Here is a 57,084-nt window from a genome sequence, read left to right as displayed (position 1 = left end):
ACGTGTCGACTTTGTCGAAGGTGCGGCGGCGCACCGGCGGGTGTTCGGTGGCGGCAGCGGGCAGATGATTGCCAAGGCCGTGGGCATTGCCCAGGGCGTGCGCCCGCAGGTGCTCGATGCCACGGCGGGGCTGGGTAAGGATGCCTTCGTACTGGCCAGCCTGGGTTGCCAGATGACCCTGATCGAGCGCCAGCCGCTGGTTGCCGCGCTGCTGGAGGATGGTCTGGCACGGGCTGCGACTGACGCCGAGGTCGGCCCGATCGTCGCGCGCATGCAACTGCTCACCGGTAACGCCATCGAGCGCATGCGCAACTGGCAGGGCGAGCCACCACAGGTGATCTACCTGGACCCGATGTTCCCGCACCGGGACAAGAGCGCCCTGGTGAAAAAGGAAATGCGCGTATTCCGCCCCTTGGTCGGCGATGACCTGGATGCACCAGCGCTGCTCGAAGCAGCCCTGGCGCTGGCCAGCCACCGGGTGGTGGTCAAGCGCCCGCGCAAGGCACCGATCATCGACGGGCCCAAGCCCAGCCACAGCCTGGAGGGCAAGTCGAGCCGCTACGACATCTACCCGAAGAAGGCCCTCAAGGCCTGATCAGGGCCGATAGGCGCGCATGAACATCGTCACCACTTCTTCGACATGGGCCTGGGCGGCTTCGGCGTCCAGGGCCGGTGAGTAGCCGAGCAGCAGGCGATAGTTCGGCGCGCCCTTGAGCAGGCAGAAGAAGTGTTCCGCTGCCTTGTCGGGATGCTCGATACGCAACAGACCGCGCTGGTCGACGCGCTGCAGCAACACCTCCATTTCGCGCAGCACCCGCAACGGGCCGGCTTCGAAGAAGATCTGGCTGAGCTTGGGGTCCTGGGTGCCGAGCGTCATGATCAGCCGGGTCAGTTGTATTGACTGGTCGCTGCTGATCAACGCCTGAAAACCACAACCGATATTGAGCAGCACCTGCTCCAGCGGCACGCCGTCGGGGAGCTCGAAGATCAGCTCCGGCAACTGCGCCGTACAGGTGGCCGAGATCGCCGCGGTGAACAGCGTCTCCTTGTCAGTGAAGTGGCTGTAGACCGTCAATTTTGAAACACCTGCCGCTGTCGCGACCGCATCCATGCTGGTGCTGGCATAGCCAAGGGTAAGAAACAGCTGCTTGGCCGCCTCGAGAATGGCCTGGCGCTTTGCCAGGTCCTTGGGCCGGCCGGGGCCGACGGGAGCGGTGAGATCGTTGGGCATGGGTAACTTGTACAGATTCCGGTAAGTGGACATGGTACATCGCCGACCCTTCCCGGGCTGGCAGATATCGTCATAACGAAAGCCTGTTAATGCGTTTTTTCTCTTGGCCTGACGCTTCCCCGGGGGAGTACGCTGATTTAATATACTCGCCAGTATAAATATTCAAAGCGTCACTCGCGAAAGGTCATTCATCATGTTGCGCCATGCCTTGCCCCTCGCTCTGCCTGTCGGCCTCGCCTTGCTGCTCACTGCTTGCGGGCAGGAGAGCGCGCCACAGACTTCCCTGCGCCCCGCCATGGTGGTGCAGCCGCAACCGGCCAGCGCCGCTGCCGACAGCTATCCGGGCGAGGTGCGTGCGCGCTTCGAGCCGGAGTTGGCATTCCGGATCGGTGGCAAGGTCAGCAAGCGTCTGGTGGAGGAGGGGCAGCGGGTCAAGGCCGAGCAACCGTTGGCCCAACTCGACCCGCAGGATGTGCGGCTGCAACTGGAGGCCAGCCGTGCGCAACTGGCCGCCGCCGAAGCCAACCTGAACCTGGTCAAGGCCGAGCGTGACCGCTACAAGACCCTGCTCGACCGGCAGATGGTCAGCCGTTCCCAGTACGACAATAGCGAAAACCTCTACCGTGCCGGTCTTGCCCGCCTCAAACAGGTGCGGGCCGAATTCGACGTGGCCGGCAACCAGGCGGAATACGCCGTGCTGCGCGCCTCGCAGGACGGGGTGATCGCCAAGCGTCAGGTCGAAGTGGGCCAGGTGGTTGCCGCCGGTCAGACCGTGTTCACCCTGGCTGCCGATGGCGAGCGTGATGTGTTGATCGGCCTGCCGGAGCAGCAGTTCGGGCGCTTCAAGGTCGGCCAGCCAGTGGCGGTCGAGCTGTGGTCGCAACCGGATCAACGCTTCAACGGGCGCATTCGCGAACTGTCACCCTCGGCCGATCCACGTTCACGGACTTACGCTGCGCGAATCGCCTTCAGCGCTGGCAAGGTACCGGCGGAGCTTGGCCAGAGCGCCCGGGTGTTCATCGAGCATGCCGAACAGGTGCCGCTGGCGGTGCCGCTGTCGGCGCTCACCGCAGAGAACGGCCAGACCTACGTCTGGCGTGTGGATGCCAACAACACCCTCAAGCGTATTCCGGTGCGCGTGGGGGCTTATGGCGAAAACAGTGTTCCAGTGCTCGAAGGCCTCAATGCTTCGGACTGGATAGTGGCGGCCGGCGTACATGTGCTCCAGGAGGGGCAACAGGTGCGTCCGGTGGATCGTTCCAATCGTGTGGTGAATCTGGCGGCCAAGGAGTAAGTCCCGATGGGTTTCAACCTTTCCGCCTGGGCCCTGCGCAATCGGCAGATTGTGCTGTTCCTGATGATTCTGCTGGCTGTGGTCGGCGCCTTGTCCTACACCAAGCTGGGGCAGAGCGAAGACCCGCCCTTCACCTTCAAGGCCATGGTGATCCGCACCATCTGGCCGGGGGCCAGCGCCGAGGAGGTCTCGCGCCAGGTCACTGAACGCATCGAAAAGAAGCTGATGGAGACCGGTGAGTACGAGAGGATCGTTTCGTTCTCCCGCCCCGGCGAGTCGCAGGTCACCTTCATGGCCCGCGATTCGATGCACTCGGCCGATATCCCCGAATTGTGGTACCAGATCCGCAAGAAAGTCGCGGATATCCGGCATACCTTGCCGCCTGGCATCCAGGGTCCGTTTTTCAATGATGAATTCGGCACCACCTTCGGCAACATCTATGCGCTGACCGGCGAAGGGTTCGACTATGCCGTGCTCAAGGACTACGCCGACCGCGTGCAGATCCAGCTGCAACGGGTCAAGGACGTGGGCAAGGTCGAGCTGCTCGGGCTACAGGACGAGAAGATCTGGATCGAGCTGTCCAACCTCAAGCTGGCGACTCTGGGGTTGCCCCTGGCGGCCGTGCAGCAGGCGTTGGAAGAACAGAACGCTGTCAGCACCGCCGGTTTCTTTGAGACCCCCAGCGAGCGTTTGCAGCTACGGGTGAGCGGACGCTTCGACACGGTCGAGCAGATCGAGCAGTTCCCGATCCGGGTGGGTGACCGCACCTTCCGTATCGGAGATGTGGCTCAGGTGCGTCGCGGTTTCAATGATCCACCCGCACCGCGTATGCGTTTCATGGGCCAGGATGCGCTTGGCCTTGCGGTGTCGATGAAGCCCGGTGGCGATATTCTGGTGCTGGGCAAGGCGCTGGAAGCCGAGTTCGCCCGTATTGCCCAAAATCTCCCGGCCGGTATGGAGCTGCGCAAGGTCTCGGATCAGCCCGCCGCGGTAAAGACCGGGGTCGGCGAGTTCGTCCAGGTACTGGTCGAGGCCTTGGCGATTGTATTGCTGGTGAGCTTCTTCTCCCTCGGCATGCGTACCGGCCTGGTGGTGGCCCTGGCCATTCCACTGGTGCTGGCGATGACCTTCGCCACCATGTATTACCTGGGGATCGGTCTGCACAAGATTTCCCTCGGGGCGCTGGTACTGGCCCTGGGGCTGCTGGTGGACGATGCGATCATCGCCGTCGAGATGATGGCGATCAAGATGGAGCAGGGTTTCGACCGCATCAAGGCGGCGAGTTACGCCTGGACCAGCACGGCATTCCCGATGCTCACCGGCACCCTGATCACCGCCGCAGGCTTCCTGCCGATCGCCACGGCGCAGTCCAGTACGGGTGAATACACCCGTTCGATCTTCCAGGTGGTGACCATCGCCCTGATTGCCTCGTGGATTGCTGCGGTGGTGTTTGTGCCGTATCTGGGCCAGCGCCTGCTGCCGGATCTGGCCAAGCTGCATGCGGCCAAGGACGGCACTGCCGAGGGCGGCCCTGACCCCTACGGCACGCCGTTCTACCAGCGTGTACGGCGCCTGGTGGGCTGGTGTGTGGAACGGCGCAAGACGGTGATCGTGGCGACCATCGCGCTGTTCATCGGCAGCATCCTGTTGTTCCGTTTCGTGCCCCAGCAGTTCTTCCCGGCGTCCGGACGTCTGGAGCTGATGGTTGACCTGAAACTGGCCGAAGGTGCGTCGCTGAGCAACACCGCCGAGCAGGTCAAACGCCTGGAAGCGATGCTCAAAGAACGTGCGGGTATCGATAACTACGTGGCCTATGTCGGTACCGGTTCGCCACGCTTCTATCTGCCGCTGGATCAGCAATTGCCGGCGGCCAGCTTTGCCCAGTTCGTGATGCTGGCCAAGACCATTGAAGAGCGTGAAGCCCTGCGCAGCTGGCTGATCGCCACCCTCGATGAGCAGTTCCCTGACCTGCGCTCGCGGGTTACCCGTCTGGAGAACGGCCCGCCCGTGGGCTATCCGGTGCAGTTCCGGGTCACCGGTGAGCACATCGAACAGGTGCGTGCGCTGGCGCGCAAGGTGGCGGCCAAGGTTCGCGAGAACCCGCATGTGGTCAACGTGCACCTGGACTGGGAAGAGCCGAGCAAGGTGGTCTACCTCAACATCGACCAGGACCGCGCCCGCGCCCTTGGGGTGAGCACGGCCAACCTGGCGAAGTTTCTGCAAAGCTCGCTGACCGGCTCCTCGGTCAGCCAGTTCCGCGAAGACAACGAACTGATCGAGATCCTCCTGCGCGGCACCCGCCAGGAGCGTACCGAACTTGCCAACCTGCCAAGCCTGGCGGTGCCGACCGACAACGGCCAAAGCGTGGCGCTGTCGCAGGTGGCAACGCTTGAGTACGGATTCGAGGAGGGCATCATCTGGCACCGCAACCGCCTGCCTAACGTTACCGTCCGCGCTGATATCTACGGTAAGGAACAGCCGGTGACGCTGGTCAAGCAGATCCTGCCAACCCTGGATCCGGTACGTGCCGAACTGCCGGATGGTTACCTGCTGGAAGTCGGTGGCACGGTGGAAGACTCCACGCGCGGACAGAAGTCGGTGAACGCCGGCGTACCGCTGTTCATTGTGGTGGTGCTGACCTTGCTGATGCTGCAGCTGCGCAGCTTCTCGCGCACGGTGATGGTGTTCCTCACCGCGCCCCTGGGGTTGATCGGGGTGACTCTGTTCCTGCTGGTGTTCCGTCAGCCATTCGGTTTTGTGGCGATGCTCGGGACGATCGCGCTGTCGGGGATGATCATGCGTAACTCGGTGATCCTGGTAGACCAGATCGAGCAGGATATTGCTGCCGGACTGGACCGCTGGCAGGCGATTATCGAGGCGACGGTGCGGCGTTTCCGACCGATCGTGCTGACCGCGCTGGCGGCGGTACTGGCGATGATCCCGCTGTCGCGCAGCGTGTTCTTCGGGCCGATGGCGGTGGCGATCATGGGCGGGCTGATTGTGGCGACGGCGCTGACGCTGTTGTTCCTGCCGGCGCTGTATGCCGCCTGGTTCAGGGTGAAGAAGGAGTGAATCGCGGGGCAAGCCCGCTCCCACCGAGGGTGTGATATCCCTGTGGGAGCGGGCTTGCCCCGCGATAGCTTACAGCGCGCCAAACACCTTCTTGGCCAACCCGGTCGCCGCTGCAGCCGGATTCTGGCGAATGCCTTCTTCCTGCTTGGCGATCATTTCGAACAAACCGTTGAGCGCCTGCTCGGTCACGTAGCCTTCGACATTGGCGTTCTTGGCATCCAGCACGCCCAAGGTCGCCGCTTGTCCGGCGAAACTGTTGTATTGCTGGGCCAGACCGACCTGGTCGGTGGCCTTCTTGACGATCGGCAGGAACTTGGCGCGTATCTGCTCGCGGCTGGTCTTGCTCAGGTACTGGGTGGCCGAATCGTTGCCACCGGCGAGAATGCCCTTGGCATCGTCGACGGTCATTTTCTTCACGGCATCGACCAGCAGCGCCTGAGCCTGCGGCACGGCAGCCTCGGCGGCCTGGTTCATGCTGGCCTCCAGCTGATCGACCTGGGCACCCATGCCGAACTGCTTCATTTTCTTCGCTACTTTGCCGAGGTTACCCGGCAGTTCGATGCGCACATCCGGGTTACTGCTGAAGCCGCCGGGCGTACCCAGTTGCTTCACGGCAACCTGGGCACCTTGGGTCAGGGCGTCTTTCAGCCCGCCAGAGGCGTCTTTCTGCGACAGGTCGCTGAGCGACAGCGCCAGTGCGCTGGCCGACAGCAGCAGGCCGGCGCACAGGCCGGTGAAGGTGAGAGCAGGGCGGAACATGGCAGCATCCTTATCAGTTGTCAGAGCGGGCTATCAGCGAACAGCATCGACCTTGATGCGCAACGACTTCTGGTCGTTGCCATCAAGTGTGACGCCATGGTGTTCGGTGTTGATGAACAGCAGCTTGCCGTCCAGCTCGATGCGCGCGCTGATTGCATAACGGTGGCCAGGCTTGACCTGGGCCGGGTCGTAGGTCAGATGGAAGGGCAGCGGGACGTTGCCCTTGACCGGACCGTTCTGGCTGGCCAGGGTCACTGCCGGGGCATCCATGAGCGAAACGTCCTGCAGGCTGACGCTCAGGGTGGCGGCAGGTGGCAGGGCGATACGCTGCAGGTAGAAGACTTCGCCATCGAGGCTGGCCTTGGGTGCTGGCGGGTTGCTGCTGCAGGCGGCGAGCAGGCTGCCAAGCAGGATCAGGGACAGTTTTTTCATCAGTAACTCCTTTAAACCGGGGATTCGGTGGTGTCTTCACTGCGGTGCAAGGCCACCTGGCGGATCGACAAACGTACCTCCGCCGACAGCACTCGCTTGGCCGCCCCTTCGGCCAGTTCGCTGAGTTTTTCATGGTAACCGAGCTTGCCATTGGCATCCGGGCGCAGTACGCCTTGCTCGATCTGGGTCTGGATAAAGTGGCGGAACAGGGTTTTGTCGAAGAATTCCGGGGCGTTGAGGCCATGCAGGATCGACAGGCGCTGGGCCATGATCACGCACAGGTCTTCCAGTTCTTCGGCGCTTAGCGTGTGCTGGCCGCTGTTGAGCAGCAACGCCGTGGCCATGTAGAAACGCTGCAGGGTCTGGGTGATGGCGCGGGCCAGCAGGGTCAGCAGCACGAACTGGCGCGAGCTCGGGGCCGGGCGCAGGTACACGCCATTCTCGTAGCGCAGCAGGCCCTGCTCGACAAAGGCCTCCAGCCACTGGTCGATGACCGCGTCCAGCTCGTCCAGCTCCCAGCGGATGAACAGCTCCGACTGCAGGTACGGGTACAGCGCCCGGGTGTACTGCAGGATCAAATCGCGGCTCATGCGCGAGCTGCTCTGGAAGAAGCTTGCCAGCAGCGCCGGCAGGGCGAAGATGTGCAGGACGTTGTTGCGGTAGTAGGTCATCAGCACCGCATTCTGTTCGTCCAGGTACAGAATCCGACCCAGCGCATCACTCTGCTCGGCCAGCAGGCCCATGCCTTTGACGTGGCTGATCAGCGCCAGGCCGTCACCTTCCGGCAAGGTGGTGTGCGGCGAGTAGGGCACCGTGCGCAGCAATGCCAGGTACAGGTCCAGGACCCGCGCCAGGGCACGTTCGTCCAGGGCCAGGCGGCTGGTCGAGAGCAAGGCCAGGGCTACCAGGTTGACCGGGTTGATCGCCGCCGCTTCGTTGAGATGGCGCGCGACCTTTTCACCCAGGCGCGAGGTGGTTTCGTTGAGCCAGGCCGGACGGAACTGCGGGGCGTGAGTCTGTTCGCGCCAGCCGGGCTGCTGCTGGTCGAGGAAGGCGCCGAGGCGGATCGGTTCGCCGAAGTTCACCGCCACCTGGCCGAAGCGCTGTTTGAGCGCGCCAATGACTTTGAAGATGTCGAAGATCGACTCTTTCTTCTTGCTCGCGCCACGCAGCTCACCCAGGTAGGTGCGGCCTTCGAGCACACGTTCGTAGCCGATGTATACCGGTACGAAGACGATCGGTGTACGCGATGAGCGCAAGTAGCTGCGCAGGGTGATGGCCAGCATGCCGGTTTTCGGTTGCAGCATGCGCCCGGTGCGCGAGCGGCCGCCCTCGACGAAGTACTCGACCGGGAAACCCTTGGTGAACAGGGTGTGCAGGTATTCATTGAACACCGCGGTGTACAGCGGGTTGCCCTTGAAGGTGCGGCGCATGAAAAATGCACCGCCGCGGCGCAACAGGCTGCCGATCACCGGCATGTTGAGGTTGATCCCGGCGGCGATGTGCGGCGGGGTCAGGCCGTTGCGAAACAGCAGGTAGGAAAGCAACAGGTAGTCGATATGGCTGCGGTGGCAGGGCACGTAGATGACTTCGTGACCGGGGGCGATGCCCTGCACCTGCTCGATATGGTTGACCTTGATGCCGTCGTAGATCTTGTTCCAGAACCAGCTGAGCACCACTTCGAGGAAGCGGATGGCGGTATAGGTGTAGTCCGAGGCAATCTCGTTGCCATAGCGCAGGGCCTGGGCTTCAGCCTTGGCCAGGGGGATGTTCTCGCGCTCGGCCTCGTCGGCGATGGCCTGGCGCACCAGCGGGTCGTGGACCAGGCCTTTGACCAGGTTGCGCCGGTGCGAGATGTCCGGTCCGATGACCGCGGTCTTGAGGTTGCGAAAGTGCACGCGCAGCATGCGCTGGGCCATGCGTACGGTACGTTCGTGGCCTTTGTTGTGCAGGGCCAGCTCACGCAGGTGAATCGGCGCAGAGAACTGCACACGGGTCTTGCGTCCCAGGATCAGCACGGTCAGCAGCCGGCGCAAACGTCCGGTCACCGCCCAGCTGTCGGCAAACAGCAGTTTCCACGGGCTGGACTCACTGGCCGGCGACTGGCCCCAGAACACGCTGACCGGAATGATCTGAGCGTCTTCCTCGGCATGCTGGCTGATTGCATTGACCAGCCGCGACAGGGTCGGCGGGGCACCGCGCTTGTCCTGGCGGCCAAGCCAGTCCGGCTCGGGGGTCAGGTAGAAGAACGCAGCTGGCTCTTGCAGGGTGCCCACCGCCACCGGTAGCACCGGACGTGGAAGCCCGGCTTTGCTGCATTCACGGTCGAGTACCGCCAGATCGGTCAACGATGGCGACTGCAGGGCATAGAACACCGGTCGGCTGCGATCCAGGTTCAGGGTAAAGGACGACTGGTTGATGGTCTCGGAGCGAACCCACAGGTACAACAGGCGACGCAGGGCGCCAAAGATCAGGCGGCGCAGGGGGGGACGGGTCATACAGTGTGTGCTCTGGGTGATTTTTTCGAGTAATTGCTCAGCCGGTTAGTGTGACGTATCTGCGCATGTTCAGCAAAATCTCGGGCAGTCATAAAAAATATTTCAAGCCTGACATATACTCGGTCCGCAGCTTGCAGGAGTAATCCTCAAGCTGCGTCGGCGGGGGAAGGTGATCCTCCGCTTGCAAGGCGATTCCAAAATAAAAACCCGGAGTAGTTCAGATGTCGTCTCGTGAGACTGGAAGTGTAAAGTGGTTCAATGACGCCAAAGGTTATGGCTTCATCCAGCGTGAAGGGGGGGCCGATGTGTTCGTTCACTACCGCGCCATTCGCGGTGAGGGGCATCGCACCCTGATCGAGGGGCAGCAGGTCGAATACAGTCTGACGCAAGGCCAGAAAGGCCTCCAGGCAGAAGACGTAATCGGCCTGTAAGCGCCGGGCCACGGGCCTTGAGCCTGGGCCCAAAAGCGAAAAGGCCCGTCGCCGGACGACCGGGACGGGCCTTTTCGTAGAGCCGGCTTCAGCTGGTACGCCAGGTGATTTCCTCTTCACCGTCGGCGCTGATGCGGATCCAGCGATCGGCATCTTCTTCACCTTCTTCCTCGACCCAGCTGCCCGGTGCACAACGCACTTCGACGTTCAGTGCAGCGAAGGCGGCGCGCGCGCAGGCGATGTCGTCTGCCCACGGCGTCTGGTCGCTTTCCAGGTAGAGACTGTTCCATTTGCCTACAGCCTTCGGTAACCAGGTAACCGGAATGTTACCGGCCTTGCACTTGTAGGTCTGACCTTTCTGCTGCCAGTCGCTGCAAGGGCCGAGAGCCTCGCTGAGCCAGGCAGCGATCTGTTTGTGGTCGACGTCGGCGTCTTTGAGGTAAATCTCGATATCGGGTTGGCGCATGGGGGGGGGGGGGCTCCGGGTGTGCTCAGTCTTGGCGCACAAAGTAATCGTAACGCATCGATACCGTGACCTCGAAAGGCTCGGCCTGCTCGATGACGCGGGCTCGTTTTTCCGCGCTGGCGCGCCAGCCATGAGGGGTCATGGCCAGCAGGTCGGCGCGGGACTTGCCATCGACAAGGCTCAGGCGGAATTTCAGGGTTTCGCTATGGGCGTGCTGCATGCCGGGCGGGACCAGCGCCAGGTGCTTGTCGTCGGCGTAGTCGCGCACTTCATCATAGAGCTTGTGACGCAGCTCGATCAGGTGCTCGTTGGTCGGGCCGACGCGCATCAGGCCGCCACCCGGGGCGAGCAGGCGCAGGGCTTCCTGCCAGTCGAGGGGGCTGAACACGCTGGCCAGGAACTGACAGCTGGCATCGGCCAGCGGCACGCGCGCCATGCTCGCCACCAGCCAGGTCAGTGCCGGGTTGCGTTTGCAGGCGCGCTTGACCGCTTCGCGGGAGATGTCCAGGGCATAACCATCGGCCTCGGGCAGTGTCTCGGCGATCTGCGCGGTGTAGTAACCCTCACCGCAACCGATATCCAGCCAGCGCGCCGGGGCACGCTCGGCGGCCAGTTCAGCCAGGCGACGGGCCACCGGGGCATAGTGCCCGGCATTGAGAAAGTCGCGGCGGGCTTCGACCATGGCCTGGTTATCGCCCGGGTCGCGGCTGTTCTTGTGCTGCACCGGCAACAGGTTCAGGTAACCCTGGCGGGCCCGGTCGAAACGGTGCCCGGCCGGGCAGGCCACACCGTTGTCGAGGGTACTCAGTGCTGCGCTGCAGATAGGGCAGATGAGCATCAGGCGAGCAACCGGGTCAGGGTCTGGTAGTAGATCTCGGTCAGCACGTCGAGGTCACTGGCGAGGATCCGCTCGTTGACCTGGTGAATGGTGGCGTTGACCGGACCCAGTTCGACCACCTGGGTGCCGAGGGTGGCAATGAAGCGTCCATCGGAGGTGCCGCCGCTGGTCGAGGCCTTGGTTTCGCGACCGGTGACCGCCTTGATGCTGGCCGACACCGCGTCGAGCAGGTCACCCGGCTCGGTCAGGAACGGCAGGCCGGACAGTGCCCAGTCGACGTGCCAGTCCAGCTGGTGCTTGTCGAGGATCGCCGCGACGCGGGCTTGCAGGCCTTCGACCGTCGACTCGGTGGAGAAGCGGAAGTTGAACAGCGCCGTCAGTTCACCCGGCACCACGTTGGTAGCGCCAGTGCCGGAGTTGAGGTTGGAAATCTGGAAGCTGGTCGGTGGGAAAAAGGCATTGCCTTCGTCCCAGTGCTCGGCGGCCAGTTCCGCCAGCGCCGGGGCGGCCAGGTGGATCGGGTTCTTGGCCAGGTGCGGGTAGGCCACATGGCCCTGCACGCCGCGCACTGTCAGCTTGGCGCCGAGCGAACCGCGACGGCCGTTCTTGACCACGTCGCCAACCAGGCTGGTGCTCGACGGTTCGCCGACGATGCACCAGTCCAGGCGCTCTTTGCGCGCGGCCAGGCGTTCGATGACCGCCTTGGTGCCGTGGTGGGCCGGGCCTTCTTCGTCACTGGTGATCAGGAAGGCGACCTTGCCGCGATGGTTCGGGTAATCGGCGACGAAGCGCTCGGTGGCAACAACCATGGCCGCCAGGCTGCCTTTCATGTCGGCGGCGCCACGGCCACAGAGCATGCCGTCGGCATCGATCAGGGCATCGAACGGATCGTTCTGCCAGGCCTGCACGGGGCCGGTAGGCACTACGTCGGTGTGACCGGCAAAGCACAGCACCGGACCGTCCTGGGTGCCATGGGTGGCCCAGAAGTTGTCGACGTCTTCGATACGCATCGGCTCCAGCATGAAACCGGCATCGCCCAGGCGTTGCATCATCTGTTTCTGGCAGTCGGCATCGACCGGGGTTACCGAGGGGCGACGGATCAGGTCGCAGGCCAGTTCTAGGGTAGGCGAAAGGTCGGCTGGGGCCGTCATTGAAGGAACTCCGGGGGCAAGGCAGGGCACGAATTCGAGGGGCGTTATCTTATAGCAAATCGATCAGGGGAGGGTGGCCGGTAGGAGCGCCACCCGGTGGGAGCGGGCTTGCCCCGCGATGCGATGTGTCTGGCAGATCGCATCGCGGGGCAAGCCCGCTCCCACCGGGGGGTAGGTCAGGACGCCTGCGCCGGCTGGGCAGCATCCACAGGCTTGGGCAGCGACGACAGCATCGCCATGATCAGCGCCGCCAGGTACGGCAGCGACTGCACCAGCAGCATGGTTACCCAGAAGCGCATGTCATTGCTCGGCAGACCCTGGACCAGGTAAATCCCGGCCGCAGCCCCCCACAGCAGCAACATGATGAACAGCTCTTCCCGGGCTTCGGAAAGCGCCACCAGCAAACCATGGCTGTCGGCGTTCTTCGGCGTGCGGAAGAACGGAATGCTGCTGGTGAAGAATCCGTACAGCACCGCTTTGGCGATGGTGTGCGACAGGGCAAGACCGGCCAGGGCGGCGGCGAAGGCGTCCTTCATGTTGACCCCGACCGCGCGGCGGTAGAGGAAGACAATCTTGCCAACCTTGAACACGAACAGCGCCAATGGCGGAATGGCGAAGATCAGCAGCGGCGGATCGACCCGTTGCGGCACGATGATCATCGCCGCCGACCACAGCAAGGCGCCAACGGTGAAGAAAATGTTCATGCCATCGGCAATCCACGGCAGCCAGCCCGCCAGGAAGTGATAACGCTGGCCGCGGGTGAGCTCCGAGTCTTTGCCACGCAACAGGCTGGCGGCATGGCGCTTGATGATCTGGATGGCGCCATAGGCCCAGCGGAAGCGCTGCTTCTTGAAGTCGATGAAGGTATCGGGCATCAGACCCTTACCGTAGCTCTCGTGGGAGTACGCCGCCGAGTAGCCTTTCTCGAATACCCGCAGGCCGAGTTCGGCGTCTTCGCAGATACACCAGTCAGCCCAACCCAGCTCTTCGAGCACCGAACGCCGGGTCATGGTCATGGTGCCGTGCTGGATGATCGCGTCACGGTCGTTGCGGGTGACCATGCCGATATGGAAAAAGCCCTTGTACTCGCTGTAGCACAGCTTCTTGAAGGTGCTTTCGTTCTGGTCGCGATAGTCCTGCGGCGATTGCACCACGGCGATCTTCGGGTCGCTGAAGTGCGGGACCATGTGCTTGAGCCAGTTGCGGTCCACGCAGTAGTCCGAGTCGATCACCGCGATCACTTCGGCATCCTTGGCGGTGTGCGGGATCAAGTAGTTCAGCGCGCCACCCTTGAAACCGGCCAGCGGGGAGACGTGGAAGAACTTGAAGCGTTCGCCGAGCATCTCGCAATGCGCCTTGATCGGCTCCCAGACCGCCGGATCCTTGGTGTTGTTGTCGATGATCAACACTTCGTAGTCCGGATAATCCAGCGCAGCCAGGGCGTTGAGGGTCTGTTTGACCATCTCCGGTGGCTCGTTGTAGCACGGCACATGCACCGAGACTTTCGGTCGGTAGGCGCTGTCGGCCTGCACCGGCAGGAACTCGCGGCGGCGTTTGTGAATCCACACCGCCTCGGCCAGTTCATGGGCTTCGGTCAGCAGCACGATAAACACCCCGAGCGCACCGAGGGCGAGCAAAAAGCCCACCGTCAGGCTGAACCAGGTGCTGTACTGCTGGCTGTAGTCGTAGCCGATCCACACCAGCACCGAACCGCAGAGGAAGGCGATAAAGGTCAGGAAGGTGCGGCCGCGCTGGCGCAGGGCCGAGCCATCGATCAGCAGCAAGGTCAGCGAGAGCATCGCCAGGACCACCGAACCCACCGCCAGCACGCGCCACTGCGGAATGGCCACTACCGGCCCTTCGAAGTTGAACTTTTGCTGGCGGGCGGCGTTGAACACGCCCCAGTACGCGCCGACCGAGCCTTCGTCGCTGGCTTTCCACGGCTGGTCATAGGCTTCGATGACGAAGTAGTTGTAGCCCTGGCGGTTGAGCTTGTTGACCAGGGTGCGCAGGTAAATGGCCTGGTCGGCCGGGGTGGCGTCAGCACCGCCGCGCATGCGCCCGTTGCTTGGCCAGCCGACTTCGGAGAGCAGCAGCGGCTTGCGCGGGAACAGCTGTTTCAGGTCGCGGGCACGGTCGAGTACGAACTGGCCGGCATCCTTCATCGGGATGAATTCCCAGTACGGCAGGATATGCGCCGCTACCAGGTCGACGTGTTTGGCCAGCTCCGGGTGTTCTTTCCAGATGTGCCACTGTTCACTGGTGGTCACCGGTACTTTCACTGCGGCGCGCACCCGGTCCAGGTACTGGATCAGTGCTTCGGGAGTGATTTCTTTACGGAACAGCGCTTCGTTGCCGACCATGACCCGCACGACACTGCGCGAGCTGTTGGCCAGTTCGATGGCTTTCTGGATTTCCCGCTCGTTACGCTCAAGGTCCGGACTGATCCACACCCCGAGGGTCACCCGCAGGCCGAACTCTTCGGCCAGGCGCGGAATATCCGCCTGGGTGCCTTCGACGGTATAGATACGAATACTGTCGGTCAGCTTGCTCAGTTGCTCGAGGTCCTGGCGCAGTTCGTCCTCAGTCGGGTACTGGCCCTTTTGCGGGCTTTCTCCGAGGCGGAACGGCGAGTAGGAGAAGCCGGAAATCTGCTCCGGCCAGTCAGGGGCGGAAACCGGGCGGTTGATCAGCGCCCAGAACCCGGTGAATAGCGCGGCGATGGCCATGACTATCACCAGGTTGATACCAAATTTACGCGATGACATAGATAGTTCGGGTTCCGAAGGGTGGAACGGGCGAGCGCCACAGGGCGCGGATCCTGCTCTTTGTCCGCCTATGCTGTGTAGGAACAGGTTGGCGGCAAGGGTTAGATTGTCTTCTGGTGTCGAAGTTCTGAGGCCCGTGCTGTTGTCGTCCAGGACTAGGTATTGCCTGGCACATTAAAGCAGGATTACAACCGACTTTACTAATTCGTACAGGGTGACTGGTCCGAAGCAGGATGGCAGCGGGCCTCAACAGGCCTATAATGCGCGCCGGTTTTTTCGGGGTATGGCCATGAGTACAGATGATCCACGCTTTGCCGGTGTTGCCCGGTTATACGGTGACAGCGGCCTGCAACGCCTGCGCGAGGCCCATGTGGCGATCGTCGGCATTGGTGGTGTTGGCACGTGGGCGGCTGAAGCCATGGCGCGCAGTGGTGTCGGCGAAATTTCGCTGTTCGACCTCGATGACGTCTGCGTCAGCAACACCAACCGCCAGTTGCATGCCATGGAAGGGAATATCGGGCGTGCCAAGGCTGAGGTCATGGCCGAGCGCCTGCGCGCGATCAACCCGGCGTGCAAGGTGCATGCGGTGGTGGATTTTGTCACCAAGGAAACCCTGCCCGAATACATCGGCGAGCACATTGACTGTGTGATCGACTGTATCGACAGCGTCATGGCCAAGGCCGCGCTGATCGGCTGGTGCAAGCGGCACAAGGTCACCATCATCAGCACCGGGGGGGCCGGCGGACAGATCGACCCGACGCAGATCCGTGTGGCCGACCTGAACAAAACCTTCAACGACCCCCTGGCTTCGCGGGTGCGTTCGACCTTGCGCCGTGATTACGGCTTTTCCCGCACGGTCACCCGTAACTACAGCGTGCCTTGCGTGTTCTCTACCGAACAGTTGCGCTATCCCAAAGGCGACGGCAGCGTCTGCCTGCAGAAAAGCTTTGTCGGTGAGGGCGTCAAGCTCGACTGCTCGGGTGGCTTTGGCGCGGTGATGATGGTGACGGCGACCTTCGGCATGGTCGCCGCCAGCAAGGCGGTGGAAAAGCTGGTGGCTGGCGCTCGTCGGCCATCCGAGCGCAAAGCTCAGGTGCCAGCGGCCAGCTGAGCCATGCGCTGCAGCACGGCGTTCAAGCCGTTGCTGCGTGAGGGCGAGAGCTGGCGGCCGAGGCCCAGCTGGTTGAACCAGCCGGGCAGATCAAGCTGCTGGAGCTCGCTGCTGGACAAGCCCTCGACCCGAATCAGCAGCAGCGCCAGCAAGCCGCGAATGATCCGCGCATCGCTGGCGCCTTTGAAACGCCACTGACCGTCCTGCTGTTCGGCCACCAGCCAGACCTGGCTTTCACAGCCATGCACGCGGTTGGCTTCGGATTTTTCTGCCTCGCTCAGGGGCGCCAGGCGCTCACCCCATTGCATCAACAAGCGTGCCCGTTGCTCCCAGCCTGCGGCCTGTTCGAAGCTGCTGAGCGCCTCCTGGGCGTTAACCGGCAGGCTCATCGCAGCAGCTCCAGGGCTTGATCCAGCGCCTCGAAGAAGCGTTGCAGGTCGTCGGAATCGTTGTACAGGGCCAGGGATACCCGAATCGCCCCATCCAGCCCGAAGCTTTTCAGCAGCGGCATGGCGCAGTGGTGCCCGGCACGCACGGCGATCCCCTGTTCAGTCAGCATATGGGCGAGGTCGGCATTGTGCACCCCTTCGACCACGAAACTGGCCAGGGCCAGTTGCGGCTGGCCGAGCAGGCGAATGCCTTCGCGATCATTCAGGCCGCGCAACAGGCTGCGGTGCAGGTTGGCTTCATGTTCGGCGACAGCGGTCGGATTGAGCCCTGCCAGGTAATTGAGACTGGCACCCAGGCCGATGACGCTGGCGATTGGCGGGGTGCCGGCTTCGAACCCCAATGGCGCCGGGCGGAAGCTGGCTTCGTGGTAGTCGGCCACCTGAACCATCTCGCCACCGAATTGCCAGTGGCGCAGGCGGGCCAGCGCTTCGCTGCGGCCGTAGAGCACGCCCACGCCGTCCGGACCGTACAGTTTGTGGCTGGAGAACACATAGAAGTCGCAGCCCAGTTGCTGCATGTCCTGGCGGCCATGCACTACGCCCTGGGCGCCGTCGACCACGGTCAGGGCTCCTTGGGCATTTGCATGGGCCAGCAACGGCGCCAGCGGTTGCCAGGCCCCCAGCACGTTGGACAACTGGCTGACTGCCAGCAGGCGGGTGCGTGGGCCGATCAACTGCAGGGCAATCTCAAGGTCGATCAAGCCGCGGTTGTCCAGGGGCAGAATCACCAACTTGAGCTGGCGGCGCTGGGCCAGTTGCTGCCAGGGCAGCAGGTTGGCATGGTGCTCCAGGGCGCTGATGGCGATTTCATCACCGGCTTCGAACATTCCTTCAAGGCCATAGGCCAGCAAGTTCAAGGCCGACGTCGCGCCATGGGTGAAGATGATCTGTTGGGTGTCAGTGGCATTCAACCAACTGGCGACTTTTTCCCGGCTGCGTTCGAAAGCCTGGGTGGCCAGCGCACCTGGAAGGTGTTGGGCACGGTGCACATTGGCGGCGCCGTGGCCGTAATAATGGCTCAAGGCATCGAGCAGAAGTTGCGGTTTTTGCGTGGTAGCAGCGTTGTCCAGGTAAGTCTGGTGCTGCCGTTGCAGAGCGGCGATGGCTGGAAAATCAGCGCGCCACGGGGAGGGCTGGAACATGATGATCGGACCTGAATATCGGGCCTGGCGTTAGGCCAGACCCGATGGTACCACTTAGTTGTGGGCGTGCAGCGCTTCGTTCAGCTCGATCGCCGACTTGTGGGTCTTGCATTCCACCGCGCCGTTCAGCGAGTTGCGACGGAACAGCAGATCGGTCTGACCGGCCAGGTCGCGGGCCTTGACGACCTTGACCAGCTGGTTGTTCTCGTCCAGCAGGTTCACCTTGGTGCCAGCGGTGATGTACAGGCCGGCTTCGACGGTATTGCGGTCGCCCAGCGGAATGCCGATACCGGCGTTGGCGCCGATCAGGCAGCCTTCGCCTACCTTGATGACGATGTTGCCACCACCGGACAGGGTGCCCATGGTCGAGCAACCGCCACCCAGGTCCGAGCCCTTGCCAACGAATACGCCAGCCGAGACGCGGCCTTCGATCATGCCAGGGCCTTCGGTGCCAGCGTTAAAGTTGACGAAGCCTTCGTGCATGATGGTAGTGCCTTCGCCAATGTAGGCGCCCAGGCGCACACGGGCGCTGTCGGCGATACGCACGCCGGCAGGTACGACGTAGTCGGTCATTTTCGGGAACTTGTCCACCGAGAACACTTCCAGCAGCTCGCCCTTCAGGCGTGCTTCCAGTTGTTGCTCGGCCAGTTCGGCCAGGTCGATTGCGCCCTGGCTGGTCCAGGCTACGTTTGGCAGCAGCGGGAAGATGCCGGCCAGGCTCAGGCCGTGCGGCTTGACCAGGCGATGCGAGAGCAGGTGCAGCTTCAGGTAGGCTTCCGGGGTGGAGCTCAGGGCGGCGTCTTCGGCCAGCAGGGTGGCGACCAGTGGCTTGTTGCTTTCGGCCAGGCGGGTCAGCAGGGCGGCCTGGGCGGCGTCGACACCCTTGAGGGCATCAGCCAGCTGCGCGGCTTGGGCATTGCTGAACGCGATGGCCTGGTTGCCACCTTCATAACCCAGTACCGGGGTGATTGCCGCGACCAGTTCGGCGCTCGGGTTGATCAGCGGTTGTGCGTAGAATACTTCCAGCCAGGCGCCTTGGCGGTTCTGGGTGCCGACACCGAAGGCCAGACTGAACAGGGTAGTGGACATGCAGTTACCTCTTGCGAATTTGAATGAAAGCGTGACGCCGCGTTATTGAAGGGCGGCTGCGTACAGGTCCGGCTTGAAGCCGACCAGGGTCCGCTCGCCGAGGTCGAGCACCGGGCGCTTGATCATCGACGGTTGGGCCAGCATCAGTTCGATGGCCTTGGCCTGATCGAGATCGGCCTTCTGGGCGTCTTCGAGCTTGCGGAAAGTGGTGCCGGCACGATTGAGCACTGTTTCCCAGCCGTGCTCGTTGCACCAGCGGGTCAGGCTCGCACGGTCGATGCCTTGGGTCTTGTAGTCGTGAAAGTCGTAACCCAGGCCTTTGTCTTCCAGCCAGGTACGGGCTTTCTTCATGGTGTCACAAGCCTTGATTCCATAAAGGTGCAATGGCGTGTCGCGGTTGGTCATGTCTTGCCCCTCCTGGGAAAAAATGGTGAAGGATTATGCCACGGTCAACCGGTCAGGGTTGGCCTTGGCAAGTCACTTTGTAGCATTGTGTTACAGGTTTCGGCAGCCTCTGCGACTTTTGTGCAGCGGTGCGTGAGCAGCCTGAACGGCTACTATGTCGTTTCAATGGCAATGTCCAGCATGGGCAGAAGGTGCGCCGTTGACTGTTTGAATTGATAGGAACACGCCGAATGCAATCAGCCTACACCGTTCTCATCCTGCTGATGCTGGTGAGTGTCTCCAAACTTGTCGGCCGGGTGGTCCCGTTGCCGTTGCCGCTGGTGCAGATCGCCGCCGGGGCCTTGCTGGCCTGGCCGACACTGGGTCTGCACGTGGCCCTGGACCCGGAACTGTTTCTGTTTCTGTTCCTGCCACCGCTGCTCTTTGCCGATGGCTGGCGCATGCCCAAGCGCGACCTCTGGCGCTTGCGCGGTCCGATCCTGACCCTGGCGGTGGGGCTGGTGCTGTTTACCGTGGTTGGCGCGGGTTACTTCATTCACTGGCTCTTGCCGAGCATCCCGTTACCGGTGGCGTTTGCCCTGGCCGCGGTGCTGTCGCCAACTGACGCTGTGGCGGTGTCGGCGATTACCCAGGACCGTCTGCCAACGCCTCTGATGCATATGCTTCAGGGGGAAGCGTTGATGAACGACGCCACCGGTCTTGTGACCTTCAAGTTTGCCCTGGTCGCAGCCATTACCGGTGCGTTCTCGCTGGCTGAAGCGAGTGTCACCTTCGTTCTGGTGGCGCTCGGTGGCCTGGCCATCGGTGTGGCCCTGAGCTGGCTGGTGGGGCGTCTGCGGGCGTGGATGATTGCCCGCGGCTGGGACGATCCGGCCACCCATGTGGTGTTCATGTTGCTGCTGCCATTTGCCGCCTATGTAGTGGCCGAGCGCGTGGGGGCCTCAGGGATCCTCTCGGCAGTGGCTGCGGGGATGATGCAGAGCTGGCTTGACCTGCTGCCGCGCCAGACCAGTACCCGCTTGCTCAATCGCAGTGTCTGGTCGTTGCTCGAGTTCAGCTTCAATGGCCTGATCTTCCTGCTGCTGGGCCTGCAACTGCCCGACATCATCAAGGCGGTCACCAGTCACGAAGCGTCGTTGTGGCCGACCCTGCTGTGGCGTTGCCTGGATGTAGTGGCGATTTTTGCGGTGCTGGTGATGTTGCGTTTCGTCTGGGTGCAGAGCATCTGGCGCTTGATCGGGGTGATCCGCCGCTGGCGCGGCAAGGAAGACCTGGTGCTGGTGCCCAACGCTCGTTCCTGCTGGCTGCTGACCATTGGCGGGGTGCGTGGAGCGGTGACCCTGGCCGGTGTCATGTCGGTGCCATTGTTGATCAGTGCGGGCAAGGCATTCCCTGAGCGGGACTTGCTGATCTTCATTGCTGCCGGGGTGATCCTGCTGTCATTGGTATCGGCCTGCGTTGCCTTGCCGCTGTTGTTGCGCGGGGTAACAAAAAGCCCCGACGACACCTTGCGCCAGGAGGCCAAGGAAGCCTGGCGGCGCACGGCGGAAGCGGCCATTCATGCACTGGAAGCCGAAGACCTGGCCGAGCCGGGTATGCCCCAGGATGCAGCCCAGGCGGCGTTGGCGGCGGAACTCAAGGCGCGGTTGATGGCCGAGTATCGGCATCAGCTGGACAGTTTCAACGACAGCGCGGAAGCCCAGGCCCTTGCCGAGCAGATGGACCAGCTGGAGCGGCGTTTGCGTCTACGTGCGTTACGCGCCCAGCGCCTGGAGCTGTACAAACTGCACCGTCATCATCAGGTGGGGGACGATGTGGTGCGTCAGGTGCTGGGTGAGCTGGATATGAGTGAGGCGAATCTGGGGGCTGTCAGATAACAAGTTTTCCTGGGGTCGATGGCTGGAAGCCATCGACCCTGATTGACTCAGGCTTCACTGCGGCCAGGATAAACCAAAGCCATGAACTGTTTGTCCTTTTCACTCAACGTGGTATCGGGTTCGGTCTTCCAGCCAGCGACCGTAAATTCCGTGTAGAGTGGATCGTGCATGATCGACTGTTCGTCATAACCTAGGGCTACCTGCACCTCATTGGACATTGATGTAAGTTTTATACGTATTAAATAATCAATGTCGTCGTCGGATAGTTGCAGATTTTGCTGTTCGTCTAGGTCTTCTCGGTAGTTTTTCCGTATGTAATCGAAGTTTCAAGGAATGGTAGCGTCAGGATGGAATTGGGCAATTTCCATGCCCAGAATCGAACCGGTTTGGCGAAGAATATCAGCCGCGGAGTTGGGGTCATCGGGGACCCAAGAAATGGTCATGTTTGAATCGATGTCGTTGGAATCCTCGTCATCCCAATCAGCCTCAGAATATTCATAGCCTTCTTCAAAGGCGTTGATGCGAATTTCTGCTGAAGCATCTTTGTCATCGACAAGCTCAAAGTGCAGGTAGGCGTATTTCAGCCATTCACAGGCTATGTCATAGATCGCCTTCTTCGACACATCTCCTCGTATGTTGACGAAGGAAATACGCAGTGTCTGACCTGGTGTCCATAATTTAGGCTTTGGTTGTGCCTGTTTGATTTGTGTTTCGAGCTGTTTAATGAGGTCGTCGTTCATTGTTGGCACCATTCGGTATTGGGAGGTGCCATTGTGCGAGTGAGTGCAATCTTTGGAGTGGTACATAATGCTCATGGCTTGGCGTTGGCCCATTGAGCATTTGCTGTGAACTAGCCAGGCCTTCGCCATTTGCTGGCGGCAGGCCTGGCTTGGCAAGCATCAGCGGTTCTGCAGGAACGTGCGAATCCGTTCGGCCGCCTCGATGCACTCGGCCAGCGGTGCAACCAGCGCCATGCGCACCCGGCCTGCGCCTGGGTTGACGCCATCCACTTCGCGGGACAGGTACGAGCCCGGCACTACGGTTACATGTTGGGCTTCAAACAGGCCGCGGCAGAACTCGGCGTCATCGCCGGGCACCTTGGCCCACAGGTAGAAACCGCCGTCTGGACGCTGTACATCAAGCACCGGCGCCAGAATCTCCAGCACGGCATCGAATTTCTCACGGTACAGGTCACGGTTGGCCAGCACGTGTTCTTCGTCGTTCCAGGCGGCAATGCTCGCCAGTTGGGTCTGCACCGGCATGGCGCAGCCGTGGTAGGTACGATAGAGCAGGAACGGCTTGATGATTTCAGCATCACCGGCGACGAAGCCCGAACGCAGGCCTGGCAGGTTGGAGCGTTTGGACAGGCTATGGAACACCACGCAACGCTTGAAGTCGCTGCGACCCAGCTCGACACAGGCGCTGAGCAGGCCCGGTGGCGGGCTTTGCTCGTCGAAGTAGAGTTCGCTGTAGCACTCGTCGGCTGCAATCACGAAATCGTATTGGTCAGCCAGGGCAATGAGCTTTTTCAGGGTTTCCATCGGCACCAGCGCGCCGGTGGGGTTGCCCGGGGAGCAGATGAACAGGATCTGGCAACGTTTCCAGGTCTCGGCCGAGACGGCGTCGAAGTCCGGATTGAAGCCGTTGCTGTCCAGGCACGGCAGGTAGTGCGGGGTGGCACCGGCCAGCAGGGCTGCGCCTTCATAGATCTGGTAGAACGGGTTGGGGCTGATGACCAGGCCGTCGGCGCTACGGTTGACCACGGCCTGGGTGAAGGCGAACAGTGCTTCACGGGTGCCATTGACCGGCAGTACGTGTTTGTCGGCATCCAGCCAGCCACTTGGCACGCCAAAACGACGTTCGCACCAGCGGGTGATGGCTTGACGCAGGATCGGCAGGCCAACGGTGGTCGGATACACGGCCATCTGCTGGAGGTTGTCGGCCAGGGCCTTGGCGACGAACGCCGGCGATTCATGCTTGGGCTCACCGATCGACAGGGCAATGGCGCGTTTGTCGGCGGCAGGCTGGACGCTGCCGAGCAAGGCGCGAAGTTTCTCGAACGGGTAGGGCTGAAGCTGAAGCAAATCGGTGTTCATCGGCGCTGGGTCTCGTCAAACGTTAAATGGTCAGGCGGGAAACGGTTGTCGCAGCGGCCTGGTCGACGCGCAATTGCTCGACGATGGCATCCTGCAGGCGGCTGCACAGCTGTGGGTCGGACAGCGGTTGGTTGTCGGCATCGGTGATGAAGAACACGTCTTCGACCCGCTCGCCGAGGGTGGCAATCTTGGCATTTTGCAGCGACAGGTCGAACTCCAGGAAGATCTTGCCGATCCGCGCCAGCAGGCCCGGGCGGTCGGGAGCACTGAGTTCGAGGATGGTTACCGGTCTCTGGGCGTCGTTGTGGATGGTCACCTGCGGGGCAAAGGTGAAGTGCTTGAGCTGGCGCGGCACCCGGCGTTTGATGATGGTCGGGTAATCGTCCGGGTTGCGCAGGGCGTCAGTCAGGCCGTCACGGATCTCTTTGACCCGTTGCGGGTTGTCGCCGATCGAGCCGCCGTCGTTATCGAGCACGATATAGGTGTCGAGGGTGAACTGGCTGCTGGAGGTGATGATTCGCGCGTCATGGATGTTCAGGTTGAGCTGGTCCATGGCTGCCACGGTCACCGCGAAGAAGTCGTGCTGGTCAGGCGCATAGATGAAGATTTGCGTGCCGCCTTCGAATTCGCGCTGGGTGGTTTCCTTGATCAGCACCAGCGGGCCGCCATCGGCCGGCTGCTGGAGGATCGCATCGCTGTGCCAGGCCACGTCGGCGGCGGTGTGGCGCAGAAAGTAGTCGTCACCCAGTTGCGCCCAGAGTTGCTCGACGTCGTCCGGGTCGGTGCCTTCGCGGATCAGGATGTCCAGTGCCGCGCCCTGGGTCTGGCGGATCTGCTCTTCGCGGTCCAGCGGGTTTTCCAGGCCGCGGCGCAGGGCGCGCTTGGTTTCGGTGTAGAGCTGGCGCAACAGGCTGGCGCGCCAGGAGTTCCACAGGCTCGGATTGGTGGCGTTGATATCGGCCACGGTCAGAACGTAGAGGTAGTCCAGGCGGGTCTCGTCGCCCATCTGCTGGGCGAAGTCGTGGATCACCTGCGGGTCGGAAAGGTCCTTGCGCTGGGCAGTGGTCGACATCACCAGGTGATTCTGTACCAGCCAGACAACCAGGCGGCTGTCCCAGGTTGGCAGCTGGTGACGCAGGCAAAATGCCTGGGCATCCACGGCGCCGAGCTCCGAGTGGTCGCCCTGACGGCCTTTGCCGATGTCGTGATACAGGCCGGCCAGGTAGATCAGCTCGGGCTTGGGCAGGCGGCCCATGAGCTTGCTGGCCAGCGGGAATTTCTCCGACACCGGGGTGTATTGCAGTTTGCGCAGGTGCTTGATCAGATTCAGGGTGTGGGCATCGACGGTGTAGATGTGAAACAGGTCGTGTTGCATCTGCCCGATAATCAGGCCGAATTCCGGCAGGTAGCGGCCGAGGATGCCATAGCGGTTCATGCGCCGCAGGTTGCGATGGATACCGATTTCACACTTGAACAGCTCGATAAACAGGCTGGTGTTGCGGATATCGTTGCGAAAATCGTCGTCGATCAGGTGCCGGTGTTCACGCAGCAGGCGAATGGTGTCGGCGCGCACACCTTTGACTTCCGGGTGCTGGGCCATCAATACGAAGATTTCCAGCATGGCGAACGGGGTGCGCTTGAAGACGTTCGTGCGTACCGCCTCGATGTAGCCGTCATGCAGCTGGAAGCGCGCATTGAGCGGCTGGGTGCTGCCGCTGTCGTCGTCGAGAATGATTTCTTCGAAGTGCTGGATGATCAGGTCGCTGAGCTCGGCGATGCTCATCACAACCCGGTAGTACTGCTGCATGAACTGTTCGATGGCCCGCTTGGGGTTGTCGTCGCTGAAGCCGAGCAGGGCGGCAATACTGCGCTGATGATCGAACAGCAGGCGGTCTTCGGCGCGGCCGGCGAGCATGTGCAGGGCATAGCGGACCTTCCACAGGAATTCCTGAGAGGAGGCCAGCAGGGCGTTTTCACTCTCCAGCAGGAAGCCTTCGCCCGCCAGGGCATGCAGGTTTAGGGTGCCGTACTGGCGACGGGCGATCCACAGTACCGTCTGGATGTCGCGCAGGCCGCCGGGTGAGCCTTTGACGTTGGGCTCGAGGTTGTATTCGGTGTCGTTGTACTTGTGGTGCCGGGCCTTTTGCTCGGCGCGTTTGGCCAGGAAGAATTCCTTGCTCGGCCACATGTGATCGGTGCTGGTGACCTCCAGCATGCGCTGGCGCAGGCGCTCGGGGCCGGCAATGGTGCGGCTTTCCATCAGGTTGGTGACTACCGTCAGGTCGGCGCGCGCCTGTTCGGCGCACTCATCGATCGAACGCACGCTCTGGCCCACTTCCAGGCCGATGTCCCAGAGCAGGGTCAGGAAGCGTTCGATCGAGTCGCGAAACACTTCGTGATCGGCGCTGTCGAGCAGGATCAGCAGGTCGATGTCGGAGTAGGGGTGCAACTCGCCCCGGCCATAGCCGCCGGTCGCCACCAGAGCGATATCGGCTTCATCGCTCCAGTCGAACTGCTTCCAGGCCTGTTGCAGGATGTTATCGACGAACCAGGCGCGGTCCTCGATCAGCCGGCGGATCTCGCGGCCGTCGCGAAAACGCTTGTCGAGCACTTCGCCAGCCTGGCGGATGGCCTTCTTGAAGGCCGCGATAGGGCTGGCCTTGAGGGCCCGTTCCGCCTGGAACTGGCCGCGGTCGAACAGCTCGGGATCCACCTGGGGCATCGAGTCACTTTCCTGTGTGAATCAGGCTGACATACGGGGAATGGTGTCGTCTTTACGCAGGGTGAAGATCTCGTAGCCGGTCGCGGTCACCACCAGGGTGTGTTCCCACTGCGCCGAGAGCTTGCGGTCCTTGGTAATGGCGGTCCAGCCGTCGCCCAGCACTTTGGTGTCGGCACGGCCCTGGTTGATCATCGGCTCGATGGTGAAGGTCATGCCTTCCTTGAGCTCCATGCCAGTGCCAGCACGGCCGTAGTGCAGGATCTGCGGCTCTTCGTGGAACACTTTGCCGATGCCATGACCGCAGAATTCGCGGACCACCGAGAAACCATTCTTTTCTGCGTGCTTCTGGATCACTTCACCGATGTCGCCCAGGCGGCAGCCCGGCTTGACCAGTTCGATGGCCTTGTACATGCATTCCTGGGTGACTTGGGACAGACGCTCGGCCCACACCGGTACATTGCCGACGTGGAACATGCGGCTGGTGTCGCCGTGGTAGCCGTCCTTGATGACGGTTACGTCGATGTTCAGGGTGTCGCCATCCTTGAGCGGCTTGTCGCCCGGGATGCCGTGGCAGACCACATGGTTGACCGACGTGCAGATCGACTTGGGAAAACCCTTGTAGTTGAGCGGTGCCGGGATCGCCTTCTGGACGTTGACGATATAGTCGTGGCACAGGCGGTCGAGCTCTTCGGTGGTGACGCCGGGCTTGACGTGCTCTTCGATCATCTCCAGGACTTCGGCGGCCAGGCGGCCGGCGATGCGCATCTTTTCGATGTCTTCGGCGGTTTTGATGGTGACTGTCATTGCAGGCTCTCTACGGCGCATGGATGCGCAAATATTCTGAGGAAAGGCCGGATTCTACCAGAGCGGCGCCCGCTAAGGCGGCTATGGCTGTGATACAGCCTTTATATAGAGGCATTCTGGCGCGATTAGCGTCGCGGTGCAAAAGCCTGTGACGGACGAAATGCTGCTCGGTCCGGTGGGAGCGAGCTTGCCTCGCGATGCGATTTGCCTGGAAAAACGCAATCGCGGGGCAAGCCCGCTCCCACCGATGCTATTTCGGGTTCCGTTTAGCGCGCTAGTGTGATATAAAATGCGCCGCTTTGCGGGGATAGCCCCGAGAGCTTAAACCCACACACGTGTCGACACGATGACCTGGGTGCCTTCGATCTACGGATCCTGGGTTGGTCATTGGGATACGTGGAGGCCCAACCCGACTTATCAAGGAACTATCATGTCCCAAGTCAACATGCGCGATATGCTGAAGGCCGGTGTGCACTTCGGTCACCAAACCCGTTACTGGAACCCGAAAATGGGTAAGTACATTTTCGGCGCGCGCAACAAGATTCACATCATCAACCTTGAAAAAACCCTGCCAATGTTCAATGACGCACTGACTTTCGTCGAGCGTCTGGCCCAGGGCAAAAACAAGATTCTGTTCGTCGGCACCAAGCGTTCCGCTGGCAAGATCGTTGCTGAAGAAGCAGCACGTTGCGGTTCGCCGTACGTCGATCACCGCTGGTTGGGCGGCATGCTGACCAACTACAAAACCATCCGTGCTTCGATCAAGCGTCTGCGCGACCTGGAAACCCAGGCCGAAGATGGCACCTTCGCCAAGCTGACCAAGAAAGAAGCCCTGATGCGCTCCCGTGATCTGGAAAAACTGGATCGCAGCCTGGGCGGCATCAAGGACATGGGCGGTCTGCCTGATGCCCTGTTCGTGATCGACGTTGACCACGAGCGCATCGCTATCACCGAAGCCAACAAGCTGGGCATCCCGGTCATCGGCGTTGTCGATACCAACAGCAGCCCAGAAGGCGTTGACTACATCATCCCAGGCAACGATGACGCCATCCGCGCTATCCAGCTGTACATGGGTTCGATGGCTGACGCGGTTATCCGTGGTCGCAACAACGTTGCTGGCGGCACCGAAGTTTACGCTGAAGAAGCAGCACCAGCTGCTGAGTAATTGACGCCTGGCGTCTACTCGGCACGCAAAAAGGGGGCTAGGCCCCCTTTTTGCCACCTTGAAATCCTCCTGTCAGCATCGCCGTTGCAAACTGCATGAGTGCTGGCACTGGATTTACAGATTTGAACGCCCGTCAAGTATCGGGTGGAATGGTTGAAAACCTATCCAAGAGGAATTTGAAATGGCAGAGATTACTGCAGCGCTGGTTAAAGAACTGCGCGAGCGTACCGGCGAAGGCATGATGGACTGCAAGAAAGCCTTGACCAAGGCTGGCGGCGACATCGAAAAAGCAATCGACGACATGCGTGCTTCGGGCGCCATCAAGGCCGCCAAGAAAGCTGGCAACGTTGCTGCTGAAGGCGCCATCGCCATCAAGGCTGACGACAAGTCCGCCGTCCTGCTGGAAGTGAACTCGCAGACCGACTTCCTGGCCCTGCAAGACGACTTCAAGAACTTCGTCGCTGAAAGCGTTGAACAGGCTTTCGCTGAAAAACTGACCGACGCCGCTCCGCTGATCGCTTCGCGCGAAGCAGCTCGTGAAGCGCTGGTTGCCAAGGTTGGTGAGAACGTCAACATCCGTCGCCTGGTGCGCGTTGAAGGTGACGTTGTCGGTACCTACCTGCACGGTAACAAGATCGGTGTTGCTGTTGTCCTGAAGGGCGGCGACGTCCAGCTGGCCAAAGAAATCGCCATGCACGTGGCTGCCAGCAACCCAGAGTTCCTGAATCCATCGGAAGTCTCGGCTGAAGCAATCGAGCGCGAGAAGGCTGTATTCATGCAGCTGAACGAAGAGAAGATGAAGGGCAAGCCTGAGAACATCGTCGCCAACATGATCGACGGTCGTATCAAGAAGTTCCTGGCCGAAGCCAGCCTGGTAGAGCAAGCGTTCGTCATGAACCCGGAAATCAAGGTCGGCGAACTGGCCAAGAAAGCCGGCGCTGAAATCGTTTCCTTCACCTACTTCAAAGTAGGCGAAGGCATCGAGAAGCCAGTTGACAACTTCGCTGAAGAAGTTGCCGCTCAGCTGGCTGCTGCCAAGCAATAAGACAGATTCACTCTGTCGCCCCGAAGAGGCTGCCCGCTCACGCGCGCAGCCTCTTTGTCAAAGCGGGGGCGGTTTACGAGACCGTTGCTCGCTGGCGCAGTAGCTGCGCCACACTAGAGTTACGCGCAGACTGACAGCAGTCCGCCAGATTTTTTACAAACGCCGCAGGAGAGATTCGCAATGGCTCAGCAGGGCAGTGGTTATCAAGCTCGCTATAAACGCATTCTACTCAAGCTTAGCGGCGAGGCCCTGATGGGCTCGGAAGAGTTCGGGATCGACCCAAAGGTCCTGGATCGCATGGCACTGGAAGTTGGCCAACTGGTCGGGATCGGTGTTCAGGTAGGCTTGGTGATCGGTGGTGGCAACCTGTTCCGTGGCGCGGCGCTCAGTGCAGCCGGCATGGATCGCGTCACTGGCGACCATATGGGTATGCTGGCTACGGTGATGAATGCCCTGGCCATGCGTGATGCGCTGGAGCGGGCAAACATTACCGCTATCGTCATGTCGGCCATCTCCATGGTGGGTGTGACCGATCACTATGATCGTCGCAAAGCCATGCGCCACCTGAACTCGAAAGAAGTTGTAATCTTCGCTGCCGGTACCGGCAACCCGTTCTTCACCACCGACTCCGCCGCCTGCCTGCGCGCCATCGAAATCGATGCCGATGTGGTATTGAAGGCAACCAAGGTCGATGGTGTATACACTGCAGATCCATTCAAAGACCCACATGCCGAGAAGTTCGATCATCTGACTTACGATGAAGTGCTGGATCGCAAGCTGGGCGTAATGGACCTGACGGCAATCTGCCTGTGCCGCGACCACAAGATGCCGTTGCGCGTCTTCAACATGAACAAGCCCGGCGCCCTGCTGAACATCGTGCATGGCGGCGCTGAAGGAACTCTGATCGAGGAAGTTCAAAAATGATCAACGAAATCAAGAAAGACGCCCAGGAACGCATGGTCAAGTCCCTGGAGTCGCTGCAGCACGCATTCAGCCGGATTCGTACCGGCCAGGCGCACCCAAGCGTTCTTGAAGGTGTAATGGTGCCGTATTACGGCGCTGACACCCCGATCAAGCAAGTCGCAAACATTACCGTTAAAGATGCCCGCACCCTGCAAGTTGTTGCCTTTGAGCGCAACATGCTTGGGGCTGTCGACAAGGCTATCGGTAGTGCGGGTCTGAATCTGAACCCTACCAACCTTGGGGAGCTGCTGCTGATCACCATGCCGGCGCTGACCGAAGAAACCCGTAAGGGTTTCACCAAGCAGGCGCGTGACGAGGCAGAAAATGCCCGTATCGCCGTGCGCAACATCCGTCGCGACGCACTGAGCCAGCTCAAAGATCTGGTCAAAGAGAAAGAAATCAGCGAAGACGATGAGCGTCGTGCCGCTGACGATGTACAGAAGCTGACCGACAAGTTCGTGGCTGAAATCGAAGTTGCGGTGAAGCAGAAAGAAAAGGACCTGATGGCCGTTTAAGGGCCGGGACTTTTTTTAATGGAAAAGACCAAACAGGGTGGGTCCCCATCGGTGCCGCGCCATGTCGCGATCATCATGGATGGGAATAATCGCTGGGCGAAGAAGCGCCTGCTGCCTGGTGTCGCCGGGCATAAGGCAGGCGTGGACGCGGTGCGCGCGGTCATCGAAGTGTGCGCCGAGGCCAAGGTCGAGGTCTTGACCCTGTTCGCCTTCTCCAGTGAGAACTGGCAGCGCCCGGCCGAAGAGGTCGGGGCGTTGATGGAGCTGTTCTTCTCGGCCTTGCGCCGGGAAGCCAAGCGCCTCAACGACAACAACATCAGTCTGCGCATTATCGGTGACCGCTCTCGCTTTCATCCTGAGTTGCAGGCCGCCATGCGCGAAGCAGAAGCGCTGACGGCTGGCAGCAACCGCTTCATCCTGCAGATCGCCGCCAACTACGGCGGCCAGTGGGATATCGCCCAGGCCGCCCAGCGCCTGGCGCGCGAGGTTCAGGCCGGTCACTTGCGTGCGGACGACATCACCCCCGAGCTGCTGCAGACCTGTCTGGCAACAGGCGATCTGCCGCTGCCTGATCTGTGTATCCGTACCGGTGGCGAGCACCGCATCAGCAACTTCCTGTTGTGGCAGCTGGCGTACGCCGAACTGTACTTCTCCGACCTGTTCTGGCCGGACTTCAAACACGAGGCCATGCGCACTGCGTTGGCCGATTACGCTTCGCGCCAGCGCCGCTTCGGGAAAACCAGCGAGCAGGTCGAAGCTGGAGCCCGTGCTTAATGCTTAAACAACGCATCATCACTGCGCTGATCCTGTTGCCGATCGCTCTGGGTGGATTCTTCTTGCTCGATGGTGGCGATTTCGCCCTGTTCATCGGCCTGGTAGTCACCCTGGGTGCCTGGGAGTGGGCGCGTCTGGCGGGCCTGGTGGCGCAAGCCGTGCGTGTTGCCTTCGCTGCTGTGGTCGCCGGGCTGCTGATGCTGCTCTATCTCATGCCGGAGCTGGCGCCTTGGGTGCTGGGAGCGTCGGTGTTGTGGTGGGGTGTGGCGACCTGGTTGGTGCTGACGTATCCGCGTACCAACGAACTCTGGTCCAGCGTAGCCTGCCGGTTGCTGATCGGCCTGCTGATCCTGTTGCCGGCCTGGCAAGGCCTGGTGCTGCTCAAGCACTGGCCTTTGGGTAATTGGCTGATCATGGCGGTCATGGTGCTGGTCTGGGCTGCGGACATTGGGGCGTACTTCTCCGGGCGTGCCTTTGGCAAGCGCAAGCTGGCGCCGCAAGTGAGCCCGGGCAAGAGCTGGGAAGGTGTCTATGGCGGCCTGGCGTTGAGCCTGGTGATTACCTTGGTGGTCGGTCTTGAACGCGACTGGAGTATCACTGAGCTGTTGCTGGGCCTGGTCGGTGCTGCCATCGTGGTGCTGGTGTCGGTGGTTGGTGACCTGACTGAAAGCATGTTCAAGCGCCGTTCCGGAATCAAGGACAGCAGTAACCTGCTGCCGGGTCACGGCGGCGTACTGGACCGCATCGACAGCCTGACCGCTGCCATTCCGCTGTTTGCCGTGCTGCTCTGGGCAGCCAATTGGGGCGTGATGTGAGTAGCGTGCAGCGTATTACCGTACTGGGTGCTACCGGCTCGATTGGCCTGAGTACCCTGGATGTCATCGCTCGTCATCCCGACCGCTACCAGGTGTTCGCTCTGAGTGGTTACTCGCGCTTGCCGGAGCTGCTCGCGCTGTGCCTGCGCCATGCCCCGGTGTTTGCTGTGGTGCCGTCGGCCGAGGCGGCGGGGCAACTGCGCGCAGGGTTGGCGGCAGCTGGCTCGGCTACTGAAGTGCTGGAAGGCGAAGCGGGCTTGTGCCAGGTGGCGGCAGCCCCTGAGGTTGACGCGGTGATGGCGGCGATTGTCGGCGCGGCAGGATTGCGTCCTACCCTGGCGGCGGTCGAGGCAGGCAAGAAAGTCCTGCTGGCCAACAAGGAGGCGCTGGTGATGTCCGGCGCCTTGTTCATGCAGGCCGTGCAGCGCAGCGGTGCGGTATTGCTGCCGATCGACAGCGAACACAACGCAATCTTCCAGTGCTTGCCTGGCGACTATGCCCGTGGCCTGTCCCAGGTCGGTGTGCGGCGCATCCTGTTGACCGCCTCCGGTGGGCCGTTTCGCGAAACACCGTTGGCCGAGCTGGCCGAGGTCAGCCCGGAGCAGGCCTGTGCCCATCCGAACTGGTCCATGGGGCGCAAGATCTCGGTCGACTCGGCCAGCATGATGAATAAAGGGCTCGAGCTGATTGAGGCGTGCTGGTTGTTCGACGCGCGCCCGAGCCAGGTCGAAGTGGTGGTGCACCCGCAGAGCGTGATTCACTCGCTGGTCGACTACGTCGATGGTTCGGTGCTGGCCCAGCTGGGCAACCCGGACATGCGCACACCGATTGCCAATGCCCTGGCCTGGCCGCAGCGGATTGATTCCGGTGTCGCGCCGCTGGATCTGTTCGCGATCGCGCGCCTGGATTTCCAGGCCCCCGATGAGCAGCGTTTCCCCTGTCTGCGCCTGGCGCGTGAGGCGGCCGAGGCAGGCAACAGTGCGCCGGCGATGCTCAATGCAGCCAATGAAGTGGCGGTGGAGGCATTTCTCCAGCGGCGGATCCGCTTCCCGCAGATCGCGAGTATGATCGAACGAGTACTCGACCAGGAGCCGGTCGTCGCGGTGCCGACGCTTGAGGCGGTGTTCGCCGCCGATCAGCGCGCCCGCCAGCTGGCCGGGCAGTGGTTGAACCATCACGGGCGCTGAGGCCGGGCGCCTGGCTGGGCTGAACGTCATTCGGAGAAAGATATGAGTGCGCTCTACATGATTATCGGCACCCTGGTGGCATTGGGTGTGCTGGTTACCTTTCACGAATTCGGTCACTTCTGGGTGGCCCGGCGTTGTGGCGTCAAGGTTCTGCGTTTTTCCGTCGGTTTCGGTATGCCGCTTCTGCGCTGGCACGACCGCCACGGTACCGAGTTCGTGGTGGCAGCCATCCCGCTGGGTGGCTACGTCAAGATGCTCGATGAGCGCGAAGGTGAAGTGCCGGTTGATCAGCTCGATCAGTCTTTCAATCGCAAGTCGGTGCGTCAGCGTATTGCGATCGTCGCCGCCGGGCCTGTGGCCAACTTTCTGCTGGCGATCCTGTTTTTCTGGGTGCTGGCAATGCTTGGCACCCAGCAGGAACGTCCGGTCATTGGTGGGGTCGAAGCGGGCAGTGTGGCAGAGGCCGCAGGCCTGAAAGCTGGTCAGGAAATTGTTTCTATTGATGGCAAGGCGACGACTGGCTGGTCTGCCGTCAATTTGCAGTTGATTCGTCGCCTGGGCGAAAGCGGTCAGTTGCATATCAATGTGCGCGAAGAGGGCGCAACAGTCGACAGTGCTCATGTGCTGACCCTGGACAACTGGCTCAGAGGGGCTGACGAACCCGATCCTATCCGCTCGTTGGGCTTGCGCCTGTGGCGCCCGGCATTGCCGCCGGTGTTGGCCGAGCTTGACCCCAAGGGCCCGGCCAAGGCAGCTGGTTTGCAAACCGGTGATCGCCTGCTGAGCCTTGATGGCAAGGCATTGAATGACTGGCAGCAGGTCGTTGATATCGTGCGTTCGCGCGCGGCTAGCAAGATCGTGCTGCAAGTCGAGCGCAATGGTACAACCCTGGATGTACCGGTTACCCTGGCCAGTCGTGGCGAGGGCAAGTCGGCCAGCGGTTATCTTGGAGCTGGCGTAAAGCCAGTGAAGTGGCCGGATGCCATGCTTCGGGAGGTCAGCTATGGGCCCTTGGAGGCCGTAGGCGAGGGGCTTTCACGGACCTGGAACATGAGCGTCCTGACCCTCGAATCGTTGAAGAAAATGCTGTTCGGCGAGCTCTCGGTAAAAAACTTGAGTGGACCGATAACCATTGCTAAAGTGGCGGGCGCTTCAGCCCAGTCAGGCGTTGGGGATTTCCTGAATTTCCTCGCCTACCTGAGCATTAGCCTGGGGGTTCTTAATTTGCTGCCCATTCCAGTACTGGATGGGGGGCATTTGCTGTTCTACCTGATCGAATGGGCGCGTGGTCGTCCGCTTTCGGATCGGGTGCAAGGTTGGGGGATCCAGATCGGTATCAGTTTGGTAGTCGGGGTGATGTTGCTTGCCCTGATAAACGATTTGGGTCGACTGTAAAGCTTCGCTCAATTGCGAACCTGCCGCGTCCCGCGGCGGGTCGTTTATTGCCAGTTGGAATAAGAAAGGACTTCATGAAACGTCTGCTGCTAACTGCGGTTCTCGCCGTACTGATGATCGCTGAAGTTCACGCCGAGTCCTTCACCATCTCCGATATTCGTGTCAATGGTCTGCAGCGGGTTTCCGCGGGCAGCGTTTTCGGTGCTTTGCCATTGAACGTCGGCGATGAGGCCGATGACCGTCGCCTGGTGGACTCCACCCGTGCACTGTTCAAGACCGGTTTCTTTCAGGATATCCAACTGGGCCGTGACGGCAACGTCCTGATCATTACCGTGGTCGAGCGTCCTTCGGTGTCCAGCATCGAGATCGAAGGCAACAAGGCCATCAGCACTGAAGACCTGATGAAAGGTCTGAAACAGTCTGGCCTGTCCGAAGGCGAGATCTTCCAGCGCGCCACCCTCGAGGGTGTGCGTAACGAACTGCAACGTCAGTACGTTGCCCAGGGTCGTTACTCGGCAGAGGTCGACACTGAAGTCGTGCCGCAGCCGCGCAACCGCGTCGGCCTGAAGATCAAGATCAACGAAGGCACCGTTGCTGCCATCCAGCACATCAACGTGGTCGGCAACACCGTCTTCCCTGAAGAAGACCTGGTTGGCCTGTTCGAGCTGAAGACCACCAACTGGCTGTCGTTCTTCAAGAACGATGACAAGTACGCCCGTGAAAAACTCTCCGGTGACCTGGAGCGTCTGCGTTCCTACTACCTGGACCGCGGCTACATCAACATGGACATCGCTTCCACCCAGGTGTCGATCACCCCGGATAAGAAGCACGTCTACATCACTGTCAACGTCAACGAAGGCGAGAAGTACACCGTTCGTGACGTGAAACTCTCCGGCGACCTCAAGGTGCCGGAAGAGCAGGTCAAGTCGCTGATGCTGGTGCAGCCGGGCCAGGTGTTCTCGCGTAAAGTGATGACCACTACCTCCGAGCTGATCACCCGTCGTCTGGGCAACGAAGGCTACACCTTCGCCAACGTCAACGGCGTGCCACAACCAAACGACCAGGATCACACCGTCGACATCACCTTCGTGGTCGATCCGGGCAAGCGTGCCTACGTCAACCGTATCAACTTCCGTGGCAACACCAAGTCCGAAGACGAAGTGCTGCGTCGTGAAATGCGTCAGATGGAAGGTGGCTGGGCTTCGACCTACCTGATCGACCAGTCCAAGACCCGCCTCGAGCGCCTGGGCTTCTTCAAGGAAGTCAACGTCGAGACCCCGGCCGTTCCGGGCACTGATGATCAGGTCGACGTCAACTACAGCGTTGAAGAACAAGCGTCCGGATCGATCACCGCCAGCGTCGGTTTCGCCCAGAGCGCCGGTCTGATCCTCGGTGGTTCGATCAGCCAGACCAACTTCCTCGGTACCGGTAACAAGGTTTCCATCGGTCTGACCCGCAGTGAATACCAGAGCCGCTACAACTTCGGCTTTGTTGACCCCTACTGGACTGCCGATGGCGTCAGCCTGGGTTACAACGCCTTCTATCGCACCACTGACTACGACGACCTCGACGTCGACGTTGCCAGCTATGCGGTGGATAGCCTCGGTGCGGGCGTCAGCGTCGGCTACCCGATCAGCGAAACTTCGCGCCTGACCTTCGGCCTGACCGTACAGCAGGATGAGATCAAGACCGGTAAGTACACCGTTGACGAGATCTTCGACTTCGTCAATGAAGAGGGTGACAAGTACCTGAACTTCAAGGCTTCGGCCGGCTGGTCCGAGTCGACCCTGAACAAGGGCGTACTGGCCACCCGTGGTCACTCCCAGAGCCTGGTGCTCGAGGCGACCACGCCAGGCAGCGACCTGTCGTTCTTCAAGCTCGACTACCGTGGCCAGCTGTTCAAGCCAATCACTAACAACTACACCCTGCGTCTGCACACTGAGCTGGGCTATGGTGATGGATTCGGTGGCACTTCGGGCCTGCCGTTCTACGAGAACTACTACGCCGGTGGTTTCAACTCGGTTCGTGGCTTCAAGGACAGCAGCCTGGGCCCACGCAGTACCCCGAGCGACGGCCACAACCCGGGCACCATCGCCGACCCGGACCAGGATCCACTGCCATTCGGTGGTAACGTCCTCGTCCAGGGTGGTGTAGAACTGTTGTTCCCGCTGCCGTTCGTCAAGGACCAGCGCTCGCTGCGTACCTCGGTATTCTGGGATGTGGGTAACGTGTTCGATACCAACTGCGGCTCCCAGCCGGATTGCGAGAAGGTTGGCCTGTCGGGCCTGGCCAGCTCCGTCGGTCTGGGCGTGACCTGGATTACCGCGCTCGGTCCGTTGAGCTTCAGCCTGGCAATGCCGGTGAAGAAGCCGGACGAAGCCGATACCCAGGTGTTCCAATTCTCTCTGGGTCAGACCTTCTAAGGTCTGCCCCCTGCTAACGACAACGGATTCTGTAGGAGTGCATCGTGCGTAAGTTGACCCAACTGGCAGTACTGGCTGCGGCCCTGGTCGCAACCCCGGCTTTCGCCGAAATGAAAATTGCCGTTCTGAACTATCAGATGGCCCTGCTTGAGTCGGATGCGGCGAAGAAATACGCCGTCGATGCCGAGAAGAAGTTCGGCCCGCAGCTGACCAAGCTGAAAAACCTGGAAAGCAGCGCCAAGGGCATTGCCGACCGTATTCGTGCCGGTGGCGACAAGATGGCCCAGCCAGAGCGTGAGCGTCTGGAGCTTGAATACAAGCAGAAAGCCCGTGACTTCCAGTTCCAGTCCAAGGAACTGAATGAGTCCAAGGCCGTGGCCGACCGTGAAATGCTCAAGCAACTGAAGCCGAAGCTTGATGGCGCGGTTGAAGAAGTGATCAAGAAGGGCGGTTTTGATCTGGTGCTCGAGCGTGGCGCGGTGATTGATGTCAAACCTCAGTACGACATCACTCGCCAAGTCATCGAGCGCATGAACCAGTCCCGTTGAACATGACTGTGACCATGAAACTCGGCCAGTTGGCCGAGTTCCTCGGCGCCACCCTGAGTGGCCCCGAGGAGCTGGAAATCTCTGGCCTGGCAACCCTTCAGGAAGCCGGGCCGGGGCAGTTGAGCTTTCTCGCCAATCCGCAGTACCGCAAGTACCTCGGTGACAGCCAGGCAGCTGCGATCCTGCTCAAGCCTGCCGATGCCGAAGGCTTCGCCGGCAATGCCCTGATCGTCCCCGATCCGTACCTCGCCTATGCGCGCATCTCCCACCTGTTCGATCCAAAGCCCAGGGCTGTAGCGGGAATTCATCCCAGCGCCGTGGTTGCCGCCGATGCTCAGGTCGATGCCAGCGCCAGTGTCGGTGCCTGTGCGGTGATCGAGAGCGGTGCGCAGATCGGCCCGGGTGTGAGCATTGGTGCACAGTGCTTCATCGGTGCCCGTTGCGTGATCGGTGAGGGCGGTTGGCTGGCCCCGCGGGTGACCCTGTACCACGACGTGCGCATCGGTAAGCGTGTGGTCATTCAGTCTGGTGCCGTTATCGGTGGTGAGGGCTTCGGCTTTGCCAACGAAAAGGGTGTCTGGCAGAAGATCGCGCAGATCGGTGGTGTCAGCATTGGCGACGATGTCGAAATCGGTGTGAACACCGCGGTTGACCGTGGCGCCCTGGCAGACACGCGGATCGGCAATGGGGTCAAGCTCGACAACCAGATCCAGATCGCCCATAACGTACAGATTGGTGATCACACGGCGATGGCGGCCTGCGTCGGCATTTCCGGCAGTACCAAAATCGGCAAGCATTGCACCATCGCCGGCGGTGTCGGCATGGTGGGGCATATCGATGTCTGCGACGGCGTTTTCGTATCCGGCATGACCATGGTCACACGTTCGATCACCGAACCTGGGGCTTATTCTTCCGGTACGGCGATGCAGCCGCTGGGCGAGTGGCGTAAAAGTGCCGCACGGATTCGCCAGCTCGACGAGATGGCGAAACGCCTTCAACAGTTGGAAAAGCGTGTCGAGGTCGTGACCTCAGGCAGCCAGCCTTCATCAGAAGGCTGATACCATTTCCTGATCGAGAGTGAATAGCCACAGGCTGACTCTTTGATTTGCAAAAGGAGCGCCTGGCAAAAGCGGGCGCTCCCTATCTTTACTACAGGCTTCCCCCCGAAATGATGGACATCAACGAGATTCGCGAATACCTGCCTCACCGTTACCCGTTCCTGTTGGTGGACCGGGTAGTGGACCTGGACGTCGAGGCCCAGCGCATTCGTGCCTACAAGAATGTCAGCATCAACGAACCGTTCTTCAATGGTCACTTCCCGGCGCACCCGATCATGCCGGGCGTGCTGATCATCGAAGCCATGGCCCAGGCGGCCGGTATCCTTGGCTTCAAGATGCTCGACGTGAAACCTGCGGACGGTACGCTGTACTATTTCGTCGGTTCCGACAAACTGCGCTTCCGTCAGCCGGTGCTGCCGGGTGACCAGCTGATCCTCGAAGCCAAGTTCATCAGCTGCAAGCGTCAGATCTGGAAGTTCGAATGCCAGGCGTCGGTCGACGGCAAGCCAGTGTGCTCGGCCGAGATCATCTGCGCGGAACGTAAACTATGAGTTTGATTGACCCTCGGGCAATCATCGATCCCTCGGCGAAGATCGCTGACGGCGTCGAGGTTGGCCCTTGGTCTATCGTCGGTGCCGGGGTCGAGATCGGCGAGGGGACCGTTATCGGTCCGCATGTGATCCTCAAGGGGCCGACCCGTATCGGTCGGCACAACCGCATCTACCAGTTCTCTTCTGTAGGTGAAGACACCCCTGACCTCAAGTACAAGGGTGAGCCTACACGCCTGGTAATCGGTGATCACAATGTCATCCGTGAAGGCGTGACCATCCACCGTGGCACCGTGCAGGACCGCTCGGAAACCACGCTGGGCGATCACAACCTGATCATGGCCTATGCCCACATCGGTCACGACAGCGTCATCGGCAACCACTGCATCCTGGTCAACAATACTGCGCTGGCCGGGCATGTTCATGTGGATGACTGGGCGATCCTTTCCGGATTCACCCTGGTGCATCAGTTCTGCCATATCGGCGCCCACAGCTTTTCCGGCATGGGCACCGCGATCGGCAAGGATGTACCGGCATACGTGACGGTATTCGGTAACCCGGCCGAGGCGCGCAGCATGAACTTCGAGGGCATGCGCCGTCGGGGCTTCAGTGAAGATGCCATTCACGCCCTGCGTCGTGCCTACAAGGTGGTTTATCGTCAGGGGCTGACGGTCGAGCAGGCCATCGCCGAACTGGCCGAACCTGCCGCGCAATTTCCTGAAGTCGACGTGTTCCTCAAGTCGATCCAGAACTCCACCCGCGGCATCACCCGCTGATCATGGCTGAGCTCTGTGTAGCGCTGGTGGCGGGTGAAGCCAGCGGCGATATCCTTGGCGCCGGCTTGATGCGGGCGCTCAAGGCACGCCACCCGCAAGTACGTTTCATCGGGGTTGGCGGGCCGCTGATGCAGGCTGAGGGCCTGGTGTCCTACTTCCCCATGGAACGCCTGGCGGTCATGGGCCTGGTCGAGGTGCTGGGTCGCCTGCGTGAGCTGCTCAAGCGGCGCAAGGCTCTGATCCAGACCTTGATCGAAGAACGCCCGGACGTGTTCATCGGTATCGATGCGCCTGACTTCACCCTCAATATCGAACTGAACCTGCGCAAGGCCGGGATCAAGACCGTGCATTACGTCAGCCCCTCGGTCTGGGCCTGGCGGCAGAAGCGTGTGCTGAAGATTCGCGAAGGGTGCGACCTGATGCTGACGCTGTTTCCCTTCGAGGCCAAGTTCTACGAAGAGAAGGGTGTGCCGGTGCGTTTCGTCGGTCACCCGCTGGCTGACAGTATTCCTCTCGAAGCTGATCGTCGTGCTGCCCGTGAACAACTGGGGCTTAGCGAAGGGCCGCTGGTGGCCTTGATGCCCGGTAGTCGTGGCGGTGAAGTCGGGCGACTGGGTGCGTTGTTTCTCGATACCGCTCAGCGTTTGCGTGAGCTGGTGCCGGGTGTGCGCTTCGTGTCGCCGTGTGCCAATACCGAGCGCCGTGCCCAGCTGGAGCAGATGCTGCAGGGGCGCGACCTGCCGCTGACCCTGCTCGACGGTCGTTCGCACCAGGCCCTGGCGGCCTGTGATGCGGTGTTGATCGCCTCGGGTACCGCCACCCTGGAAGCGCTGTTGTTCAAGCGCCCGATGGTGGTTGCCTACCGTTTGGCACCGCTGACTTACTGGATTCTCAAACGACTGGTCAAAAGCCCCTACGTTTCCCTGCCCAACCTGCTGGCCCAGCGCATGCTGGTGCCTGAGTTGCTGCAGGAAGCCGCCACCCCCGAAGCCCTGGCCCAGACTCTGGCGCCGCTGGTTGAGGGTGGTGCACAGCAGACTGAAGGCTTTGACCAGATTCACCGTACCCTGCGCCGCGATGCCTCGAACCAGGCAGCCGAAGCGGTGCTGGCCCTGCTGGAAACCCGATAGATGCAAATGGGACTGGACTTCAACCTGGTCGAGGACCTGGTCGCCGGCGTCGACGAAGTCGGCCGCGGCCCGCTGTGCGGCGCGGTAGTGACGGCGGCGGTGATTCTCGATCCGCAGCGGCCGATTCTCGGTCTGAACGATTCGAAGAAGCTCACCGAGGCACGTCGCGAAAAGCTGTTTGATGAAATCTGCGAGAAAGCCCTGAGCTTCTGCATCGCCCGCGCCGAAGTCGAGGAAATCGACGAGCTGAATATCCTGCATGCCACCATGCTGGCCATGCAGCGCGCGGTCGAAGGGCTGAGCGTCACGCCGAAACTGGCGCTGATCGACGGCAACCGCTGCCCCAAGCTGTCAGTGCCGGCGGCACCGGTGGTCAAGGGTGACAGCCAGGTGCCGGCGATCGCTGCCGCTTCGATTCTGGCCAAGGTTACCCGCGACCGGGAAATGGCCGCTTTCGAGCTGATGTATCCGGGATATGGCATTGGCGGACACAAGGGCTATCCGACGCCGGTGCACCTTGAAGCCCTGGCGCGGCTCGGGCCGACGCCGATTCACCGGCGCTCCTTCGCACCGGTTCGTGCCGCTTATGAAGCCCGTGATGCGCTGACCAGCGGGTTTGCCGAAGTCTAAAACCGGCAACACTGTTTCTTCCGGTGGGAGCGGGCTTGACCCGCGATGGCTTCGCCAACCACATCGCATCGCGAGGCAAGCTCGCTCCCACCTCAATTAACACGATTACCAGTACAATCCGGGCCTTGTTGTTTTGTGCTGCTATAGGATCATCATGTCGGCTTCTTTCGTTCATCTTCGCCTGCACACTGAATTCTCCCTGGTCGATGGCCTGGTGCGGATCAAGCCGCTGGCCAAGGCATTGGCCTCGATGAACATGCCGGCCGTAGCGGTTACCGACCAGAGCAACATGTGCTCGCTGGTCAAGTTCTACAAGAACGCCATGGGTTCGGGGATCAAGCCGATCTGTGGCGCCGACCTGTGGCTGGCCAATCGCGATCCCGACGCGCCGCTGTCGCGCATCTGTTTTCTGGCCATGGACGCCAAGGGTTATCGCAACCTCACCGAGTTGATCTCTCGCGGTTGGGTCGAAGGTCAGCGCAATGGCCTGGTGGTGATCGAGCGTGACTGGATCCCCGCAGCCAGCGAGGGGCTGATCGCCCTGTCGGCAGCCAAAGAGGGCGATATCGGTATGGCGTTGCTCAATGGCAACCCTGATGAAGCCGAGGCCTTGCTGCAAGACTGGATGGCGATGTTCCCTGATCGCTTTTATGTCGAAGTGCAGCGCACCAACCGCGCTGGCGATGAAGAGTACCTGCATGCTGCGGTCGCCCTGGCCGACAAGTTCAATGCACCGCTGGTAGCGACCAACGATGTGCGCTTCATCAAGCAGTCGGATTACGACGCCCATGAAACCCGCGTATGCATCGGTGAAGGCCGCGCCCTGGACGACCCGCGGCGTTCACGCAACTACAGTGACCAGCAATACCTGAAAAGCCCGGAAGAAATGGCCGAGCTGTTCAGCGACCTGCCTGACGCGGTGGCCAACACCGTGGAGATTGCCAAACGCTGCAACATCCAGGTGCAGTTGGGCAAACACTTCCTGCCTGATTTCCCGACGCCCAACGGCATGGGCATTGACGACTACCTGCGGCATGTCTCCCATGAAGGCCTGGAAGAGCGTCTGGCGGTGCTGTGGCCGAAAGAGACCACGCCCAACTACGAAGAGAAGCGTCAGGTCTACCTCGACCGCTTGAAGTTCGAGCTGGATATCATCATCCAGATGGGCTTCCCCGGTTACTTCCTGATCGTTATGGACTTCATCAAGTGGGCCAAGAACAACGGCGTGCCAGTAGGCCCGGGCCGGGGTTCGGGTGCCGGCTCGCTGGTCGCCTACGTGCTGAAGATCACCGACCTCGATCCGCTGGCCTACGACTTGCTGTTCGAACGTTTCCTCAACCCGGAACGGGTTTCCATGCCCGACTTCGACGTCGACTTCTGCATGGATGGCCGCGACCGGGTGATCGAGTACGTGGCCGACGCCTATGGTCGCAACGCGGTGAGCCAGATCATCACCTTCGGTACCATGGCCGCCAAGGCGGTGGTGCGCGACGTGGCGCGGGTCCAGGGCAAGTCCTACGGCCTGGCCGATCGCCTGTCGAAGATGATCCCGTTCGAAGTGGGCATGACCCTGGAGAAAGCCTACGAGCAGGAAGAGATGCTCCGCGACTTCCTCAAGACCGATGAGGATGCCAAGGAAATCTGGGACATGGCCCTCAAGCTCGAGGGTGTCTGCCGCGGTACCGGTAAGCACGCCGGTGGTGTGGTCATCGCGCCGACCAAGCTCACCGATTTCTCGCCGATCGCCTGTGATGAAGAAGGCGGCGGCCTGGTTACCCAGTTCGACAAGGACGACGTCGAGGCGGCGGGGCTGGTGAAGTTCGACTTCCTCGGTCTGCGGACCCTGACCATCATCAAGTGGGCGATGGAAACCATCAACCGCGAGCAGGCCAAGAAAGGCCTGGATGACCTGAACATCGATTTCATCCCGCTGGATGACAAGAAAACCTACGAACTGCTGCAAAAGGCTGAGACCACTGCGGTGTTCCAGCTTGAATCGCGGGGCATGAAGGAGCTGATCAAGAAGCTCAAGCCCGACTGCCTGGAAGACCTGATCGCACTGGTCGCGCTGTTCCGTCCCGGCCCGCTGCAATCGGGCATGGTTGACGACTTCATCAACCGCAAGCACGGCCGCGCCGAACTGGCTTATCCGCACTCGGACTATCAGTACGAAGGCCTCAAACCGGTGCTTGCGCCGACTTACGGCATCATCCTGTACCAGGAACAGGTGATGCAGATTGCCCAGGTGATGGCTGGCTACACCCTCGGCGGTGCGGACATGCTGCGTCGCGCCATGGGTAAGAAAAAGCCCGAGGAAATGGCCAAGCAGCGCGGCGGTTTCATTGAGGGTTGCGCCAGCAACAATATCGACCCGGACCTGGCAGGTAACATCTTCGACCTGGTAGAAAAGTTCGCAGGTTACGGCTTCAACAAATCCCACTCCGCCGCCTATGGCCTGGTCTCCTACCAGACCGCCTGGCTGAAAACCCATTATCCGGCTCCCTTCATGGCTGCGGTACTGTCGGCGGATATGCACAACACCGACAAGGTCGTGACCCTGATCGAGGAAGTGCGCAGCATGAAGCTGCGCCTCGATGCGCCGGACGTGAACACCTCCGACTTCAAGTTCACGGTCAATGACGACGGTCGTATCGTCTACGGCCTGGGGGCGATCAAGGGCGTCGGCGAGGGGCCGGTAGAGGCCATCGTCGAAGCGCGCCGCGACGGTCCGTTCAAGGACCTGTTCGACTTCTGCGAACGTGTCGACCTCAAGCGTATCAACAAGCGTACCCTCGACGCGCTGATTCGCAGCGGCGCCCTGGACCGTCTGGGGCCGTACTTCCATGACGAGCTCAAGGCCTACCAGGCCAACATCGACCGTAACCGCGCGGTGTTGCTGTCGACCATGGAAGAGGCGATCAAGGCCGCCGAGCAGACCGCCCGTACTGCGGACAGTGGCCACGTAGACCTGTTTGGCGGGCTGTTCGAGGAAGCGGACGCCGATGTCTACGCCAACCATCGCAAGGCCCGCGAGCTGACCCTCAAGGAGCGTCTGCGTGGTGAAAAGGACACTTTGGGCTTGTACCTGACCGGTCACCCGATTGACGAATATGAAGGTGAGATTCGCCGCTTCGCGCGTCAACGCATCATCGACCTGAAGCCGGCTCGCGACACCCAGACAGTGGCCGGCATGATCATCGCCCTGCGGGTAATGAAGAACAAAAAGGGTGACAAGATGGGCTTTGTCACCCTCGACGACCGTTCTGGACGTATCGAGGCCTCGTTGTTCGCCGACACCTTCATGGCCGCCCAGGCCCTGTTGCAGACCGACGCGATGGTGGTGGTCGAAGGCGAGGTCAGCAATGATGACTTCTCCGGCGGCCTGCGCCTGCGGGTCAAGCGGGTCATGAGCATGGAAGATGCGCGGACCAACCTGGCCGAGAGTCTGCGCCTGAAAGTCCACAGCGACGCCCTCAAGGGCGATCGCCTGACCTGGTTGGGCGAGCTGTTCAAGCGCCATCGCGGGGCTTGTCCGATCACCATGGAGTACACCGGCAGCGATGCCCGGGCGATGTTGCAGTTCGGCGAAAGCTGGCGAATCGACCCGGCCGATGGCCTGATTCAGGCACTGCGTGACCAGTTCGGGCGTGAGAACGTCTTTTTGCAATATCGATGAGTTTTTAATCTCGACCTGAATGCGCCTGATCCCTTAAGGTAGGGCGCCAAACGGATCAACCGGCCGGCCGCCTGGCCGTAGACCCTAGACGGATGCCTATGAACCCGAATTTTCTGGATTTCGAACAGCCGATTGCTGACCTGCAAGCCAAGATCGAAGAGCTGCGCCTGGTCGGCAATGACAACTCGCTGAACATCGGCGATGAAATCGCCCGTCTGCAAGACAAGAGCAGCACCCTGACCGAAAGCATTTTCGGCAACCTGACCAGCTGGCAGATTGCCCGTCTGGCCCGTCATCCACGTCGTCCATACACCTTGGACTACATCGATCACCTGTTCACCGAGTTCGACGAACTGCACGGCGACCGGCACTTTGCCGACGACGCGGCGATTGTCGGCGGTATTGCCCGTCTGGACGACAAGCCTGTGATGGTCATCGGTCACCAGAAAGGCCGTGATGTGCGCGAGAAGGTGCGCCGCAACTTCGGTATGCCGCGTCCGGAAGGCTATCGCAAAGCGTGCCGCCTGATGGAAATGGCCGAACGTTTCAAGATGCCGATCCTGACCTTCATCGACACCCCCGGTGCCTACCCGGGCATTGACGCCGAAGAGCGCAACCAGAGTGAAGCGATTGCCTGGAACCTGCGGGTCATGGCACGCCTGAAAACCCCGATCATCGCTACCGTTATCGGTGAAGGTGGTTCTGGTGGCGCACTGGCCATTGGCGTCTGCGATCAGCTGAACATGCTGCAGTACTCCACCTACTCGGTGATCTCGCCGGAAGGTTGTGCTTCGATCCTGTGGAAGACTGCCGAAAAAGCCTCGGACGCTGCCGAAGCCATGGGTATTACCGCCGAGCGCCTGAAGGGCCTGGGTATTGTTGACAAGGTCATCGCCGAACCACTGGGCGGCGCCCACCGTGACCCGGCGAAAATGTCGGCGACCATCCGTGGCGAGCTGATCGAACAGCTGGACATGCTCAAGAAGTTCGACAACGATGCGCTGCTCAAGCGCCGCTATGACCGTCTGATGAGCTACGGGCTCTGATCTGACGCATCGGTGCCTCAATCGCGGGGCAAGCCCGCTCCCACAGTGGTGTGTGAACCTGGTGGGAGCGGGCTTGCCCCGCGATTCGCAATCGAGTCCACACCGATGATTGATCTGCAAAGCAAGCTCTCCCCCTGGCGCCACGCCCCTTCCTGGTGCGTCGCTCTCTCCGGCGGCCTCGACTCCACCGTCCTTCTGCACCTGCTGGCCAGTCTGTCCCGTCAGCATCCGCTACCCCCCCTTCGTGCGATTCACATCCACCACGGCCTGCAAGCTGCGGCTGACGCCTGGCCCGCCCATTGCCAGCGCCTGTGTGATGAGCTGGGCGTCGAGCTGCAGATCATTCATGTCAAGGTCGCCCCTGGTGCCAGTCTCGAGCAGGGTGCCCGTGACGCACGTTATGCAGCCTTCGCTGAGGCTCTGCGTCCCGGCGAAGTGCTGTTGACCGGGCAGCATCGCGAAGATCAGGCCGAAACCCTGCTGTTCAGGCTGTTACGCGGGGCTGGTGTGCGCGGTCTGGCGGCTATGCCCGCTCAGCGCGCGTTGGGGCAGGGGCTGTTGTTGCGGCCGTTGCTCGATGTATCGCGAGAGGCACTGGAGCGCTACGCCCGTGCGCAACAGCTGGCGTGGGTCGAAGACCCCTCCAATGGTGACACGCAGTATTCCCGTAATTACTTGCGTCACGCTGTGTTCCCAGTGTTGCGTCAGCGTTGGCCGCAAGCGGCGCAGAATCTGGCGCGCACCGCTGAGCACCTGGGCGAGGCCCAGGGACTGCTGGATGAACTGGCGCTTGAGGATTTGCAGCAGGCCTGCACGCCATGCGGCTTTGACTGGCTGCCCCTGGCCTCACTGGACCTGAGCGTGCTGCGTGGATTGTCCCCGTCGCGTCAGCGCAATGCCTTGCAATACTGGTTGGCGCAACGCACGCGCTTGCCAGACACGCGCCACTGGTCCGGCTGGGAAGACCTGCGTGACGCATCAGGCGACGGACGGCCATGCTGGCGTCTGACCGACGGCGAGCTGCAGCGTGCCAACGAACGTATCTGGTGGCTGGCCGACGACTGGCTCAAGGTCCCGGTGGGGCAGGACTGGGATAATCCGGCACAACGTCTGACCTTGCCAGGTAATGGCACTCTGCACTTGAGCGGCATGATGCCGCAGGGGCCGTTGCGTGTCGCTTACCGCCAGGGCGGTGAAAGCTTGCAGATTGCCGGGCGCGGCCGCCGTGACCTCAAGCGCCTGCTCAACGAGCTGCAGGTGCCGGCTTTCGCCCGTTGCCGCCTGCCGTTGCTGTATCGCGACGAGCAGTTACTGGCCGTCGCCAACCTGCCGGAACTGAGTCAGGGGCCATGGCAATTACATTGGTGCATACCGACGAGCGCGCAAGGTTTGAGATGAAAGGCACATTCCGGTAGACTACGCTCCCTTCTTGATACAACTTCTGTGGCTTCCCTGAAATCACGGCAGTTGCCGATTACCAAGCAGTTTTTTGCTGGGCGATTCTAAAAATGTGTAGCGAGCTCCGTACCGGGTCGAAAACCCCCGGTCTGTCCAGACGCAGCAGTTTTTTAAGTAGCACTGTGATTGACGCAGGTGATCGGGGGCTTCGGCCTTCCTTCGCTTTCCCCGGCGGCGCAGACCGCTTTAACGCAGACTTCTAGGGTTTTTCATGACGCGCTACATATTCGTCACGGGCGGTGTTGTTTCTTCATTGGGGAAAGGCATTGCCTCGGCTTCATTGGCGGCCATCCTGGAGGCGCGGGGGCTCAAGGTCACCATGCTCAAGCTGGACCCGTACATCAACGTCGACCCGGGCACCATGAGCCCGTTCCAGCACGGTGAAGTGTTCGTCACCCACGACGGCGCCGAAACCGACCTGGACCTGGGCCACTACGAGCGGTTCATCCGCACGACCATGACCCAGAACAACAACTTCACCACCGGCCGTATCTACGAGCACGTGCTGCGCAAAGAGCGCCGTGGTGATTACCTGGGCGCGACCATCCAGGTCATTCCGCACATCACCGACGAGATCAAGCGCCGCATCATCAAGGGTGCTGGCGATGCCGACGTGGCCCTGGTGGAAATCGGCGGTACCGTGGGTGACATCGAGTCGCAACCGTTCCTCGAGGCAATCCGTCAGTTGCGCGTCGAAGTGGGCTCCAAGCGCGCCATGCTGATGCACCTGACCCTGGTACCGTACATCGCCACCGCTGGCGAGACCAAGACCAAGCCGACCCAGCACTCGGTCAAGGAGCTGCGCTCCATCGGCCTGCAGCCTGACGTGCTGATCTGCCGTTCCGACCATCCGGTCGATGTTTCCTCGCGTCGCAAGATCGCCCTGTTCACCAACGTTGAAGAGCGTGCGGTGATCTCCCTGGAAGACGTCGACACCATCTACAAGATCCCGGCCGTGCTGCACGCTCAGGGTCTGGATGACTTCGTCGTCGAGCGCTTCGGTCTGCAGTGCAATGGCGCTGACTTGTCCGAGTGGGAAAAGGTCGTCGATGCCAAGCTCAATCCAGAGCACGAAGTGACCATCGCCATGGTCGGCAAGTACATGGAGCTGCTGGACGCCTACAAGTCGCTGATCGAAGCGATGAGCCATGCCGGCATCCAGAACCGCACCAAGGTCAACCTGCGCTACATCGACTCCGAAGACATCGAGAACCAGGGCACCAGCCTGCTCGAAGGCGCGGATGCCATCCTGGTTCCGGGCGGCTTCGGTCTGCGCGGTGTCGAAGGCAAGATCACTGCCGTGCAGTACGCTCGCGAGAACAAGGTCCCGTACCTGGGTATCTGCCTGGGCATGCAGGTTGCGGTCATCGAATTCGCCCGTAACGTCATGGGCTGGAAAGATGCCAACTCCACCGAGTTCGATCGCAACAGCGCTCACCCGGTTGTCGGCCTGATCACCGAGTGGGAAGACGCCACCGGCGCGGTTGAAACCCGCACCGAAGCCTCCGACCTGGGCGGCACCATGCGTCTGGGCGCTCAGGAGTGCCAGCTGGAAAGCGGCTCCAAGGTCCATGACTGCTACGCCAAGGACGTGATCGTCGAGCGTCATCGTCATCGCTACGAAGTGAACAACAAGCTGCTGCCACAACTGGTAGACGCCGGCCTCAAGGTTTCCGGTCGTTCCGGTGACGGCGCGCTGGTCGAAGTGGTTGAGTCGAAGGATCATCCGTGGTTCGTCGCTTGCCAGTTCCACCCTGAGTTCACCTCGACGCCGCGTGACGGTCATCCGCTGTTCAGCGGTTTCGTCAAGGCTGCATTGGCTCAAAAGAACAAGGCCTGATACATGACCCAGAAGATCATTCGCGTCGGTAACATCGAGATCGCCAACGACAAGCCGTTCGTCCTGTTCGGCGGCATGAACGTGCTGGAATCCCGTGACCTGGCCATGAAGGTCTGTGAAGAGTACGTACGGGTTACCGAGAAACTCGGTATCCCTTACGTGTTCAAGGCCAGCTTCGACAAAGCCAACCGTTCGTCGATCAACTCCTACCGTGGCCCAGGCCTGGAAGAGGGGATGAAGATCTTCGAAGAGATCAAGCGCACCTTCAATGTGCCGCTGATCACCGACGTTCACGAGCCGCATCAGGCGCAAGCCGTGGCGGACGTCTGTGACATCATCCAGTTGCCGGCTTTCCTGTCGCGCCAGACCGACCTGGTGGTGGCCATGGCCAAGACCGGCGCGGTGATCAACATCAAGAAGGCCCAGTTCCTCGCGCCTCAGGAGATGAAACACATCCTGACCAAGTGCGAAGAAGCCGGTAACGATCAGCTGATCCTCTGCGAGCGTGGTTCGAGCTTCGGTTACAACAACCTGGTGGTCGACATGCTCGGCTTCGGCATCATGAAGCAGTTCGAGTACCCGGTGTTCTTCGACGTGACTCACTCCCTGCAGATGCCGGGTGGTCGCGCCGATTCCGCCGGTGGCCGCCGCGCCCAGGTCACCGACCTGGCCAAGGCCGGTCTGAGCCAGGGCCTGGCCGGGCTGTTCCTTGAAGCCCACCCGGACCCGGACAACGCCAAGTGCGACGGTCCATGCGCCCTGCGCCTGGACAAACTGGAGCCATTCCTGGCCCAGCTCAAGCAACTGGACGACCTGGTGAAGAGTTTTCCGACGGTAGAAACCGCGTAATCCTCAATTCTCCGGTAAAGTACCCCCCGTTCAACCCCTGACCCACGGGTCAGGGGCACGCCATCGTCAGGCCTGCCCGTTTCCAACAGCCAGGCGAACGGCAAAGATTTTTCTCAGCTGCGTTGTTTTCGTCAATTCTGGAGTGCTTACAACAATGGCAAAAATCGTCGACATCAAAGGTCGTGAAGTTCTCGATTCGCGTGGTAACCCCACCGTAGAAGCGGACGTACTGCTCGACAACGGCATCATCGGCAGCGCGTGCGCGCCGTCCGGTGCTTCCACTGGCTCGCGCGAAGCGCTGGAGCTGCGTGATGGCGACAAGAGCCGTTACATGGGTAAAGGCGTACTGAAGGCAGTCGCCAACATCAACGGCCCGATCCGCGACCTGCTGCTGGGCAAAGACCCGGTTGACCAGAAAGCCCTCGACCGCGCCATGATCGAGCTGGACGGTACCGAGAACAAGGCCAAGCTGGGCGCCAACGCCATCCTCGCTGTGTCCCTGGCCGCTGCCAAAGCCGCTGCCCAGGATCAGGACCTGCCGCTGTACGCGCACATCGCCAACCTCAACGGCACCCCAGGCCAGTACTCGATGCCGGTTCCGATGATGAACATCATCAACGGTGGCGAGCACGCCGATAACAACGTCGACATCCAGGAGTTCATGGTTCAGCCGGTTGGCGCCAAGACCTTCTCCGATGGCCTGCGCATGGGCACCGAAATTTTCCATCACCTCAAAGCCGTGCTCAAGGCCCGTGGCCTGAACACTGCTGTCGGTGACGAGGGCGGTTTCGCGCCTAACCTGGCTTCCAACGAAGACGCCCTGGGCGCCATCGCTGAAGCTGTGGCCAACGCTGGCTACAAGCTGGGCACCGACGTGACCCTGGCCCTGGACTGCGCGGCCAGCGAATTCTACGAAGACGGCAAATACAACCTGTCCGGCGAAGGCAAGTCGTTCGACGCCGAAGGTTTTGCCGAGTACCTGAAAGGCCTGACCGAGCGTTTCCCGATCATCTCGATCGAAGACGGTCTGGACGAGTCCGACTGGGCTGGCTGGAAGATCCTCACCGACAAGATCGGCGCCAAGGTACAACTGGTCGGTGACGACCTGTTCGTGACCAACACCAAGATCTTGAAAGAAGGCATCGACAAGCAGATCGGCAACTCGATCCTGATCAAGTTCAACCAGATCGGCTCGCTGACCGAAACCCTGGAAGCCATCCAGATGGCCAAGGCTGCCGGTTACACCGCGGTGATCTCGCACCGTTCGGGCGAAACCGAAGATTCGACCATTGCCGACCTGGCCGTGGGTACTGCTGCCGGCCAGATCAAGACCGGTTCGCTGTGCCGTTCCGACCGCGTTTCCAAGTACAACCAGCTGCTGCGTATCGAAGAGCAACTGGGCAGCAAGGCTGTGTACCGTGGTCGTGCCGAGTTTCGCGGCTAAGCAAGAGATGGTAAAAAGACAGCAGCCAAGGTTCGCTGAACAGCCATACTGACTGTTCAGCAACTTGTTGCAGCAGGTCTGAATACACAAAGCCTGGCTTCGGCCAGGCTTCGTGCCATCAGTGCCCTGCAGAGGTGGCGGTCTTTTTCCACTGGATACCCTGATGCGCAGTCCCTATTGGTTGTTCCTCGTCCTGCTCCTGCTGCTTGGTGGCCTGCAGTATCGCCTGTGGGTGGGCAATGGCAGCCTGGCCCATGTCACCGAGCTCAAGCAACAGATCGCCGACCAGCACGCCGAAAACGAGCGTCTGCTGGAGCGTAACCGTGTGCTTGATGCTGAAGTACTGGAGTTGAAGAAAGGTATGGAAACCGTCGAAGAACGGGCTCGCCATGAACTGGGTATGGTCAAGGAGGGTGAAACCCTCTACCAGCTTGCCCAATGAACCAGACCTTGCCGGCCTTCTGGGCCGTGATTCCCGCCGCGGGCGTTGGTGCCCGCATGGCTGCCGACCGCCCCAAGCAGTACCTGCAATTGGGCGGGAAGACCATTCTCGAGCATAGCCTCGACTGTTTCCTCGACCATCCCTGTGTCAAAGGGGTGGTGGTCAGCGTTGCCGTTGACGATCCTTACTGGCCCGGCTTGCGCTGCGCCAGTGACCCACGTATCCAGCGCGCCGCAGGTGGCCAGGAGCGCGCCGACTCGGTGCTCAACGCCTTGTTGCTGTTGCACGCCCAGGGTGCGGCGGACAGCGACTGGGTGCTGGTACACGATGCCGCCCGCCCGAACCTGGCACGCAGCGACCTTGACCGCCTGCTGTTCGAACTTGCCGACGATCCGGTAGGTGGCCTGTTGGCCGTGCCGGCCCGCGATACCCTCAAGCGCGCCGACGCCAAGGGGCGAGTCAGCGCCACCATCGACCGCAGTACCGTGTGGCAGGCTTATACCCCGCAGATGTTTCGTCTGGGCACCTTGCACCGGGCGCTGGCCGACAGCCTGGTGGCGGATGTGGCGATCACCGATGAATCCTCGGCCATCGAGTGGGCCGGGCAGGCGCCGCGCTTGGTTGAAGGGCGCAGTGACAACATCAAGGTGACCCGGCCGGAAGACCTGGAGTGGCTGCGTCAGCGCTGGGCCAAGCGCGGCTGAAGGTCTATCGCGGGCCAAGCCCGCTCCCACCGCCCCTGTGGGAGCGGGCTTGCCCCGCGATACTTTTCTAGGCCCCACGATACTCAGGCAACAACGCCAGCCTCTCACGCAAATAATCCACCAGCTTGCGCACCTTCGGTGACAAATGCCGTTGCTGCGGGTACAGCGCCCACACCGCGGTGTTGGGCGGTTGCTGGGCCTCAAGCAACGAAACCAGCGACCCGGTCTTCAGGTGCTCAAGCACGTAGTAGTCTGGCAACTGACACAACCCCATCCCCTGCAACGCCGCATCCAGCACCGCCTGCCCACTGTTGCAACGCCAGTTGCCCTGCACCCTGAGGCCTTGCTCACGTCCATCCTGCTGCAGCGTCCAGATATCCGAGCTGCCGACCAGGCAATTGTGCCGAGCCAGTTCCGACACGCTGTGCGGCCGACCGTAACGCTCCAGATATGCCGGCGAGGCGCACAGGTACATGCGTCTTGGCGCCAGGCGCGTTGCAATCAGGCGTGAGTCCTGAAGACGGCCGAGGCGAATCGCCAGGTCCATGCCTTCGTGCAGCAGGTCGAGGGTGCGATTGCTCAGTTCGACATCGACCCGCAGCTGTGGGTACAGCGCCATGAAGCGTGTCACCAGCGGCACGATAAAGCGCTCGCCATAGGCCACCGCGCAGGTCATGCGCAGCAAGCCCTTGGGCTCGCTGGTGAGATCGCCCATGGCGCGCAAGGCTTCCTCGCGGCCATCCTGCAGGCGCTGGCAATGCTGCAGGAAGGTCTGCCCGGCTTCGCTCAAGGTCACCTTGCGCGTGCTGCGGTAGAGCAGGCGGGTTTGCAGGCGGTCTTCCAGGCGGGCGATCTGGCGGCTGATGTGTGAAGAGGAAACCCCCAGGCGTTCGGCCGCTGCGGTGAATTGCCCCGACTCGGCCACCGCGACGAACTCGTCGATACCTTCCCAGCGGCTACTCATTGATTATCCCTGTATGGCAATAATGTTTTGTCTTTGGCCTGATTATTAATCAAATGGTGATGAATTACACTTTGAGCCTGAACTGACCCCTTTGCTGGAGAAGATTGATGATCAAGTCCCGTGCCGCCGTTGCCTTCGAGGCCAAGAAACCGCTGGAGATCGTCGAAGTCGACGTGGCCATGCCCAAGGCGGGCGAAGTGCTGTTGCGCGTTGTCGCCAGCGGTGTCTGCCACACCGATGCCTACACCCTGTCCGGCGCGGACCCTGAAGGCATCTTTCCGTCGATCCTGGGTCACGAAGGCGGCGCCATCGTCGAGGCGGTGGGTGAGGGCGTCACTTCGGTTGCAGTGGGCGATCATGTGATCCCGCTGTATACCCCCGAGTGCGGCCAGTGCAAATTCTGCCGCTCCGGCAAGACCAACCTGTGCCAGGCCATTCGTGCCACTCAGGGCAAGGGTCTGATGCCCGATGGCACCACGCGTTTCTCCTACAAGGGTCAGCAACTGTTCCACTACATGGGGACTTCGACCTTTTCCGAGTACACCGTGCTGCCAGAAATCTCCGTGGCCAAGATCCAGAAAGAAGCGCCGCTGGAGAAGGTCTGCCTGCTGGGCTGTGGCGTCACCACCGGCATCGGTGCGGTGCTCAATACCGCCAAGGTCAAACCGGGCGATACCGTGGCCATCTTCGGTCTCGGTGGCATCGGTCTGTCGGCGATCATTGGTGCGGTCAAGGCCAAGGCGGCGCGGATCATTGCCGTGGACATCAACCCGGGCAAGTTCGAAATTGCCAAACAACTGGGTGCCACCGATTGCGTCAATCCAAAGGACTACGACCGTCCGATCCAGGAAGTCATCGTTGATCTCACCGACGGCGGTGTGGATTTCTCCTTCGAATGCGTAGGCAACGTACAGCTGATGCGCGCCGCGCTGGAGTGCTGCCACAAGGGTTGGGGCGAGTCGGTGATCATTGGTGTTGCTGGTGCTGGCCAGGAAATTTCCACCCGTCCGTTCCAGCTGGTGACCGGCCGGGTCTGGCGCGGTTCGGCGTTCGGCGGTGTGCGTGGCCGCAGCGAGCTGCCAAGCTACGTGGAAATGGCGGAAAAAGGCGAGATCCCGCTGGATACCTTCATTACCCACACCATGGGCCTGGAAGATATCAACAAGGCTTTCGACCTGATGCATGAAGGCAAGAGCATTCGCAGCGTCATCCATTTCTGAGGTTTGCCATGAGCCTGGAAAACATTTCCTGCCAGAAGAGTTTCGGCGGCTGGCACAAGCGTTATCGCCACCGCTCCGAGGTGCTTGGTTGTGACATGGTGTTTGCCGTCTACCTGCCGCCGCAAGCGGAGCAGGGCGGCAAACTGCCGGTGCTGTACTGGCTCAGCGGCCTGACCTGCACCGACGAGAACTTCATGCAGAAGGCTGGGGCGCACAAGCTCGCCGCCGAGTTGGGGTTGATCATCGTCGCGCCTGACACCAGCCCGCGCGGGCCTCAGGTGCCGGGCGATCCCGATGGTGCCTGGGACTTTGGCCTGGGTGCTGGCTTCTACCTCAATGCCAGCGAACAGCCTTGGGCCCAGCACTACCGCATGCATGACTATGTCGTGCAGGAGCTGCCGAAGCTGGTTGAAGCGCATTTCCCCGCGTCAGATCGTCGCGGCATCAGTGGGCACTCCATGGGGGGCCATGGCGCGCTGGTCTGTGCGCTGCGCAATCCTGGGCGTTATCAGTCAGTGTCGGCGTTCGCCCCGATCAGCAACCCGATGGATTGCCCCTGGGGGCAGAAGGCGTTCTCCCGCTACCTCGGTGAAGACCGGGCGCGCTGGCGTGAATGGGATGCCAGTGTGTTGATTGCCGAAGCGAAGGAACGCCTGCCGTTGCTGGTGGACCAAGGGGATCGCGATGATTTCCTCGAAAGCCAGCTCAAACCCCAGGTATTGGTCCAGGCGGCGAAGGCGGCGGGTCACCCCCTTGAGCTGCGCCTGCAGCCAGGTTATGACCACAGCTACTACTTCATCGCCAGCTTTATCGATGAACACCTGCGCCATCATGGTGTGGCACTGGGTTTGTTGTAGGGGCAGTCCTACAAATGAGCCCAAGGCCCGGCAAAGCAGGTAGAATCACGCCCTGACTCAATCAGGGCGTTTTTTTATGCGTATTGGCCACGGCTACGATGTGCACCGTTTCGCGGAAGGCGATTTCATCACCTTGGGAGGGGTGCGCATTGCGCACAAATTCGGGCTGCTGGCCCATTCCGATGGCGATGTATTGCTGCACGCCCTGAGCGATGCCCTGCTCGGCGCCGCGGCGCTGGGCGATATCGGCAAGCACTTCCCCGACACCGACCCGCAGTTCAAGGGCGCAGACAGCCGTGTGCTGTTGCGGCATGTGGTCAACATCGTCCGGGCCAAAGGCTGGAAAGTCGGCAATGTCGACGCCACCATCGTTGCCCAGGCGCCGAAGATGGCCCCGCATATCGATACCATGCGCCAGCTGATCGCCGAAGACCTGCAGGTCGAACTGGATCAGGTCAACGTCAAGGCCACCACCACCGAGAAGCTGGGCTTCACCGGTCGTGAAGAAGGCATTGCCGTCCACGCTGTCGCCTTGTTGCTGCCAGCATGACCGAACTGGAACTTCTCGGCCCGCGTGCATCGAGCCCGGCGCTGGGCAGCGCGATTCTCAAGGCCACCGCCGAAGACTTCCAGGTTGACGAAGTCCTCGACATTCCCTTGTCCGGCAATGGTGAGCACCTGTGGCTGTGGGTCGAAAAACGCGACCTCAATACCGAAGAAGCTGCGCGCCGTCTGGCCCGGGCTGCTGGTGTGCCGCTACGCAACATCAGCTATGCCGGTCTCAAGGATCGTCAGGCCCTGACCCGTCAATGGTTCAGCCTGCACCTGCCGGGCAAGGCCGATCCGGACCTGAACGCGGCGGAAAATGAAACCCTGAGCATCCTCAAACAGACCCGGCACTCGCGCAAGCTGCAACGCGGCGCCCATTCGGCCAACGGTTTCACCTTGCGCCTGACCGCTCTGAGTGCCGATCATGC

At 61.2% G+C, this 57,084-nt stretch carries 51 protein-coding genes (2 of these 51 cut by a window edge); 33 read left to right on the top strand and 18 right to left on the bottom strand.

What is annotated here, in order from left to right:
- Positions 1-595: the 3' portion of a class I SAM-dependent methyltransferase gene (locus tag PSAKL28_RS20745; RefSeq protein ID WP_038614058.1), read on the top strand. Its footprint begins 185 nt before the window's first position; only the last 595 of its 780 coding nucleotides appear in the window; its start codon lies off the left edge, out of view; the stop codon is at positions 593-595.
- Here the strand turns inward: PSAKL28_RS20745 and PSAKL28_RS20740 are convergent, their stop codons facing one another.
- Positions 596-1,231 carry a TetR/AcrR family transcriptional regulator gene (locus PSAKL28_RS20740; protein ID WP_038614056.1) on the bottom strand — a complete coding sequence of 212 codons (636 nt, stop codon included), beginning with the start codon at positions 1,229-1,231 and terminating at the stop codon, positions 596-598.
- 193 nt (positions 1,232-1,424) lie between these two features.
- Here PSAKL28_RS20740 and PSAKL28_RS20735 point away from each other — a divergent pair, with 193 nt between their 5' ends.
- Both PSAKL28_RS20735 and PSAKL28_RS20730 read left to right on the top strand, forming a co-directional pair.
- Positions 1,425-2,525 (top strand): efflux RND transporter periplasmic adaptor subunit, encoded by a 1,101-nt coding sequence (locus tag PSAKL28_RS20735; protein ID WP_038614053.1) that lies wholly within the window; start codon positions 1,425-1,427, stop codon positions 2,523-2,525.
- A gap of 6 nt (positions 2,526-2,531) precedes the next feature.
- Positions 2,532-5,597, top strand: a complete 3,066-nt coding sequence (locus PSAKL28_RS20730) for an efflux RND transporter permease subunit (RefSeq protein ID WP_038614051.1) — start codon at positions 2,532-2,534, stop codon at positions 5,595-5,597.
- 69 nt (positions 5,598-5,666) lie between these two features.
- On the opposite strand, the gene PSAKL28_RS20725 is transcribed toward PSAKL28_RS20730, so the two are convergent.
- Genes PSAKL28_RS20725 through plsB form a run of 3 tightly spaced genes read right to left on the bottom strand, consistent with a single transcriptional unit; the run spans position 5,667 to position 9,286 of the window.
- On the bottom strand, positions 5,667-6,356 hold the full coding sequence (locus PSAKL28_RS20725; protein WP_038614048.1) for a DUF4197 domain-containing protein: 690 nt from the start codon (positions 6,354-6,356) through the stop codon (positions 5,667-5,669).
- Between the two features lie 33 nt (positions 6,357-6,389).
- Positions 6,390-6,788 carry a YbaY family lipoprotein gene (locus PSAKL28_RS20720; protein ID WP_038614046.1) on the bottom strand — a complete coding sequence of 133 codons (399 nt, stop codon included), beginning with the start codon at positions 6,786-6,788 and terminating at the stop codon, positions 6,390-6,392.
- Between the two features lie 11 nt (positions 6,789-6,799).
- Entirely contained in the window at positions 6,800-9,286 is a 2,487-nt protein-coding gene (gene plsB, locus PSAKL28_RS20715; RefSeq protein WP_038614044.1) for a glycerol-3-phosphate 1-O-acyltransferase PlsB, read from the bottom strand.
- 221 nt (positions 9,287-9,507) lie between these two features.
- On the opposite strand from plsB, the gene PSAKL28_RS20710 reads away from it, so the two are divergent.
- Positions 9,508-9,717, top strand: coding sequence for a cold-shock protein (locus PSAKL28_RS20710; RefSeq protein ID WP_028942973.1), 210 nt, complete (start codon positions 9,508-9,510; stop codon positions 9,715-9,717).
- An 88-nt stretch (positions 9,718-9,805) separates the two neighbouring features.
- On the opposite strand, the gene PSAKL28_RS20705 is transcribed toward PSAKL28_RS20710, so the two are convergent.
- The 4 genes from PSAKL28_RS20705 to PSAKL28_RS20690 form a co-directional block, all read right to left on the bottom strand.
- Positions 9,806-10,183: a hypothetical protein gene (locus tag PSAKL28_RS20705; RefSeq protein WP_038614041.1), complete on the bottom strand. Its 378-nt coding sequence runs from the start codon at positions 10,181-10,183 to the stop codon at positions 9,806-9,808.
- Between the two features lie 25 nt (positions 10,184-10,208).
- Positions 10,209-11,021: a putative RNA methyltransferase gene (locus PSAKL28_RS20700; RefSeq protein WP_038614039.1), complete on the bottom strand. Its 813-nt coding sequence runs from the start codon at positions 11,019-11,021 to the stop codon at positions 10,209-10,211.
- A complete protein-coding gene (gene dapE, locus PSAKL28_RS20695) occupies positions 11,021-12,172 on the bottom strand; it encodes a succinyl-diaminopimelate desuccinylase (protein WP_038614037.1) in 1,152 nt (383 codons plus the stop codon). The genes PSAKL28_RS20700 and dapE overlap by 1 nt, the downstream gene beginning before the upstream one ends.
- A 176-nt stretch (positions 12,173-12,348) precedes the next feature.
- Positions 12,349-14,940, bottom strand: coding sequence for a glycosyltransferase (locus tag PSAKL28_RS20690; RefSeq protein WP_038614034.1), 2,592 nt, complete (start codon positions 14,938-14,940; stop codon positions 12,349-12,351).
- 289 nt (positions 14,941-15,229) lie between these two features.
- Between PSAKL28_RS20690 and tcdA the strand changes: the two genes are divergently transcribed.
- Positions 15,230-16,051: a tRNA cyclic N6-threonylcarbamoyladenosine(37) synthase TcdA gene (gene tcdA / locus PSAKL28_RS20685; RefSeq protein WP_096335716.1), complete on the top strand. Its 822-nt coding sequence runs from the start codon at positions 15,230-15,232 to the stop codon at positions 16,049-16,051.
- Here tcdA and PSAKL28_RS20680 read toward each other — a convergent pair.
- From PSAKL28_RS20680 to PSAKL28_RS20665, 4 genes are read right to left on the bottom strand one after another with little or no spacing between them, the layout of a single operon-like run.
- The gene (locus PSAKL28_RS20680) at positions 16,030-16,440 is read right to left on the bottom strand and encodes a SufE family protein (RefSeq protein ID WP_038614030.1); all 411 of its coding nucleotides are present in this window, start codon (positions 16,438-16,440) and stop codon (positions 16,030-16,032) included. The two genes, tcdA and PSAKL28_RS20680, sit on opposite strands and share 22 nt — an antisense overlap.
- Positions 16,437-17,642: an aminotransferase class V-fold PLP-dependent enzyme gene (locus PSAKL28_RS20675; protein WP_038614028.1), complete on the bottom strand. Its 1,206-nt coding sequence runs from the start codon at positions 17,640-17,642 to the stop codon at positions 16,437-16,439. Before PSAKL28_RS20675 ends, PSAKL28_RS20680 begins: the two co-directional genes overlap by 4 nt.
- A gap of 54 nt (positions 17,643-17,696) precedes the next feature.
- Entirely contained in the window at positions 17,697-18,731 is a 1,035-nt protein-coding gene (gene dapD, locus PSAKL28_RS20670) for a 2,3,4,5-tetrahydropyridine-2,6-dicarboxylate N-succinyltransferase (protein WP_038614026.1), read from the bottom strand.
- 42 nt (positions 18,732-18,773) lie between these two features.
- Positions 18,774-19,136 carry an ArsC family reductase gene (locus PSAKL28_RS20665; protein ID WP_038614024.1) on the bottom strand — a complete coding sequence of 121 codons (363 nt, stop codon included), beginning with the start codon at positions 19,134-19,136 and terminating at the stop codon, positions 18,774-18,776.
- Positions 19,137-19,366: 230 nt separating this feature from the next.
- Between PSAKL28_RS20665 and PSAKL28_RS20660 the strand changes: the two genes are divergently transcribed.
- Positions 19,367-21,013 carry a Na+/H+ antiporter gene (locus PSAKL28_RS20660; protein ID WP_038614022.1) on the top strand — a complete coding sequence of 549 codons (1,647 nt, stop codon included), beginning with the start codon at positions 19,367-19,369 and terminating at the stop codon, positions 21,011-21,013.
- 47 nt (positions 21,014-21,060) lie between these two features.
- Here PSAKL28_RS20660 and PSAKL28_RS28330 read toward each other — a convergent pair whose 3' ends face one another.
- From PSAKL28_RS28330 to map, 5 genes are all read right to left on the bottom strand, one after another.
- A complete protein-coding gene (locus PSAKL28_RS28330; protein ID WP_257011821.1) occupies positions 21,061-21,183 on the bottom strand; it encodes a hypothetical protein in 123 nt (40 codons plus the stop codon).
- Between the two features lie 156 nt (positions 21,184-21,339).
- Positions 21,340-21,753, bottom strand: coding sequence for a zinc metalloprotease (locus PSAKL28_RS20655; RefSeq protein WP_157687060.1), 414 nt, complete (start codon positions 21,751-21,753; stop codon positions 21,340-21,342).
- 159 nt (positions 21,754-21,912) lie between these two features.
- Positions 21,913-23,109 carry a succinyldiaminopimelate transaminase gene (gene dapC, locus PSAKL28_RS20650; RefSeq protein ID WP_038614017.1) on the bottom strand — a complete coding sequence of 399 codons (1,197 nt, stop codon included), beginning with the start codon at positions 23,107-23,109 and terminating at the stop codon, positions 21,913-21,915.
- A 22-nt stretch (positions 23,110-23,131) separates the two neighbouring features.
- Complete coding sequence (locus PSAKL28_RS20645) at positions 23,132-25,831, bottom strand: [protein-PII] uridylyltransferase (RefSeq protein WP_038614015.1); 2,700 nt, start codon at positions 25,829-25,831, stop codon at positions 23,132-23,134.
- 21 nt (positions 25,832-25,852) lie between these two features.
- Entirely contained in the window at positions 25,853-26,635 is a 783-nt protein-coding gene (gene map, locus PSAKL28_RS20640) for a type I methionyl aminopeptidase (protein ID WP_038614013.1), read from the bottom strand.
- 430 nt (positions 26,636-27,065) lie between these two features.
- Between map and rpsB the strand changes: the two genes are divergently transcribed.
- The 23 genes from rpsB (at position 27,066) to ispD (ending at position 53,066) form a co-directional block, all read left to right on the top strand.
- Complete coding sequence (gene rpsB, locus PSAKL28_RS20635) at positions 27,066-27,800, top strand: 30S ribosomal protein S2 (RefSeq protein WP_038614011.1); 735 nt, start codon at positions 27,066-27,068, stop codon at positions 27,798-27,800.
- 181 nt (positions 27,801-27,981) lie between these two features.
- The gene (tsf, locus tag PSAKL28_RS20630; RefSeq protein WP_038614008.1) at positions 27,982-28,845 is read left to right on the top strand and encodes a translation elongation factor Ts; all 864 of its coding nucleotides are present in this window, start codon (positions 27,982-27,984) and stop codon (positions 28,843-28,845) included.
- Between the two features lie 180 nt (positions 28,846-29,025).
- The gene (gene pyrH, locus PSAKL28_RS20625; RefSeq protein ID WP_038614006.1) at positions 29,026-29,769 is read left to right on the top strand and encodes a UMP kinase; all 744 of its coding nucleotides are present in this window, start codon (positions 29,026-29,028) and stop codon (positions 29,767-29,769) included.
- Complete coding sequence (gene frr / locus PSAKL28_RS20620) at positions 29,766-30,323, top strand: ribosome recycling factor (protein ID WP_038614004.1); 558 nt, start codon at positions 29,766-29,768, stop codon at positions 30,321-30,323. The genes pyrH and frr overlap by 4 nt, the downstream gene beginning before the upstream one ends.
- 18 nt (positions 30,324-30,341) lie before the next feature.
- Complete coding sequence (uppS, locus tag PSAKL28_RS20615) at positions 30,342-31,097, top strand: polyprenyl diphosphate synthase (RefSeq protein ID WP_038614002.1); 756 nt, start codon at positions 30,342-30,344, stop codon at positions 31,095-31,097.
- Positions 31,097-31,912, top strand: coding sequence for a phosphatidate cytidylyltransferase (locus PSAKL28_RS20610; protein ID WP_038614000.1), 816 nt, complete (start codon positions 31,097-31,099; stop codon positions 31,910-31,912). The genes uppS and PSAKL28_RS20610 overlap by 1 nt, the downstream gene beginning before the upstream one ends.
- Positions 31,909-33,099, top strand: coding sequence for a 1-deoxy-D-xylulose-5-phosphate reductoisomerase (ispC, locus tag PSAKL28_RS20605; RefSeq protein WP_038613997.1), 1,191 nt, complete (start codon positions 31,909-31,911; stop codon positions 33,097-33,099). Before PSAKL28_RS20610 ends, ispC begins: the two co-directional genes overlap by 4 nt.
- A 42-nt stretch (positions 33,100-33,141) precedes the next feature.
- The gene (rseP, locus tag PSAKL28_RS20600) at positions 33,142-34,494 is read left to right on the top strand and encodes an RIP metalloprotease RseP (RefSeq protein ID WP_038613994.1); all 1,353 of its coding nucleotides are present in this window, start codon (positions 33,142-33,144) and stop codon (positions 34,492-34,494) included.
- Between the two features lie 74 nt (positions 34,495-34,568).
- Positions 34,569-36,917 carry an outer membrane protein assembly factor BamA gene (bamA, locus tag PSAKL28_RS20595; RefSeq protein WP_038613992.1) on the top strand — a complete coding sequence of 783 codons (2,349 nt, stop codon included), beginning with the start codon at positions 34,569-34,571 and terminating at the stop codon, positions 36,915-36,917.
- A gap of 44 nt (positions 36,918-36,961) precedes the next feature.
- The gene (locus PSAKL28_RS20590) at positions 36,962-37,465 is read left to right on the top strand and encodes an OmpH/Skp family outer membrane protein (RefSeq protein ID WP_010224837.1); all 504 of its coding nucleotides are present in this window, start codon (positions 36,962-36,964) and stop codon (positions 37,463-37,465) included.
- Between the two features lie 2 nt (positions 37,466-37,467).
- Complete coding sequence (gene lpxD / locus PSAKL28_RS20585) at positions 37,468-38,523, top strand: UDP-3-O-(3-hydroxymyristoyl)glucosamine N-acyltransferase (protein ID WP_038613988.1); 1,056 nt, start codon at positions 37,468-37,470, stop codon at positions 38,521-38,523.
- Between the two features lie 110 nt (positions 38,524-38,633).
- On the top strand, positions 38,634-39,074 hold the full coding sequence (gene fabZ / locus PSAKL28_RS20580; protein ID WP_038613986.1) for a 3-hydroxyacyl-ACP dehydratase FabZ: 441 nt from the start codon (positions 38,634-38,636) through the stop codon (positions 39,072-39,074).
- Positions 39,071-39,847: an acyl-ACP--UDP-N-acetylglucosamine O-acyltransferase gene (gene lpxA / locus PSAKL28_RS20575; RefSeq protein WP_038613984.1), complete on the top strand. Its 777-nt coding sequence runs from the start codon at positions 39,071-39,073 to the stop codon at positions 39,845-39,847. The genes fabZ and lpxA overlap by 4 nt, the downstream gene beginning before the upstream one ends.
- 2 nt (positions 39,848-39,849) lie before the next feature.
- Positions 39,850-40,977, top strand: coding sequence for a lipid-A-disaccharide synthase (gene lpxB / locus PSAKL28_RS20570; RefSeq protein WP_038613982.1), 1,128 nt, complete (start codon positions 39,850-39,852; stop codon positions 40,975-40,977).
- Positions 40,978-41,607, top strand: a complete 630-nt coding sequence (gene rnhB, locus PSAKL28_RS20565; RefSeq protein WP_038613980.1) for a ribonuclease HII — start codon at positions 40,978-40,980, stop codon at positions 41,605-41,607.
- A gap of 154 nt (positions 41,608-41,761) precedes the next feature.
- Positions 41,762-45,283 (top strand): DNA polymerase III subunit alpha, encoded by a 3,522-nt coding sequence (dnaE, locus tag PSAKL28_RS20560; RefSeq protein WP_038613978.1) that lies wholly within the window; start codon positions 41,762-41,764, stop codon positions 45,281-45,283.
- 98 nt (positions 45,284-45,381) lie between these two features.
- Positions 45,382-46,329 (top strand): acetyl-CoA carboxylase carboxyltransferase subunit alpha, encoded by a 948-nt coding sequence (locus PSAKL28_RS20555; protein WP_038613976.1) that lies wholly within the window; start codon positions 45,382-45,384, stop codon positions 46,327-46,329.
- A gap of 105 nt (positions 46,330-46,434) precedes the next feature.
- Positions 46,435-47,727: a tRNA lysidine(34) synthetase TilS gene (gene tilS / locus PSAKL28_RS20550; RefSeq protein WP_038613974.1), complete on the top strand. Its 1,293-nt coding sequence runs from the start codon at positions 46,435-46,437 to the stop codon at positions 47,725-47,727.
- 271 nt (positions 47,728-47,998) lie between these two features.
- Positions 47,999-49,627, top strand: a complete 1,629-nt coding sequence (pyrG, locus tag PSAKL28_RS20545; RefSeq protein WP_038613972.1) for a CTP synthase — start codon at positions 47,999-48,001, stop codon at positions 49,625-49,627.
- A gap of 3 nt (positions 49,628-49,630) precedes the next feature.
- A complete protein-coding gene (kdsA, locus tag PSAKL28_RS20540; RefSeq protein ID WP_038613970.1) occupies positions 49,631-50,476 on the top strand; it encodes a 3-deoxy-8-phosphooctulonate synthase in 846 nt (281 codons plus the stop codon).
- 154 nt (positions 50,477-50,630) lie between these two features.
- Positions 50,631-51,920 (top strand): phosphopyruvate hydratase, encoded by a 1,290-nt coding sequence (gene eno, locus PSAKL28_RS20535; RefSeq protein WP_038613968.1) that lies wholly within the window; start codon positions 50,631-50,633, stop codon positions 51,918-51,920.
- Between the two features lie 163 nt (positions 51,921-52,083).
- Complete coding sequence (ftsB, locus tag PSAKL28_RS20530; RefSeq protein WP_038613966.1) at positions 52,084-52,362, top strand: cell division protein FtsB; 279 nt, start codon at positions 52,084-52,086, stop codon at positions 52,360-52,362.
- The gene (gene ispD, locus PSAKL28_RS20525; protein WP_038613964.1) at positions 52,359-53,066 is read left to right on the top strand and encodes a 2-C-methyl-D-erythritol 4-phosphate cytidylyltransferase; all 708 of its coding nucleotides are present in this window, start codon (positions 52,359-52,361) and stop codon (positions 53,064-53,066) included. Before ftsB ends, ispD begins: the two co-directional genes overlap by 4 nt.
- Positions 53,067-53,133: 67 nt before the next feature.
- Here ispD and PSAKL28_RS20520 read toward each other — a convergent pair whose 3' ends face one another.
- Positions 53,134-54,030 (bottom strand): LysR substrate-binding domain-containing protein, encoded by an 897-nt coding sequence (locus PSAKL28_RS20520; protein ID WP_038613961.1) that lies wholly within the window; start codon positions 54,028-54,030, stop codon positions 53,134-53,136.
- A gap of 107 nt (positions 54,031-54,137) precedes the next feature.
- On the opposite strand from PSAKL28_RS20520, the gene PSAKL28_RS20515 reads away from it, so the two are divergent.
- The 4 genes from PSAKL28_RS20515 to truD all read left to right on the top strand — a co-directional run.
- Positions 54,138-55,250, top strand: coding sequence for an S-(hydroxymethyl)glutathione dehydrogenase/class III alcohol dehydrogenase (locus PSAKL28_RS20515; RefSeq protein WP_038613959.1), 1,113 nt, complete (start codon positions 54,138-54,140; stop codon positions 55,248-55,250).
- A gap of 8 nt (positions 55,251-55,258) precedes the next feature.
- A complete protein-coding gene (fghA, locus tag PSAKL28_RS20510) occupies positions 55,259-56,107 on the top strand; it encodes an S-formylglutathione hydrolase (RefSeq protein WP_038613956.1) in 849 nt (282 codons plus the stop codon).
- Between the two features lie 76 nt (positions 56,108-56,183).
- Entirely contained in the window at positions 56,184-56,657 is a 474-nt protein-coding gene (gene ispF / locus PSAKL28_RS20505) for a 2-C-methyl-D-erythritol 2,4-cyclodiphosphate synthase (RefSeq protein ID WP_038613953.1), read from the top strand.
- Positions 56,654-57,084, top strand: the beginning of a protein-coding gene (truD, locus tag PSAKL28_RS20500; protein WP_038613951.1) for a tRNA pseudouridine(13) synthase TruD. Its footprint extends 628 nt past the window's final position; the window shows 431 of its 1,059 coding nt (coding positions 1-431); the start codon lies at positions 56,654-56,656; its stop codon lies off the right edge, out of view. The genes ispF and truD overlap by 4 nt, the downstream gene beginning before the upstream one ends.

Origin of the sequence: Pseudomonas alkylphenolica, from assembly GCF_000746525.1 — a bacterium.
Classification (GTDB): domain Bacteria; phylum Pseudomonadota; class Gammaproteobacteria; order Pseudomonadales; family Pseudomonadaceae; genus Aquipseudomonas; species Aquipseudomonas alkylphenolica.
Note: the sequence above shows the minus strand (reverse complement) of the source record. Positions and strands in the feature narration are given on the sequence as shown.

Bases quoted from the DNA above. Each gene is read 5' to 3' on its own strand.
- PSAKL28_RS20665 (WP_038614024.1), bottom strand. From the start codon at position 19,136: ATGACCAACCGCGACACGCCATTGCACCTTTATGGAATCAAGGCTTGT.
- tilS (WP_038613974.1), top strand. From the start codon at position 46,435: ATGATTGATCTGCAAAGCAAGCTCTCCCCCTGGCGCCACGCCCCTTCC.
- rpsB (WP_038614011.1), top strand. From the start codon at position 27,066: ATGTCCCAAGTCAACATGCGCGATATGCTGAAGGCCGGTGTGCACTTC.
- rseP (WP_038613994.1), top strand. From the start codon at position 33,142: ATGAGTGCGCTCTACATGATTATCGGCACCCTGGTGGCATTGGGTGTG.
- PSAKL28_RS20740 (WP_038614056.1), bottom strand. From the start codon at position 1,231: ATGCCCAACGATCTCACCGCTCCCGTCGGCCCCGGCCGGCCCAAGGAC.
- bamA (WP_038613992.1), top strand. From the start codon at position 34,569: ATGAAACGTCTGCTGCTAACTGCGGTTCTCGCCGTACTGATGATCGCT.
- plsB (WP_038614044.1), bottom strand. From the start codon at position 9,286: ATGACCCGTCCCCCCCTGCGCCGCCTGATCTTTGGCGCCCTGCGTCGC.
- dapC (WP_038614017.1), bottom strand. From the start codon at position 23,109: ATGAACACCGATTTGCTTCAGCTTCAGCCCTACCCGTTCGAGAAACTT.
- PSAKL28_RS20735 (WP_038614053.1), top strand. From the start codon at position 1,425: ATGTTGCGCCATGCCTTGCCCCTCGCTCTGCCTGTCGGCCTCGCCTTG.
- PSAKL28_RS20655 (WP_157687060.1), bottom strand. From the start codon at position 21,753: ATGAACGACGACCTCATTAAACAGCTCGAAACACAAATCAAACAGGCA.
- dapD (WP_038614026.1), bottom strand. From the start codon at position 18,731: ATGTCCACTACCCTGTTCAGTCTGGCCTTCGGTGTCGGCACCCAGAAC.
- PSAKL28_RS20705 (WP_038614041.1), bottom strand. From the start codon at position 10,183: ATGCGCCAACCCGATATCGAGATTTACCTCAAAGACGCCGACGTCGAC.
- PSAKL28_RS20555 (WP_038613976.1), top strand. From the start codon at position 45,382: ATGAACCCGAATTTTCTGGATTTCGAACAGCCGATTGCTGACCTGCAA.
- fghA (WP_038613956.1), top strand. From the start codon at position 55,259: ATGAGCCTGGAAAACATTTCCTGCCAGAAGAGTTTCGGCGGCTGGCAC.
- PSAKL28_RS20675 (WP_038614028.1), bottom strand. From the start codon at position 17,642: ATGTTCCAGCCCTCCCCGTGGCGCGCTGATTTTCCAGCCATCGCCGCT.
- PSAKL28_RS20515 (WP_038613959.1), top strand. From the start codon at position 54,138: ATGATCAAGTCCCGTGCCGCCGTTGCCTTCGAGGCCAAGAAACCGCTG.
- dapE (WP_038614037.1), bottom strand. From the start codon at position 12,172: ATGACGGCCCCAGCCGACCTTTCGCCTACCCTAGAACTGGCCTGCGAC.
- pyrH (WP_038614006.1), top strand. From the start codon at position 29,026: ATGGCTCAGCAGGGCAGTGGTTATCAAGCTCGCTATAAACGCATTCTA.
- pyrG (WP_038613972.1), top strand. From the start codon at position 47,999: ATGACGCGCTACATATTCGTCACGGGCGGTGTTGTTTCTTCATTGGGG.
- PSAKL28_RS20720 (WP_038614046.1), bottom strand. From the start codon at position 6,788: ATGAAAAAACTGTCCCTGATCCTGCTTGGCAGCCTGCTCGCCGCCTGC.
- lpxA (WP_038613984.1), top strand. From the start codon at position 39,071: ATGAGTTTGATTGACCCTCGGGCAATCATCGATCCCTCGGCGAAGATC.
- fabZ (WP_038613986.1), top strand. From the start codon at position 38,634: ATGATGGACATCAACGAGATTCGCGAATACCTGCCTCACCGTTACCCG.
- frr (WP_038614004.1), top strand. From the start codon at position 29,766: ATGATCAACGAAATCAAGAAAGACGCCCAGGAACGCATGGTCAAGTCC.
- ftsB (WP_038613966.1), top strand. From the start codon at position 52,084: ATGCGCAGTCCCTATTGGTTGTTCCTCGTCCTGCTCCTGCTGCTTGGT.
- PSAKL28_RS20730 (WP_038614051.1), top strand. From the start codon at position 2,532: ATGGGTTTCAACCTTTCCGCCTGGGCCCTGCGCAATCGGCAGATTGTG.
- lpxD (WP_038613988.1), top strand. From the start codon at position 37,468: ATGACTGTGACCATGAAACTCGGCCAGTTGGCCGAGTTCCTCGGCGCC.
- kdsA (WP_038613970.1), top strand. From the start codon at position 49,631: ATGACCCAGAAGATCATTCGCGTCGGTAACATCGAGATCGCCAACGAC.
- rnhB (WP_038613980.1), top strand. From the start codon at position 40,978: ATGCAAATGGGACTGGACTTCAACCTGGTCGAGGACCTGGTCGCCGGC.
- PSAKL28_RS20610 (WP_038614000.1), top strand. From the start codon at position 31,097: ATGCTTAAACAACGCATCATCACTGCGCTGATCCTGTTGCCGATCGCT.
- PSAKL28_RS20680 (WP_038614030.1), bottom strand. From the start codon at position 16,440: ATGAGCCTGCCGGTTAACGCCCAGGAGGCGCTCAGCAGCTTCGAACAG.
- uppS (WP_038614002.1), top strand. From the start codon at position 30,342: ATGGAAAAGACCAAACAGGGTGGGTCCCCATCGGTGCCGCGCCATGTC.
- PSAKL28_RS20700 (WP_038614039.1), bottom strand. From the start codon at position 11,021: ATGCTCATCTGCCCTATCTGCAGCGCAGCACTGAGTACCCTCGACAAC.
- PSAKL28_RS20645 (WP_038614015.1), bottom strand. From the start codon at position 25,831: ATGCCCCAGGTGGATCCCGAGCTGTTCGACCGCGGCCAGTTCCAGGCG.
- tsf (WP_038614008.1), top strand. From the start codon at position 27,982: ATGGCAGAGATTACTGCAGCGCTGGTTAAAGAACTGCGCGAGCGTACC.
- PSAKL28_RS20725 (WP_038614048.1), bottom strand. From the start codon at position 6,356: ATGTTCCGCCCTGCTCTCACCTTCACCGGCCTGTGCGCCGGCCTGCTG.
- PSAKL28_RS20520 (WP_038613961.1), bottom strand. From the start codon at position 54,030: ATGAGTAGCCGCTGGGAAGGTATCGACGAGTTCGTCGCGGTGGCCGAG.
- PSAKL28_RS20660 (WP_038614022.1), top strand. From the start codon at position 19,367: ATGCAATCAGCCTACACCGTTCTCATCCTGCTGATGCTGGTGAGTGTC.
- eno (WP_038613968.1), top strand. From the start codon at position 50,631: ATGGCAAAAATCGTCGACATCAAAGGTCGTGAAGTTCTCGATTCGCGT.
- PSAKL28_RS28330 (WP_257011821.1), bottom strand. From the start codon at position 21,183: ATGCACGATCCACTCTACACGGAATTTACGGTCGCTGGCTGGAAGACC.
- PSAKL28_RS20690 (WP_038614034.1), bottom strand. From the start codon at position 14,940: ATGTCATCGCGTAAATTTGGTATCAACCTGGTGATAGTCATGGCCATC.
- PSAKL28_RS20710 (WP_028942973.1), top strand. From the start codon at position 9,508: ATGTCGTCTCGTGAGACTGGAAGTGTAAAGTGGTTCAATGACGCCAAA.
- tcdA (WP_096335716.1), top strand. From the start codon at position 15,230: ATGAGTACAGATGATCCACGCTTTGCCGGTGTTGCCCGGTTATACGGT.
- ispD (WP_038613964.1), top strand. From the start codon at position 52,359: ATGAACCAGACCTTGCCGGCCTTCTGGGCCGTGATTCCCGCCGCGGGC.
- lpxB (WP_038613982.1), top strand. From the start codon at position 39,850: ATGGCTGAGCTCTGTGTAGCGCTGGTGGCGGGTGAAGCCAGCGGCGAT.
- dnaE (WP_038613978.1), top strand. From the start codon at position 41,762: ATGTCGGCTTCTTTCGTTCATCTTCGCCTGCACACTGAATTCTCCCTG.
- ispF (WP_038613953.1), top strand. From the start codon at position 56,184: ATGCGTATTGGCCACGGCTACGATGTGCACCGTTTCGCGGAAGGCGAT.
- map (WP_038614013.1), bottom strand. From the start codon at position 26,635: ATGACAGTCACCATCAAAACCGCCGAAGACATCGAAAAGATGCGCATC.